This window comes from Halorientalis brevis (genome assembly GCF_042678165.1).
In the GTDB taxonomy this organism is placed as follows: domain Archaea; phylum Halobacteriota; class Halobacteria; order Halobacteriales; family Haloarculaceae; genus Halorientalis; species Halorientalis brevis.
This window is the reverse complement of the sequence record NZ_JBHUDJ010000014.1, coordinates 54,718-109,857: the sequence shown is the minus strand read 5'-3', so window position 1 is coordinate 109,857 and position 55,140 is coordinate 54,718. Positions and strand designations below refer to the sequence as shown.

54 protein-coding genes and 2 tRNA genes (1 of these 56 only partly in view) are annotated in these 55,140 nt (G+C 63.1%); 31 read left to right on the top strand and 25 right to left on the bottom strand.

Going from position 1 to position 55,140, the window contains the following annotated elements:
• On the bottom strand, nucleotides 1-863 hold the 5' portion of the coding sequence (locus tag ACFR9U_RS16905; protein ID WP_247378315.1) for a DHH family phosphoesterase. 595 nt of this gene lie to the left of the window's left edge; the window shows 863 of its 1,458 coding nt (coding positions 1-863); its start codon is at nucleotides 861-863; the stop codon falls past the left edge of the window.
• A gap of 159 nt (nucleotides 864-1,022) precedes the next feature.
• Here ACFR9U_RS16905 and ACFR9U_RS16900 point away from each other — a divergent pair.
• Nucleotides 1,023-1,096, top strand: a tRNA-Lys gene (locus tag ACFR9U_RS16900).
• A gap of 431 nt (nucleotides 1,097-1,527) precedes the next feature.
• Here ACFR9U_RS16900 and ACFR9U_RS16895 read toward each other — a convergent pair.
• Entirely contained in the window at nucleotides 1,528-1,710 is a 183-nt protein-coding gene (locus ACFR9U_RS16895) for a hypothetical protein (RefSeq protein ID WP_247378314.1), read from the bottom strand.
• A 195-nt stretch (nucleotides 1,711-1,905) separates the two neighbouring features.
• On the opposite strand from ACFR9U_RS16895, the gene ACFR9U_RS16890 reads away from it, so the two are divergent.
• The 7 genes from ACFR9U_RS16890 to ACFR9U_RS16860 all read left to right on the top strand — a co-directional run bounded on the left by ACFR9U_RS16890 (nucleotide 1,906) and on the right by ACFR9U_RS16860 (nucleotide 7,502).
• Complete coding sequence (locus ACFR9U_RS16890; RefSeq protein WP_247378313.1) at nucleotides 1,906-2,202, top strand: hypothetical protein; 297 nt, start codon at nucleotides 1,906-1,908, stop codon at nucleotides 2,200-2,202.
• A gap of 242 nt (nucleotides 2,203-2,444) precedes the next feature.
• Nucleotides 2,445-3,713, top strand: coding sequence for an ABC transporter substrate-binding protein (locus ACFR9U_RS16885; RefSeq protein WP_247378312.1), 1,269 nt, complete (start codon nucleotides 2,445-2,447; stop codon nucleotides 3,711-3,713).
• Between the two features lie 12 nt (nucleotides 3,714-3,725).
• A complete protein-coding gene (locus ACFR9U_RS16880) occupies nucleotides 3,726-4,595 on the top strand; it encodes a branched-chain amino acid ABC transporter permease (protein WP_247378311.1) in 870 nt (289 codons plus the stop codon).
• Between the two features lies 1 nt (nucleotide 4,596).
• Nucleotides 4,597-5,748 (top strand): branched-chain amino acid ABC transporter permease, encoded by a 1,152-nt coding sequence (locus ACFR9U_RS16875; protein WP_247378310.1) that lies wholly within the window; start codon nucleotides 4,597-4,599, stop codon nucleotides 5,746-5,748.
• Entirely contained in the window at nucleotides 5,738-6,526 is a 789-nt protein-coding gene (locus ACFR9U_RS16870; protein ID WP_247378309.1) for an ABC transporter ATP-binding protein, read from the top strand. The genes ACFR9U_RS16875 and ACFR9U_RS16870 overlap by 11 nt, the downstream gene beginning before the upstream one ends.
• Nucleotides 6,526-7,329, top strand: coding sequence for an ABC transporter ATP-binding protein (locus ACFR9U_RS16865; protein ID WP_247378308.1), 804 nt, complete (start codon nucleotides 6,526-6,528; stop codon nucleotides 7,327-7,329). Before ACFR9U_RS16870 ends, ACFR9U_RS16865 begins: the two co-directional genes overlap by 1 nt.
• A 47-nt stretch (nucleotides 7,330-7,376) precedes the next feature.
• Complete coding sequence (locus ACFR9U_RS16860; RefSeq protein ID WP_282594300.1) at nucleotides 7,377-7,502, top strand: hypothetical protein; 126 nt, start codon at nucleotides 7,377-7,379, stop codon at nucleotides 7,500-7,502.
• Between the two features lie 15 nt (nucleotides 7,503-7,517).
• Here ACFR9U_RS16860 and guaB read toward each other — a convergent pair whose 3' ends face one another.
• Complete coding sequence (gene guaB / locus ACFR9U_RS16855) at nucleotides 7,518-8,999, bottom strand: IMP dehydrogenase (RefSeq protein ID WP_247378307.1); 1,482 nt, start codon at nucleotides 8,997-8,999, stop codon at nucleotides 7,518-7,520.
• 437 nt (nucleotides 9,000-9,436) lie between these two features.
• Between guaB and ACFR9U_RS16850 the strand changes: the two genes are divergently transcribed.
• The 3 genes from ACFR9U_RS16850 to ACFR9U_RS16840 all read left to right on the top strand — a co-directional run bounded on the left by ACFR9U_RS16850 (nucleotide 9,437) and on the right by ACFR9U_RS16840 (nucleotide 10,839).
• On the top strand, nucleotides 9,437-10,333 hold the full coding sequence (locus ACFR9U_RS16850; RefSeq protein ID WP_247378306.1) for a DUF5794 domain-containing protein: 897 nt from the start codon (nucleotides 9,437-9,439) through the stop codon (nucleotides 10,331-10,333).
• A 56-nt stretch (nucleotides 10,334-10,389) separates the two neighbouring features.
• The gene (locus ACFR9U_RS16845) at nucleotides 10,390-10,617 is read left to right on the top strand and encodes a DUF5795 family protein (protein WP_247378305.1); all 228 of its coding nucleotides are present in this window, start codon (nucleotides 10,390-10,392) and stop codon (nucleotides 10,615-10,617) included.
• Between the two features lie 45 nt (nucleotides 10,618-10,662).
• Nucleotides 10,663-10,839: transfer RNA gene (locus tag ACFR9U_RS16840), tRNA-Trp, on the top strand.
• 229 nt (nucleotides 10,840-11,068) lie between these two features.
• Here the strand turns inward: ACFR9U_RS16840 and ACFR9U_RS16835 are convergent.
• On the bottom strand, nucleotides 11,069-11,191 hold the full coding sequence (locus ACFR9U_RS16835; RefSeq protein WP_282594299.1) for a hypothetical protein: 123 nt from the start codon (nucleotides 11,189-11,191) through the stop codon (nucleotides 11,069-11,071).
• A 53-nt stretch (nucleotides 11,192-11,244) separates the two neighbouring features.
• Complete coding sequence (locus ACFR9U_RS16830) at nucleotides 11,245-11,715, bottom strand: hypothetical protein (protein ID WP_247378304.1); 471 nt, start codon at nucleotides 11,713-11,715, stop codon at nucleotides 11,245-11,247.
• A 385-nt stretch (nucleotides 11,716-12,100) separates the two neighbouring features.
• On the opposite strand from ACFR9U_RS16830, the gene ACFR9U_RS16825 reads away from it, so the two are divergent.
• The 3 genes from ACFR9U_RS16825 to ACFR9U_RS16815 all read left to right on the top strand — a co-directional run bounded on the left by ACFR9U_RS16825 (nucleotide 12,101) and on the right by ACFR9U_RS16815 (nucleotide 15,208).
• On the top strand, nucleotides 12,101-12,298 hold the full coding sequence (locus ACFR9U_RS16825; protein WP_345893370.1) for a YgaP family membrane protein: 198 nt from the start codon (nucleotides 12,101-12,103) through the stop codon (nucleotides 12,296-12,298).
• 595 nt (nucleotides 12,299-12,893) lie between these two features.
• Nucleotides 12,894-13,151: a hypothetical protein gene (locus ACFR9U_RS16820; protein WP_247378303.1), complete on the top strand. Its 258-nt coding sequence runs from the start codon at nucleotides 12,894-12,896 to the stop codon at nucleotides 13,149-13,151.
• A 410-nt stretch (nucleotides 13,152-13,561) separates the two neighbouring features.
• Nucleotides 13,562-15,208 (top strand): class I adenylate-forming enzyme family protein, encoded by a 1,647-nt coding sequence (locus ACFR9U_RS16815; protein ID WP_247378302.1) that lies wholly within the window; start codon nucleotides 13,562-13,564, stop codon nucleotides 15,206-15,208.
• 46 nt (nucleotides 15,209-15,254) lie between these two features.
• Here ACFR9U_RS16815 and ACFR9U_RS16810 read toward each other — a convergent pair whose 3' ends face one another.
• Together ACFR9U_RS16810 and ACFR9U_RS16805 are read right to left on the bottom strand one after the other, a co-directional pair.
• Nucleotides 15,255-15,506 (bottom strand): MTH865 family protein, encoded by a 252-nt coding sequence (locus tag ACFR9U_RS16810; RefSeq protein WP_247378301.1) that lies wholly within the window; start codon nucleotides 15,504-15,506, stop codon nucleotides 15,255-15,257.
• A 268-nt stretch (nucleotides 15,507-15,774) separates the two neighbouring features.
• The gene (locus tag ACFR9U_RS16805) at nucleotides 15,775-16,941 is read right to left on the bottom strand and encodes an acyl-CoA dehydrogenase family protein (RefSeq protein WP_247378300.1); all 1,167 of its coding nucleotides are present in this window, start codon (nucleotides 16,939-16,941) and stop codon (nucleotides 15,775-15,777) included.
• Nucleotides 16,942-17,102: 161 nt separating this feature from the next.
• On the opposite strand from ACFR9U_RS16805, the gene ACFR9U_RS16800 reads away from it, so the two are divergent.
• On the top strand, nucleotides 17,103-17,951 hold the full coding sequence (locus ACFR9U_RS16800; protein WP_247378297.1) for a cytochrome c oxidase subunit 3: 849 nt from the start codon (nucleotides 17,103-17,105) through the stop codon (nucleotides 17,949-17,951).
• Between the two features lie 6 nt (nucleotides 17,952-17,957).
• Here the strand turns inward: ACFR9U_RS16800 and coxB are convergent, their stop codons facing one another.
• A complete protein-coding gene (gene coxB / locus ACFR9U_RS16795) occupies nucleotides 17,958-20,543 on the bottom strand; it encodes a cytochrome c oxidase subunit II (protein WP_345893378.1) in 2,586 nt (861 codons plus the stop codon).
• A gap of 128 nt (nucleotides 20,544-20,671) precedes the next feature.
• Nucleotides 20,672-21,091, bottom strand: coding sequence for a DUF6789 family protein (locus ACFR9U_RS16790; protein ID WP_247378295.1), 420 nt, complete (start codon nucleotides 21,089-21,091; stop codon nucleotides 20,672-20,674).
• Between the two features lie 285 nt (nucleotides 21,092-21,376).
• Between ACFR9U_RS16790 and ACFR9U_RS16785 the strand changes: the two genes are divergently transcribed.
• Complete coding sequence (locus ACFR9U_RS16785; RefSeq protein ID WP_247378292.1) at nucleotides 21,377-23,077, top strand: acyl-CoA carboxylase subunit beta; 1,701 nt, start codon at nucleotides 21,377-21,379, stop codon at nucleotides 23,075-23,077.
• A gap of 106 nt (nucleotides 23,078-23,183) precedes the next feature.
• Entirely contained in the window at nucleotides 23,184-23,420 is a 237-nt protein-coding gene (locus ACFR9U_RS16780) for a hypothetical protein (RefSeq protein ID WP_247378291.1), read from the top strand.
• A gap of 258 nt (nucleotides 23,421-23,678) precedes the next feature.
• Here ACFR9U_RS16780 and ACFR9U_RS16775 read toward each other — a convergent pair whose 3' ends face one another.
• From ACFR9U_RS16775 to ACFR9U_RS16760, 4 genes are read right to left on the bottom strand one after another with little or no spacing between them, the layout of a single operon-like run.
• A complete protein-coding gene (locus tag ACFR9U_RS16775) occupies nucleotides 23,679-23,879 on the bottom strand; it encodes a hypothetical protein (protein WP_247378289.1) in 201 nt (66 codons plus the stop codon).
• A complete protein-coding gene (locus tag ACFR9U_RS16770) occupies nucleotides 23,876-25,645 on the bottom strand; it encodes a b(o/a)3-type cytochrome-c oxidase subunit 1 (RefSeq protein ID WP_247378287.1) in 1,770 nt (589 codons plus the stop codon). The genes ACFR9U_RS16775 and ACFR9U_RS16770 overlap by 4 nt, the downstream gene beginning before the upstream one ends.
• Nucleotides 25,642-26,190 carry a cytochrome c oxidase subunit II gene (locus tag ACFR9U_RS16765; RefSeq protein WP_247378284.1) on the bottom strand — a complete coding sequence of 183 codons (549 nt, stop codon included), beginning with the start codon at nucleotides 26,188-26,190 and terminating at the stop codon, nucleotides 25,642-25,644. Before ACFR9U_RS16765 ends, ACFR9U_RS16770 begins: the two co-directional genes overlap by 4 nt.
• A 6-nt stretch (nucleotides 26,191-26,196) precedes the next feature.
• A complete protein-coding gene (locus tag ACFR9U_RS16760; RefSeq protein ID WP_247378282.1) occupies nucleotides 26,197-26,430 on the bottom strand; it encodes a hypothetical protein in 234 nt (77 codons plus the stop codon).
• Nucleotides 26,431-26,531: 101 nt separating this feature from the next.
• Here ACFR9U_RS16760 and ACFR9U_RS16755 point away from each other — a divergent pair, with 101 nt between their 5' ends.
• From ACFR9U_RS16755 to ACFR9U_RS16745, 3 genes are read left to right on the top strand one after another with little or no spacing between them, the layout of a single operon-like run.
• Nucleotides 26,532-26,744 (top strand): hypothetical protein, encoded by a 213-nt coding sequence (locus ACFR9U_RS16755; RefSeq protein ID WP_247378280.1) that lies wholly within the window; start codon nucleotides 26,532-26,534, stop codon nucleotides 26,742-26,744.
• Nucleotides 26,745-26,794: 50 nt separating this feature from the next.
• Entirely contained in the window at nucleotides 26,795-27,613 is an 819-nt protein-coding gene (locus ACFR9U_RS16750; protein ID WP_247379025.1) for a sulfite exporter TauE/SafE family protein, read from the top strand.
• Nucleotides 27,614-29,950 carry a heavy metal translocating P-type ATPase gene (locus ACFR9U_RS16745; protein ID WP_247378278.1) on the top strand — a complete coding sequence of 779 codons (2,337 nt, stop codon included), beginning with the start codon at nucleotides 27,614-27,616 and terminating at the stop codon, nucleotides 29,948-29,950.
• A gap of 64 nt (nucleotides 29,951-30,014) precedes the next feature.
• On the opposite strand, the gene ACFR9U_RS16740 is transcribed toward ACFR9U_RS16745, so the two are convergent.
• On the bottom strand, nucleotides 30,015-30,902 hold the full coding sequence (locus ACFR9U_RS16740) for a beta-keto acid cleavage family enzyme (RefSeq protein WP_247378276.1): 888 nt from the start codon (nucleotides 30,900-30,902) through the stop codon (nucleotides 30,015-30,017).
• 18 nt (nucleotides 30,903-30,920) lie between these two features.
• The gene (locus tag ACFR9U_RS16735) at nucleotides 30,921-31,727 is read right to left on the bottom strand and encodes an enoyl-CoA hydratase/isomerase family protein (protein ID WP_247378274.1); all 807 of its coding nucleotides are present in this window, start codon (nucleotides 31,725-31,727) and stop codon (nucleotides 30,921-30,923) included.
• A 355-nt stretch (nucleotides 31,728-32,082) separates the two neighbouring features.
• Between ACFR9U_RS16735 and ACFR9U_RS16730 the strand changes: the two genes are divergently transcribed.
• The 3 genes from ACFR9U_RS16730 to ACFR9U_RS16720 all read left to right on the top strand — a co-directional run bounded on the left by ACFR9U_RS16730 (nucleotide 32,083) and on the right by ACFR9U_RS16720 (nucleotide 35,007).
• Nucleotides 32,083-32,535, top strand: a complete 453-nt coding sequence (locus ACFR9U_RS16730) for an OsmC family protein (protein ID WP_247378271.1) — start codon at nucleotides 32,083-32,085, stop codon at nucleotides 32,533-32,535.
• Between the two features lie 179 nt (nucleotides 32,536-32,714).
• A complete protein-coding gene (locus ACFR9U_RS16725; protein WP_247378270.1) occupies nucleotides 32,715-34,502 on the top strand; it encodes an acyl-CoA dehydrogenase family protein in 1,788 nt (595 codons plus the stop codon).
• Between the two features lie 76 nt (nucleotides 34,503-34,578).
• Entirely contained in the window at nucleotides 34,579-35,007 is a 429-nt protein-coding gene (locus ACFR9U_RS16720; RefSeq protein WP_247378268.1) for a universal stress protein, read from the top strand.
• A 62-nt stretch (nucleotides 35,008-35,069) separates the two neighbouring features.
• Here the strand turns inward: ACFR9U_RS16720 and gyrA are convergent, their stop codons facing one another.
• Together gyrA and gyrB are read right to left on the bottom strand one after the other, a co-directional pair.
• On the bottom strand, nucleotides 35,070-37,562 hold the full coding sequence (gene gyrA / locus ACFR9U_RS16715) for a DNA gyrase subunit A (RefSeq protein ID WP_247378266.1): 2,493 nt from the start codon (nucleotides 37,560-37,562) through the stop codon (nucleotides 35,070-35,072).
• 3 nt (nucleotides 37,563-37,565) lie between these two features.
• Nucleotides 37,566-39,491: a DNA topoisomerase (ATP-hydrolyzing) subunit B gene (gene gyrB / locus ACFR9U_RS16710; protein WP_247378263.1), complete on the bottom strand. Its 1,926-nt coding sequence runs from the start codon at nucleotides 39,489-39,491 to the stop codon at nucleotides 37,566-37,568.
• Between the two features lie 172 nt (nucleotides 39,492-39,663).
• On the opposite strand from gyrB, the gene ACFR9U_RS16705 reads away from it, so the two are divergent.
• From ACFR9U_RS16705 to ACFR9U_RS16695, 3 genes are all read left to right on the top strand, one after another.
• Nucleotides 39,664-42,054, top strand: coding sequence for a DNA topoisomerase VI subunit B (locus ACFR9U_RS16705; protein WP_247378261.1), 2,391 nt, complete (start codon nucleotides 39,664-39,666; stop codon nucleotides 42,052-42,054).
• Nucleotides 42,055-42,056: 2 nt separating this feature from the next.
• Nucleotides 42,057-43,157, top strand: a complete 1,101-nt coding sequence (locus tag ACFR9U_RS16700) for a DNA topoisomerase IV subunit A (RefSeq protein WP_247378259.1) — start codon at nucleotides 42,057-42,059, stop codon at nucleotides 43,155-43,157.
• Between the two features lie 119 nt (nucleotides 43,158-43,276).
• Entirely contained in the window at nucleotides 43,277-43,456 is a 180-nt protein-coding gene (locus ACFR9U_RS16695; RefSeq protein WP_247378257.1) for a hypothetical protein, read from the top strand.
• 28 nt (nucleotides 43,457-43,484) lie between these two features.
• On the opposite strand, the gene ACFR9U_RS16690 is transcribed toward ACFR9U_RS16695, so the two are convergent.
• Both ACFR9U_RS16690 and ligA read right to left on the bottom strand, forming a co-directional pair.
• Nucleotides 43,485-44,186 carry an MBL fold metallo-hydrolase gene (locus tag ACFR9U_RS16690; RefSeq protein ID WP_247378254.1) on the bottom strand — a complete coding sequence of 234 codons (702 nt, stop codon included), beginning with the start codon at nucleotides 44,184-44,186 and terminating at the stop codon, nucleotides 43,485-43,487.
• A 115-nt stretch (nucleotides 44,187-44,301) separates the two neighbouring features.
• Nucleotides 44,302-45,951, bottom strand: coding sequence for an ATP-dependent DNA ligase LigA (ligA, locus tag ACFR9U_RS16685; RefSeq protein WP_247378252.1), 1,650 nt, complete (start codon nucleotides 45,949-45,951; stop codon nucleotides 44,302-44,304).
• A gap of 88 nt (nucleotides 45,952-46,039) precedes the next feature.
• Between ligA and ACFR9U_RS16680 the strand changes: the two genes are divergently transcribed.
• Entirely contained in the window at nucleotides 46,040-47,869 is a 1,830-nt protein-coding gene (locus ACFR9U_RS16680) for an SLC13 family permease (RefSeq protein ID WP_247378250.1), read from the top strand.
• A gap of 90 nt (nucleotides 47,870-47,959) precedes the next feature.
• On the opposite strand, the gene ACFR9U_RS16675 is transcribed toward ACFR9U_RS16680, so the two are convergent.
• Complete coding sequence (locus ACFR9U_RS16675; RefSeq protein ID WP_247378247.1) at nucleotides 47,960-48,139, bottom strand: hypothetical protein; 180 nt, start codon at nucleotides 48,137-48,139, stop codon at nucleotides 47,960-47,962.
• Between the two features lie 325 nt (nucleotides 48,140-48,464).
• On the opposite strand from ACFR9U_RS16675, the gene ACFR9U_RS16670 reads away from it, so the two are divergent.
• Both ACFR9U_RS16670 and ACFR9U_RS16665 read left to right on the top strand, forming a co-directional pair.
• Nucleotides 48,465-48,830 (top strand): DUF555 domain-containing protein, encoded by a 366-nt coding sequence (locus ACFR9U_RS16670; protein ID WP_247378245.1) that lies wholly within the window; start codon nucleotides 48,465-48,467, stop codon nucleotides 48,828-48,830.
• A gap of 57 nt (nucleotides 48,831-48,887) precedes the next feature.
• Nucleotides 48,888-49,430 (top strand): CBS domain-containing protein, encoded by a 543-nt coding sequence (locus tag ACFR9U_RS16665; protein ID WP_247378243.1) that lies wholly within the window; start codon nucleotides 48,888-48,890, stop codon nucleotides 49,428-49,430.
• A gap of 63 nt (nucleotides 49,431-49,493) precedes the next feature.
• Here ACFR9U_RS16665 and ACFR9U_RS16660 read toward each other — a convergent pair whose 3' ends face one another.
• The 4 genes from ACFR9U_RS16660 to ACFR9U_RS16645 all read right to left on the bottom strand — a co-directional run bounded on the left by ACFR9U_RS16660 (nucleotide 49,494) and on the right by ACFR9U_RS16645 (nucleotide 53,474).
• Nucleotides 49,494-50,000, bottom strand: a complete 507-nt coding sequence (locus ACFR9U_RS16660) for an HTH domain-containing protein (protein ID WP_247378240.1) — start codon at nucleotides 49,998-50,000, stop codon at nucleotides 49,494-49,496.
• Nucleotides 50,001-50,259: 259 nt separating this feature from the next.
• A complete protein-coding gene (purM, locus tag ACFR9U_RS16655; protein ID WP_247378239.1) occupies nucleotides 50,260-51,294 on the bottom strand; it encodes a phosphoribosylformylglycinamidine cyclo-ligase in 1,035 nt (344 codons plus the stop codon).
• A gap of 42 nt (nucleotides 51,295-51,336) precedes the next feature.
• Complete coding sequence (locus tag ACFR9U_RS16650) at nucleotides 51,337-51,960, bottom strand: zinc metalloprotease (protein ID WP_247378237.1); 624 nt, start codon at nucleotides 51,958-51,960, stop codon at nucleotides 51,337-51,339.
• A complete protein-coding gene (locus ACFR9U_RS16645; protein WP_247378234.1) occupies nucleotides 51,942-53,474 on the bottom strand; it encodes a TraB/GumN family protein in 1,533 nt (510 codons plus the stop codon). The genes ACFR9U_RS16650 and ACFR9U_RS16645 overlap by 19 nt, the downstream gene beginning before the upstream one ends.
• Before the next feature lie 118 nt (nucleotides 53,475-53,592).
• Between ACFR9U_RS16645 and ACFR9U_RS16640 the strand changes: the two genes are divergently transcribed.
• Together ACFR9U_RS16640 and ACFR9U_RS16635 are read left to right on the top strand one after the other, a co-directional pair.
• Complete coding sequence (locus tag ACFR9U_RS16640; RefSeq protein ID WP_247378232.1) at nucleotides 53,593-54,039, top strand: acyl-CoA thioesterase; 447 nt, start codon at nucleotides 53,593-53,595, stop codon at nucleotides 54,037-54,039.
• Between the two features lie 46 nt (nucleotides 54,040-54,085).
• On the top strand, nucleotides 54,086-54,541 hold the full coding sequence (locus ACFR9U_RS16635) for a hypothetical protein (RefSeq protein WP_247378230.1): 456 nt from the start codon (nucleotides 54,086-54,088) through the stop codon (nucleotides 54,539-54,541).
• 1 nt (nucleotide 54,542) lies between these two features.
• On the opposite strand, the gene ACFR9U_RS16630 is transcribed toward ACFR9U_RS16635, so the two are convergent.
• Nucleotides 54,543-55,097, bottom strand: a complete 555-nt coding sequence (locus ACFR9U_RS16630; protein ID WP_247378228.1) for a class I SAM-dependent methyltransferase — start codon at nucleotides 55,095-55,097, stop codon at nucleotides 54,543-54,545.
• Nucleotides 55,098-55,140: the final 43 nt, after the last annotated feature.

The following is a 55,140-nucleotide window of genomic DNA, read 5'->3' as shown; positions in this document are numbered from 1 at the left end:
AGATTGAGATCGAGTTCCTGGATGTACTTCGTGAGGATCGTCGAGGTCGCAGAGACGTTGGGGCGGACGTCCATGAACCGCGCGTCGTGGGCGTGATCGGGCTCGAAGTGGTCGATGATGACGTCGATCTCCTGGTCGATCTCGGGTTCGCCGCCTTTGGCGTGGTCGACGAGCGCGAAGGTGTCGTACTCTTCGAGCTCCGTCTCGGCGCCGGAGATGAGTTCGATGCCCAGGAGGTTGACGAACGCGCGGTTCTCCTGATGACCGATTTCGCCCTTGTAGACGATGTCCGCCTCGACGTCGCGGCTCTCGGCGATGAGACGGAGGGCGGCGGCGCTGGCGATCGAATCCGGGTCGGGACTGCGGTGGATGAGGATCGCCATGCGCGAGTCCGTGTCGTCGATGACGTCGGCGAGTTGCGTGGCTTTGTACTCGAGCTCGCCGGTCTCGAGGGCACGCAGAGCGGAATCAGCGATGACCGACGAGGGGTTGATGACGACGTCGGCACCGGCTTCGGTGAGTTCGTCGGCGGAGACGGGGTCGGACGCACGCGCGATGATGAATTGTTCGCCGCCGCTGTCGCGGACGTTGGTGACGGCGGCCATGTTCGCCTCGACGTCGGAAGACAGAATCAGAATGACGTCGCGGTCGTCGACTTCGCTGGTGATCGAGTTGTCACGAATGTCGGCAGAGCGAGCGTCGAGATCCTGGTCGCGGAGGGCCTCGACGCGACCTTCGTCCATATCGAGAATGAGGACGTCTTTCCCTTCGGATTCGAGTTCCTCGGCGACGGCGTGGCCCACGCTCCCACACCCGAGAATCGCATACGTAGACATCGAGGCCATCGTGATGCCACTGCTCATGATACTGTCCGCTGGGGCCGGCAGACACTTATAACACGCACCTTCTATCGAACTGGAAAACGTGCCACGGATGAGCCGTGGGTGCGGTGTGCCAACGACTCACCGCCGGCAGGCGAAAGGAAACGTATTTGAACCAACCCCCATTACTCAAAATTGCCAGGGCCGATAGCTCAGTCTGGCAGAGCGACGGCCTCTTAAGCCGTCGGTCAAGGGTTCAAATCCCTTTCGGCCCGCTTTACTCTGGCGCTCACACTTCGTGAGCGCCTGTTGTGCGTAGCCGGAAGATTTGAATCAGGGAGTGGAGCGTAGCGGAACGACCGTGGTTCAAATCCCTTTCGGCCCGTCCTTCTCTGGCGTCGCTCACTTCCGAGCGACGCCTGCAAGGCCGATAGAAAGGATTTGAACGAGACCGGACGCGCGCAGCGAAGCGAGCACGTCCGGGCGTGGTTCAAATCCCTTTCGGCCCGTATTCCTGGCGACGAGCAACCCGTGAGCGCATGCTATTCGCTGCCGAAAGTTTGAACCCGGGCAGTCGCAGCAGCCGAGCGGAGCGAGGCTGGCCGTCTGCACTCGGTTCAATTCCCTTTCGGCCCGCTATACTCTGGCGCTCGCAAACCGTGAGCGGCTGCTGTGTCTCGGAAAGACGGTTGCAGGCGGTCGGCGGTCAGATCGAGTGTCGGCGTTCCACCCACGACAGTTGGTAGACGATACTGCAGAGCAAGAGGAGTCCGACGAACCCGACGAGGACGCCGAGGGAGGGGCTGACGAGTTCGTAGAGGAGGCCGGCGGTTGCGAAGTCGACGGCGGTCAGGGGAAGGGCAAGGAGGGACTGGAGCGGTGGGGACATCTCTACCGTAGCTATTCGGGCGAGGACCGATAAGCCGTCGGAAGGGTCAAAGTGACGTTGTAGCTACCGGACGGGCCGAATGGATTTGATGCGGGTCGTCGAACAGCGGGTATGCCCGCGATTCGACACAGCCGCTGCACTGGGCGCGGCACGCTCGGCGTGCGACGCATTTCTCTGAGGGGGAGCTAGTGACCGATGGCAGACCGAAGGGGAGTCTCGCGCCGAACGGTGTTGCGGACCGGTGCCGGACTGGGCATCGGGACCACGCTGGCTGGCTGTAACCTGCTGAGTAGCGGGAAGGAGCCCGCCGGCAGCGTGGAAACCGAGTTGGTCGCAGACGGGTTCACTGCCCCGCTCGGAATGGTGGTGCCGCCAGGGCAACCGGACCACCGGCTCGTCGTCGATCAAACCGGGACCGTCGAGGAGGTGGCGCCGGATGGGGACCGGCCGGGGCAGTTCCTCGACGTCACCGATCGGATGGTCGACCTGTGAGTCGAACCTCATGTTCGAATAGCTGACAAACAGACGCCGCGCGGGGGTTCTGGCGGGTTGCATCGACTCGTCCCCACTCCGGGGTGATCCCGGATACCTACGGCTGATTTCGGCGTGTAAAATATAGTTTTGGGTAGTTACGTGACATGACTCCCAGTAAACTTATATATAAATAGGAAAATTAATTTTGTCAGGTCATGGTTGCGGGACGTTCACGAGATACTAATGAGAAGGGAGCAAACATGTCTAAAGATAGAAACATACCGGTCGAGCGCCGGTCGTTCTTGCAAGCGACCGGGGCGACAGTAACGGCCGCTGGCTTAGCGGGATGTCGTGGATCGAACGAGACGAGCAAGTTCCAGATCGGAGCGCTGGCGCCGATGGACAGTTCGACTGGCAGGTCGATCAAAAACGCGGCCAACTTGGCCGCGATGGAACTCAACGAGAACGGTGGAATCAACGGCAAGGACGTCGAGATCGTCGCCAAGGACACGAAGGGCGATTCCGCGACGGGGAAGACGGCGTACCAGGACCTGGTGCTGGACAATCAGGTGAACCTGACGGTCGGCGTGTACGTGAGCGAGGTGCTGATGGCGATCCTGGACGACCTCGCCGACACGGAAACCGTCCACCTCACGACCGGCGCCGCGACGCCTCGGGTGAGCACGAAGGTCGGCGACGAGTACGACAAGTTCAAGTATCACTTCAGGACGGGGCCACTGAACGCGATCCAGTTGGGGCAGAACCTCGCCGACTTCTCGCTGGCCAAGTTCGCCGACATGGGCTGGAACAACGTCTACATGTTGCTCGAAGACTACGAGTGGACGAAGGCGATCGAGAAGGTCGTGGGACAGACGCTCCAGCAGAGCGATTTCAACCTCGTCGGCAAGGAGCGATTCCCGGCCGACACCAACAATTACGGGACGCTGTACAACAAAGTCGAGGAGCGGGACGCCGACGCCGCGTTCGTCGCGATGGCGCACACCGGGGGTACGGCGATCTCCTCGTGGGCGCGAGACAGGCGGCCGTTCGGGTTCGGGGGCGTTCACGTCCCGAGTCAGCTGCCCGCCTTCTACGAGAAAAGTAAGAAGACTGCTGCGTACACCGTGACGCAGAACGTCGCGACGCCCCAGAGCGAACTGACGAAACACACTCAGCCGTTCATCGAGGCCTACAAGGACAACTTCAATGGGTTGCCCGTGTACACCGGCTACATCACCTACGACGCCGTGAAACAGTACGCACAGACCGTCTCGAACATGGACGGCGACCCGTCGAATTCGGACAAAGTCGTGGAAGCTTTAGAGGAGAGTTCCTACAAGGGGACGATCGGGACGATCGAGTACCACGGGAAGGGCCACGAACACGCCCACGACGTCATTTACTCCAAGGACAAGGTCAATCCGGTCATCCAGCAGTGGCAGCCCAACGAGGACGGCGGGGGAACGCAGGAAGTCATCTACCCGCCCGAGTACGCGACGAGCGAATACAAACCACCACGGTGGATCTAACAGGAGGTATCGATGGTCAATATTCTCTCTCTCGCTCAGCAAGCGCTCATTCTGAGTGCACTGTACGCGCTCGTCGCCGTCGGGTTCACGCTCATCTTCGGCGTCGGCGGCGTCTTGAACCTTTCACACGGGGCGAGCCTGACGCTGGGAGCGTTTGCGGGACACTACGCGGCGGAAGTGTACAATCTCGGCGTCACTGGTGCGGTACTCGCTGCGATCCTCGTCCCAGCGCTGTTCGGCGCGCTCCTGTATCTCGGACCCATTCGCCGCGTGCAGGACGAACCGATTCTCGTGATGATCATGACGCTGGTGACAGCCGTCGCGATCGAATCATTGTTCCTCGTCGTCGAAGGCGCGGGCTCGCAGACGACGCTCGTCCTGGTCGACGGCGAGACGCCGGCCATCGCCGGCCAGGCCATCCAGTTCAACCAGCTGCTGATGTTCGCCGTCTCGTGGCTCCTGCTGGGACTGCTGTTCCTCTACGTCAACAAGACGGATACGGGACGAGCCATCCTGGCGACGAGCCAGGACCGCAAAGGCGCGTTCCTGGTGGGAATCGACAGTTCCCGGATCAATCTGTGGATGTGGATCCTGGCGGGGATGCTCGCCGGCATCGCCGGCCTGTTCCTGGCCTCGTACGGCCTGGGCGTGTCACCGACCATGGGTCGATCGCCACTGGTGCTTTCGTTCGCCATCGTCGTCCTCGGGGGCCTCGGGTCCATCCGCGGGAGCGTCCTCGGCGCGTACATCATCGGGACGCTCGAAGTGCTGACGATAAGTCTCGTCGACCCCCGACTGCAGGGGCTGGCACCGCTCGTCGTCCTCGTCGCCGTGTTGCTCGTCAAACCATCGGGGCTGTTCGGTCAGGAGGTGCACGCCTGAGATGAGCGATCAGGACCTCGATGCCCAACTCGACGTCGACGACGGGAACCTCACTGCGTGGCTCAACCCGCTGAACAAGCCGCTCCGGCACAAGATCGGGCTCCTCTGTTTGGTCGGGCTCGCGGTGTTGCCCGTGGCATTGACCAGAGGCGAGGCTCAGACGTTCGCCGTCGCGTTCTTCTTCGCGATGTTCGCGATGAGCTGGGACCTCGTCTCTGGCTACACCGGCCAGATCAGTTTCGGCCACAGCGTGTTCTTCGCGGTCGGCGGATACACGTCAGCGCTGTTGAACCTCGAAATGGGGATCGCGCCGCTGCTGGCCATTCCCGTCGGCGTGCTGATGGCAGCCGTCTTCGGGCTCGTCATCGGCGTGCCGGCGCTCCGACTCCGCGGCCCGTACCTGTCGCTCGTGACGCTGATCGCTCCGCTCATCCTGCTCCAGGTGTTCGTCGTGTACGGCGACCTGCTGGGCGGAAACACGGGGCTGGACAATCCGGAATCGCTGTTCGGGCTCGGATTCACCGACGTCCTCCCGCTGTACTACCTCGCGTTCGGGCTGTTCGTGTTCGTCCTGTTGATACTGCTCGCAGTGACCCGATCCGACGCCGGGCGCGTCTTCACAGCGATCCGCGAGAGCGAGGACGCCGTCAACTCCGCGGGTCTCAACCCCGCTAAGTTCAAGATCTTCGCGTTCGTGCTGAGCGCCGCGCTCGGTGGGCTCGCCGGTTCTGTGTACGTGCACACGCCGCTCGTGACGCCGACGCCGGACGCGCTGCTCGAACTGTTCCTCAACATCGAGATCATCATCGCCGTCATCATCGGCGGGATGGGAACGATCGTCGGCGCCGCGGCCGGCGGCATCTTCTTCGTCGTCGCCCGGTACTTCCTCGGCCAGTTGAACTTCACTGTCCCCGTGCTGGGGACGCCCGTCACGGAAGTGAACCTCCTGTTGTTCGCGCTGGTGTCGCTGCTGCTCGTGTACGTTCTGCCGGGCGGCCTCCTGCGCGGCGTCATCCTCGGTGGCCGACGTCTCAGAAACCGGTCCAGCGAGGACGCAGACGTGGCGGCCGACGGTGGCGAGATGGTGAATCCGCTCGCACAGGTTCTGAACAATTACCGCGACTTCTTCGGAGGTGACGACGATGAGCGCTGATCCTGAAGCACCACCAGAGTGGAGTGACGAACTCGGACCGAACGACGGCATCCTCGTGATGTCGGACCTCACCAAGAACTTCGGCGGCATCACGGCCGTCGACGAACTCTCATTTGCCGTCCAGGAGGAGGAGATTCTGGGCTTCATCGGCCCGAACGGCGCCGGCAAGTCCACGACGTTCAACTGCATCAGCGGCATCTACCCCCCGAGCAGTGGGAACATCTGGTACAAGGGGGAGAACGTGACCGACCTCCCGCCGTACAAGATGGTCAAGCGCGGGATGGCGCGGACCTTCCAGTCGTTCCGGCCGCTCGAAGACCGAACGGTGCTCCAGAACATCGCGCTACCGCTCGTGCCGGACAAGCTGTTCTCGCTGGCCGGCCTCCGCGGCGACACGATCCGGAAAGCCGAAGGCGTCTGTGAACTGGTCGGACTGGACGACCGGATGGACATGACGCCGGACGAACTCCCGCACGCGGGGATGCTCCGGCTGGAACTCGGTCGGGCACTGGCGACGAACCCGGATCTCCTCTTGCTCGACGAGCCGTTCGCGGGTCTGTCGGACCCCGAGGTCGACGCCATCTCCGACCTGCTCAAGCAGCTGCGGAACGACGCTGGCGTCACCCTGGTGGTCGTCGACCACAACATGCGCGGGCTGTTCCCGCTCATCGACCGAGCGGTCGTCATCCGCTTCGGCGAACTGCTGGCCGAAGGCACGCCCGAGGAGATCAGGTCCGATCCGATGGTCAAAGAAGCGTACCTCGGAGGTGGCGCGTAATGAGCGGCGGTGAGCCGCTCGTCGGCGTCGACGACCTCGAAGTCACGTACGGGAAGGTCTCGGCGCTGCGCGGCGTCTCCTTCGACGTGGAACAGGGCGACTTCGTCGCCATCATCGGCCCGAACGGGGCCGGCAAATCGACCCTGAGCGACGCGCTCGCCGGCTTCGTCGACTATCAGGGCACGATCGAGTACCTCGGCGAGGAAGTCCGGGAACGCATGGTGGCCTCCTCGATGGACATCATGCGCCAAAAGGACCGGACGATCGGCGAGCGAATCGGCACGCTCACCGACCGCTACCTCACGAAAGGGGCGCGGACGATGGTCCGCGACGGGCTGATCTACTGCACGGAGAAACGCAACCTCTTCGGCGAGATGTCCGTCAAGAAGAACCTCGACCTGGGGACCTACCAGCGGAAAGGGAACGTCTCCCAGCGGCGGGACTTCGTGTACGACCTGTTTCCCGTCCTCCAGGAGCGGCAGGACCAGCTCGCACAGACGCTCAGCGGCGGGGAACAGCAGCAACTCGCCATCGGCCGTGCACTGATGAGCAACCCCCGGATGCTCCTGCTCGACGAGCCGACGCTCGGGCTCTCACCGACCGTCCGCCAGGACATCGCCGACGCGCTCACGCAGATCCACAAGGACGGCGTGACGATCCTGCTCTGTGAACAGAACGTGACCTTCGCGATGGACCTCGCGGATCAGGTGTATCTGATGGAAAACGGCCTGTTCGCCCGGCAGGGTGCGCCGGAGACGCTCCGGGGCGACGAGTACATCCAGAGCGTCTACCTGGGCGAGTGATCGCTCCGGTCACAGCTATTTTGTGTCGCTGAACGCATACGCCGGTAATGGCTGCGTTCGCGTCCTACGACTGTGCGAACTGTGGGAAAACGTTCAGAGCACACACTGCTGGGAACGCTGCGGCGAACGCCTACTGCAGTCCGCAGTGTGAATCCGACGGCAAAGAACTGTAGTCGTAGACCTGGCGGTTACTCGCCGGGGCTGTAGTTCGGCGCTTCGTCGGTGATGACGACGTCGTGTGGGTGGCTCTCCTGCTGGCCGGCCGAGGAGACGCGGACGAACTCCGCGCGCTCTTTGACTTCCGGGATCGTCTCCGCGCCGACGTAGCCCATGCCGCTTTTCATGCCGCCGACGAGCTGGTGCAGCTCGCTCTCCACCGTGCCCTTGTACGGCGTCGCTGCCTCGACGCCCTCCGGGATGACCTCCTCGTCCTCGTCGGCGTCTTTGAGGTAGCGGTCGCCGCCGCCGGACTTCATCGCGCCGACCGAGCCCATGCCGCGGTACTGCTTGTACTTCTTGCCGTTCATCGTGATGACGCGGCCCGGCGCCTCGTCCGTGCCGGCGAAGTAGGAGCCGAGCATGACCGCGTCGGCACCGGCCGCGATGGCCTTGATGGCGTCGCCGGAGTAGCTGATTCCGCCGTCGGCGATGACCGGGATGTCGTGCTGGTGGGCGACGTCGGCCACCTGCGAGACGGCGGTGATCTGGGGCATGCCCGCGCCGGAGACGACGCGAGTCGTACAGATGCTTCCCGGGCCGATTCCGACCTTGAGCCCATCGGCGAAGTCGACGAGGTCTTCGGCAGCCTCGCGGGTACCGATGTTCCCGACGACGACGTCGGCGTCGACGAGCTCTTTGATCTCTCGGGCGCTCTCGACGACGTTCCGGTTGTGCGCGTGGGCGCAGTCGATAAAGAGCACGTCGGCACCGGCCTCATCCGCGGCCTCCGCGCGATCCGTCTCGAAGGGACCGACGGCGACGCCGGCCCGGAGCGCACCGGATTCGTCACGGGCGGCAGTGTCGTACTCGCGGCGCTGAAGGATGCCCTGCATCGTCACGAGGCCGACGAGGCGGTTCTCCTCGTCGACGATCGGGACTCGCTCGATCTTGTGGTCGTACATCAGTTCGAGGGCCTCGCGGGGCGTGACGTCCTCGGGAGCGGTGATGACCTCGTCGGTCATCGCCTCGCGGACTTCGTCGCGGTCGCCGACTTCCAGATACGGACGGATGTCCGTCCCGGAGATGATGCCGAGGACTTCGTCGTCCTCGTCGACGACGGGTGCACCACTGACGCCCGCTCGTTCCATCATCTCGTCGACGTCGCGAACCGTCTGATCGGGCTCTGCGGTGACCACGTCGCGGATGATGAGTTCGTCGGCGCGCTTGATGCGCTCTATCTCGGCGGCCATCTCGTCGACGTCCATGTTCCGGTGCAGCACGCCCAGTCCGCCCTGGCGCGCCATCGCGATGGCCATGTCGCTCTCGGTGACGGTGTCCATCGCAGCCGTCAGCACGGGCACGTTCAGGGAGACGTTGCGCGACACCTGCGTCGTCGTATCGGCCTCGTCGGGCTCGACGTGACTTTCCTTTGGTCGCAGGAGTACGTCGTCGAAGGTCAATGCCTCTTCGACCCGAAGCTTCTCGGAGAAGAACTCGTCGTCGTTCGCCATGTAAACCGTGGCAGGCCGGGCGTCAAAAGGGTTGCGAGACGAGCCCACCGCGGGTACGCGTGACACTCCCCACTCGGTGGCATACCACTTCCCGTCCACTGCGAGCGACAAAACTGATCGTTTCTCCCAAATAACTGCCTAATTCCGAGTGATCACATACTCCTGTCTCCTACAGGTGGACGATTCCAGGGGTGTGCGGACAATACCCACACAACGCTTATGACCGCAACAATACTTGTGGCTAGTATGGACTCCGCCAGCCAATCGAGTGTGTGCGTTGCGCGTCAGCTGTCAGTCGCTGGAGACAGCGGGACAAATTTTGACGCACACACATTCAAACAGGCGGAGGATGCGCCCAAATTCGACCGTCGCGGTCGAGCCCGACGCTATCGAGGCGCATATCACCCACCGGCCACGGGAGACGGCCATCGTCTCTGATGAGTAAGTCCCAACACCCGGTTGCACTCCGCATCGAGCAGCGCGTAGGTGGTGCGACCAGGCTCCTCGGGACGGTCATGTGCCTCCCGTTACTGGACGGAATCTTCCCGGCCCTCGTTCTGGCGGGTGCTCTGTCGAGCCCGCTGGGCATCCTCGAAGTCGGTCTGCTCATCTTCAGCGGCAGTGCGACGGTGGCGGTCATCCTCGCGGAGATGGACGGCACGGTTCGCGAGCAGGCGACGGCTGTCCTCGCCGTCGGGGTCGTCCTCGTTACGGGGGCAGTCCTCGAAGCAGCGCTCGCGCCCACCATCCGCGGTCTCGTGGACCTCGCAGTCTTCGAGCGGTTCGCGGGCCTGGTCATCCTGGCAGTCGCCGCCAAGACCGCCAGCGCCCGGATCGGCGAGTTGCTCCCTCGCCCGGCGATCATCATCGCCTTCGGTTTCCTCGCCAGCGTCGATCCGTCGGGTGCGGAACTCGTCGTCCAGGCCGACCCCGATCTGATGCTCAGGGCGGCCGCCGCGGCACTCGTGGCCGTCGCCTTCGCGCTCCACCTGGCCGTGTTCGGCCCCTGGCTGCGCGAGGTCGTCGACATCGACCGGTTCCGCTTCGGGAGCGCCGTCGCGCTCGGGGTGCTGCCCCTCTCGCTGTTCGGGCTCGTTCCCGGGAACGCCCCGATCGCCCTGGCCGTGTTAGCCGTGTCGTTCCTGTTCGCGTTCGATCCCGAGGGAACGGCCTTCGGAGACGTCTTCGACTCGGCGTCGACTGGCGATCGTGACGCCGAGATCGTGGCGAACGGCGGGCGTCCGGTAGACGACGAGGACGCAGACGACGAGTACACCCCCGGGCCTGCGAGCCCTGACACGGTGTCAGATGAAGACCGGGCGCCGTGGCTCTAGCGTCACTGGGAATCCGTGAAGGGAAACCTTAGGACGTTCACTCCGTGACTAGAGATATGGCCGACAATCGCGTCGTACAGGGGCGGATGGTTACGCCAGGCAAACTGGCCGAACTGATCGAAGGCGAACGGGTGATGGACGCGGAAGCTATCGAGGATGCTGACCGGGACTGCCCCGAGTGTGGCGGTGACGTCCTGAAGGTCGGGTACATGCCCTCTGTGACGGAGTTCGTGACCGGCTGGAAGTGCCAAGACTGTGATTGGTCTGACACCGATCGGGACTGACCGAATCGAAACCCCTTTAGGGAGTTTGGTCTTACGCGGTAGTGCGGGGTCGTGGCCAAGTCCGGCATGGCGACTGACTCCAGAGGCACCGCGCCCGGGACGAAACTCCAGACTGATATACTGAGCGGACGGCTGATCACCGCCCGCGCTGATGACCCTCTGGAGTTCCGAGGCGCAACCGGAGATATCAGTCGATCGGGGGTTCAAATCCCTCCGACCCCATTCTCATTAAGAACGATACAGAAGAGAAGTTAGTGTCTTGAGTTGCGTGTAATCGCTCGCAGCCCTCACTGAATCTAGTCGCGCTCGTTTTCGGCTTCTAGATGGCCTGCGCGCTGAATCGGTTATCCAGCGTCGATGATCTCCCAGTCGCCGCGTTGGCGTGGCGATCGCGTACTGAATCCCAGATAGGTATTGTCAGCGTTGTAATACACCTCGCTCGGATACTCGTTCAACGGGTATCTGTAGGCTCGATCCCGCGCGTGTCGTCCGGATTCGAGGTCGGCGCGATGGAAAACTCGTGCGTGATGTCGTCGACGTACTCGTCATCGAACGCTTCGGTGTAGTCGACCACCACGTAGACGTCTTTGTGTAGCGGATCCGCGTCGGGAAAGAGGTCCTACTTGTTTATCTCGGCCCCGTCGTCGAGCCGTCACCGTCGGTGTCTGACTGGGCGGAGTTTGTCGAGTACTCGTTGAGCTCTGCAGAATCGTTCAGCGAGTCCCCGTCCGCGTCTGCTTTCGTGGGATCTGTCGTGTTCTGTCGAAACTCTCGGTAATCGGTTAGTGAATCCCCGTCGGTGTCTTTCTTCGTCGGATCAGTCCAGAGCCGCCTTTCACGTGTATTTCCGAGGAAGTCGTTATCGGAGCCAAGGATCGCAGTAGCAGTTGAATCTGGCGTCTGCGTAGCCGGTGGTTCCCGAGACGTCGTTGCCGGTGCCGATGGAACTGTTTCAGTGGACGTCTTTGGATAAGAGGACGATCGCTCTGGAAGCTGTTCTGTGGTTGGGCTGCTTTCACCCTCGTCGACGACCCCACCGGTGCATCCTGCGAAAAGAACTGCGAGAACGACTGTCCAGAGAATCAATTTGTTCGTCATGGTAGTGCTGCTATCATCATTCCAACAATACGTTTCAGACTGGCTGTCACTTGCTGTCGTAATCCGGAGACTCGGAAACCGGCCAGTACGCTACTTCTCAGCCACTCCTGTCCCTGTACGGGATTGGCTCGTCGCTGGCGAATACCGGCCTCTCGAGTCGGTGAACAGCCAGTATTGAACGAATTATCACGTGTGTTTTCACAAGATGGGAATGGTCGGTGCCCTTTCTTTACACCACTCCCTATCGTTAATCGTCGCGGGACCACTTGATATGCCCTTCAGCCCGGCGCGTGGTTTCCCGTGATTGCGGGGCTCATGTCATCCCGCACACTCTGAACTTCTAAGGGGAACCTTTAGTATGTTATAGTAAATACAATACTATACAATGACAAACGGCTGTGACAAGTTTGTCCGTCGCATTGCTGGCACAGTTGTCCTGATCGGATTTCTCCTCGGATGGTTCGTCAATCACTGGTTCTTCCTGATTGACGCGTTCGCAGGCGCAAACCTTCTCCAAAGCACGTTTACCGGGTTCTGCCCTCCGCAGATTGCGTGTCAGTGGTGGCACAGTAACGCTAACTGATCTGCTCCCCTTCTCGAAGAGTCCATCAAGAACGTCGAACCAGGAAGTGCAACTCTGGTCGAGAGGTGAGCAATCGTTCGCGCCGCGATTGTGTGACGAGCGAACGATTCCGCTGGACAGCGACACCGCTGAGAAATCGGTGGGGAGTGATCACTCACTTCGGTCTTTTCACGCCTCTACGAGGTGCTTTGCCGTCTGTTCGGCGCTGGCGTATATGAGCGCCCAAACGAGGCCTGCGGCGATTCCCCAAATCCCCATCCCGAATATTATCCACACGCCCATGTGTGAAATAATCACAGTCGAGAAGTAAATAACTGTCCCTGGTGTGGACAACCTGGCTCCAACAGAACTCCTCGACGGTGTTCATGGGTTTCTCTCGTTCGATCGCGAGTACGTGGAGACCTGGCTGTCCCCACTCGTCGCGCTGCATCGATAAACTGGAGTACAGTGAACAGCTGCTGGCGCACGTTCGGGACGACGAGCGTCGCCGGTCACCCAGGCTACGCAGTAAGACGACCTTTTACCTCCGCCGAGGACTGCGCCGTCGCAGAGTAGCAGTGATATAACAAAGACTGTCGTCGGTTGTCGTTCACGCATGACCCAGGAAGTCGATGGAGACCGAGTCAGGAAGGCCGTGCGCATCCTTCGGGAAGAGTTCGGGACGCCGAATCAACTCGAACTCTACTACTACGATCACGACGACGAGAAACACATCAACTTTCACTGCCCCGACGAGGTCCCGGGCGTCGAGGCGAGTGCAGACGATCGCTATCGGTTACGACGCACTGAGCTGAGTGGCACCGTCGCGTGGTCGCTCGATCCCATCGAGATTCCGAGTGCACTGAAGGACTGACCCTGGGGACGAATGCCTTTGGTGGACCGACGCGTGAGGTATCTCGGTGTGAGTCAGGCCACGCCGTGAGCCGTTCCGTTACGTCCGAGTCCGTCGATTCATCTCCCGGTCACCTTGAGCGTAGATCAGCGCCCAGATGACGAGAACGCTCGCTACCCACAGGACGAGACCGAACAGGACCCACATGTCGAAACCGTGTGGGCCGACGGCTTTTGTTATGTCTTCACAAAGGACTGGTAAAAACACGTTACCAGCGACGCTCGGCTGCCAGTTTCGGTCTAGCGCCAGTGAAGAATCGAATCGGGCGACCCGTCGTCGAATGGTACACACGTGTGAAAGAATGCTCGCGTGAGATGTCAGTTAGGGAGCCAGACTTATTACGCTCCCCGGTGTGTCTGGCAGTTGTTACCATGGAACTCTATCACGGTGAACCCCTCCGGCACATGGGTGACCTCCTCTCGATGGCGGCCTCCCGATACGAAGACGATCCGGCGTTCGTCTCTTTCGGACAGGCCCAGACCTACGGTGAGATGGATACGCAGGCGAACAAGGTCGCGAACGTCCTGGTCGACCACGGCGTGGAACCTGGCGACCGGGTAGGACTGTTCGTCCCGAACACGTCACAGTTCCCCGAGGCGTACTTCGGGGCGATCCGCGCCGGTGCCGTCCCGGTTCCGCTGAACCTCAGGATGGATCCAGAGACGCTGGTCTACGTCGTGCAGAACGCGGAGGCAGACCACATCATCGGTTCGCCCTTGCTCGCAGACGAGGTACAGCGCCTCGCCGAGGCGGCCGAAGTCGGGACGCTCCTCCTCAGCGGCGTGAGCGGGGACGGCGTCGTCAACTACTCCCACGCCGTCGAGGATGCGAGTCCGGAGTTCGATCGCGTGGACAGAGCGTACGACGACGTCGCTGCCCAGCTCTACACGTCGGGGACCACCGGGAATCCGAAGGGCGTCCTGTTGACACACGAGAACCTGTTGACGACGATCGAGGCGTTCGACAAAGGCGGGTTCGCCATCGACGCCGAGGACAGCATGCTCCTCGTCCTGCCGCTGTTCCACATCTACGGCCTGAACGCCATCATGGGGACGTGCATGTACAACGGGTCGACGATGTACCTCCAGCCGCGACCCGAACCTGAACCGATGCTTCGCGCCATCGACGATAACGACATCACGACGTTCGCCGGCGTCCCCGCGATGTACACCATGATGTTCCGTGAGTACCGCGAGAACCCCGACGAGTACGACCTCTCCTCGCTCGAAGACGTCACCTGTGCAGCCGCTCCCCTCCCCGACGAGGTCCGTCGGACGATCGAGGACAGGTGGGGCGTCCCCATGACCGAGGGCTGGGGCATGACCGAAACGGCGCCGGCAGGCACTGCTGAGCCGTCCCGCGGAGTACGGAAGGAGGCGGGCTGTATCGGCCCGGCTCTGGACGGCATCGACATCAAACTGGTCGATCCCGACACCCGCGAGACGAAAGTCTCGACCGACCAACTGCGCCCGCGCGTGGACGACGACATCGATTTCGACGACGAAGACGCCGTGACGGGGGAGATGGCAATCCGTGGACCGAACGTCTTCGAGGGGTACTTCAAACTCCCCGAGAAGACCGCGTCAGTGTTCGACGACGAGGGATACTTCTACACCGAAGACATCGCTCGCGTCGACGAGGATGGCTACTTCTGGATGGTCGATCGCGCCGACGACATGATCATCGCCGGCGGCGAGAACATCTACCCCGCAGAGGTCGAAGACGCGCTCTACGAACACCCGAACGTCGCCGAAGCGGCGGTGGTCGCAGCCCCGCACGAAGTCAAAGGTGAAGCGCCAGTCGCGTTCGTCGTCGTGGAGGACGGAAGCGACGTGACCGAAGAGGAACTCCGCACGTTCTCGCTCGATCACGTCGCGACGTACGCCCACCCGCGGCGCATCTTTTTCGTGGACGAACTCCCGCGCAGCGCGACGCAGAAGGTCCAGCGCTACAAGCTCGAGGAGGAAGTCGAGGAGCGACTCGACGAGCCGCTCCAGTCGTCGAGCGAAGAGCTGTAGCTACCCCGTAGCGTTCAATAGAACTGGAATTCGAGTTAGTCGCCGTTCAGATCTCGCCCTGGTCTTCGAGTTCTTCCATGATGTCGTCGACGAAGTCCTCAGGGGCGTCGTAGGGGAAGTCCCCACCGCTGAGCTTCGTGTTCAGTTCCATAGCCGTCATCGAGAAGTCACCGGACTCGAACGTCGTGGACGGCCCGTTCGGCAGCGCCGGGACGAGGTCCATCGGCGATGAAATCGGGTAGTCTGCACCTTCGAACGCTTCGATCATCTGCTCACGCAGGTCATCTTTGTCGGTCATAGTACATCACATTCATTGGGCACTGGTATTAAAAATCATTCGAGTTTGCCAACTGAACACATTGTTTTCAGTTTATTTGGGTTGACCGGAGTTTTACGCCACGAGCCCAGCGAAAACAGTTAGAACGGCGCTCCGGCCAGAGAACGGGCTATCCCAACATCGCTAACTGATTCTCTGAAAATCCAAACGGAAGTAGAACAATAGTCCGAAAACCTGTACGGTGAAAAATCGGAACGAAGTGGCTCCGCGGATGGAGACCTGTCGGGAGTTAGTAGGATTTCGGCAGTCCGAGTTCGTGTTCGGCGAGGTAGTTTTTCACCATCTCGTTGGGGACCGGCACCGTCTCGGTCACGCGCGCGTTCTGCCAGATGTCGTACACCTCGTACTCGTGCGTGAAGCCGTTCCCGCCGTGGGCCTGGACCGCGCGGCTCGCTGCCTCGGTCGCGAACTGGCTGGTGAGCAGTTTCGCCGAGTTCGCTTCCATGCCGGCGTCCTCGCCGTTGTCCCACTTCCAGGCCGCTTTGTACATCATTTCGCGCGACGACATCAGCTTCGCGTAGGATTCTGCGAGTGGGTGCTGGATACCCTGGTGTGCGCCGACGGGTTGCCCGAACACGTCGCGGTCGCTCGCGTAGTCCACGGCGAGATCGATCGCGCGCAGGCCACCACCCAGGGAGGACGCTGCGCCGGCGATGCGCTCCGTGTTCAGCGTGTCCCACAGCATCAGAAGGCCGCCGTCGACGTGGCCGAGAATCTGGTCCTCGTGGACGCGCAGTCCGTCGATGTCCACCTGGTACTGTTTCTCGAACCACGGGACGGCGACGTCGACCTTCGAGAGGTCGATCCCGTCGCGGCTCGCCGGCTCGTCGACGAGGAACAGCGTCACGCCGCTGGTCGGGTTGTCCGGATCGAACTCGGAGGTCCGAGCCACGAGTAGCATGGTGTCGGCGTTCTCGACGCCGCTGATGAAGATCTTCTGTCCGTCCAGCACCCACTCGTCGCCGTCCTTCTCACCGGTCGTCTCGATCTCCAGGGTGTTGACCCCGGCGTGAGCTTCCGTGAGACCCATACAAAACCGCATCTCGCCGTTCGCGATTTTCGGGAGGTACTCCTCTTTTTGCTCCTCGTTGCCGTGGCGCTGGATGCCGATCCCGCCGAACACCGGCGTCAGGACGAACACGATGCCGCCCTGGCCACCGCCGCGGGACAGCTCTTCGATGATGATCGACATCTCCAGCATGCCCATGTCCGCGCCGCCGTACTCCTCGGGGATTGTCACGCCGAGCCATCCGTCGCGTGCGAGGTCGTCCCAGTACTCCTGGGGGAACGTCTTTTCCTCGACGTGCTCGCGCCAGTAGTGGACGTCGTAGTCCGAGGCGATCTCCCTGCACGATTCGCGGATGAGTTTGTGTTCCTGACTCTCCTGGTAATCCATGCCTGTTAACACAGAACGAAGTATTATAAATATCCGTACACGCCCAACAACGGACCGGTTGTGTGAATTGCGTCTGATACGTTTGCCACGGTACTGGGGCGATTCCTGAAAGAAATCCGTGGGACAGAGTCGTTTAGGAACTCCACGGCGAACGGATAGGCATGTCCTCCCACGATAGCGGGGCGGACGAATCTGGACACCATCTGCCGGCAGTCGAGGACTGGCCGAAGGGATACGGCGAGGCGAGCTGGTGGCCCATCGTGACAGCTGCCGGCGCCGTCGGCATGTACCTGGGTGCGGGGCTGTTCGTCCTCGCGTTCGGCGAGGAACCGCTCTTCTTGCCCATCTTCGGGCCGTTCGTCTTCGTCCTCGGAGTCGGACTGTTCCTGATCGGGCTGTACGGGTGGACGTATCACGCGTTCGTGAGCCACTACTGGTCACGAGCAGCGAGTGGTGACGGAAAGTACCGTTGGGGGATGGTACTGTTCCTGACGACAGATCTCGGCACGTTCGGCGCGATCTTTTCTTACTACTTCTGGGTTCGGCTCCTGGAGTGGCCGCCGGTCGAACTCCCGCAGTTGCTCTCGTCGCTGGTGCTCATCAACACGGGGCTGCTCGTCATCAGTAGCCTGACGATGCACGTCGCCCACCTCCGGCTTCGCGGTGGCAACCGCCGCCGGTATCTGATCTGGCTCGGCGCGACGCAGATACTCGGAACGCTCTTCCTGGGCGGACAGCTCCTCGAATACTACGAGTTCGTCGTCGCTGAAGGGTTCACGCTGGCGAGCGGGTTCTACTTCAGCGCGTTCTACGGCCTGACGGGGTTACACGGACTACACGTCGTGCTCGGCCTGATCCTGATCGGGATCGTCCTTCTCCGGTCCGTCGCCGGGCAGTACTCCCCGGATCGGGACGTTTCGGTGACGACCGTCGCGATGTACTGGCACTTCGTCGACGCCGTCTGGATCCTGCTGGTCGCGGCGATCTACGCCGGCGCAGCAGTCACCTGAGTGCGATTACCGGCTGGTTCTGCCGCCCGTGGTGCTCTCGTGGGGAAGGCCCTCCCGCAGACCCGAACTGTTCGTTTCGTTCTGTCGTGCTCGCTCGCGCAGGCGTTCCACCCGGCGGCGGTACTCGTCGGGAGGCACTGCACGAACCGTCGTGTTCATCAGCGAGTGCTCCTCACCGCAGTACTCCGCACAGTAGAGCGTGTAGTTCCCGGTGTCGTAGACGGTCGTCCGCAGCAGGTTGTACTGCCCGGGGAGGGCGTCCTGTTTGAGCCCGAGGTCGGGCACGTGAACCGAGTGGATCACGTCCGCACTCGTGATTCGGAACACCACCGGCCTGTTCGCGGGGACGTATATCACGTCCGCTCGTCGATCGGTCACGTTCGCTGCCGGATAGCCGGCGGTGTAGTACCACTGGTGAGCGGTGATCTGAACCTCGGTCGCGTTGTCGCTGACCGTGGCGGTTTCGGGCGTCGCCGTGACGTCCGGGTGGACCAGCACCCAGTAGGACACGACGCCGACGAAGATCAGGATGACCGCCGTCGCGATGGTCCAGGAGAGTTCGAGCCGGGGGCTCTCCGGCGTCGGAACGGCGACCTCCTTGTTCCGGAACCGCCAGACGGTGTACAGCAGAAGTGCTTCGACGATCAGGACGATCGGGACGGCCACCAGGAGCAGTTGGCGATTGAGCGTTCGAATGAGTCGCTCGGTCGTCGAATCGAACTCCGTGATCGGGAGGACGAACAGTCCAGCGACCGCCAGGGCGCTGAGGACGACGAAGACGACTCCCACGAGTTTGACGCCGCCCCACTCGCTGACGGCTGTCGTCACCTCTCCCGGACTGGGCCGTTCTCTGTGCCCCGATGCGTCGCTGGCGCCGTGTGAGGCGCCATCGCCCGGATTGCTCGTCTCGGCGTCGTCCAGCCGCTCGGCGAGGAGCGTCCACTCCCGGGTGTACTGACCGGTCTCCTTGAGGTCCCACGGGTCAGCGTCGTCGACGGGGGTTCCCACACGGTAGGACTGGAGCATGTTGTAGAGCCAGAGCATCGCAGCGACGCCGATGATACTCGCGCCGAGGGTCGCGATCTGCTGGGGGACGACGAACACCTCCGGATAGACGGCGTATCGACGCGGGAGGCCCTCGCCGCCGAGCACCAACAGGGGGAAGAACGTCACGAACACGCCGACACTGAGCACCGCGACTTGCAGGACGGCCAGCCGCTGGTTGTACATCTTGCCGGTGATGAGCGGGAACCAGTAGTAACTCGCGGCGAACATCGCGAAGGGGATGATCCCCATGATGATGAAGTGGAAGTGGCCGACGACGTAGAGCGTGTCGTGGACGACGAGGTCGTAGGGAATCGACGCGAGGAAGACGCCGGTGACGCCGCCGATGATGAACAGGGCGATCCCGCTGATGCAAAACAGCATGGGGGCGGTCAGTCGAAGGCTCCCGTTCCACATCGTCGTCGTCCAGTTGAAGGTCTTGATCGCGCTCGGCACCGCGATGGCGACGGAGACGATCATGAAACTCAGCCGGATGCGGGGATCGATGCCCGTCGCGAACATGTGGTGGGCCCAGACGCCGAAGGAAAGCACGCCGACCCCGAGCGTCGAGTAGACGACGAACCGGAAGCCGAACAGGCGACGACCCGAGAACTTCGGGATGATGAGGCTCAGCAGCCCGAAGGCCGGTAACACGAGGATGTACACTTCTGGGTGGCCGAAGAACCAGAACAGGTGTTGATAGAGAATGGGGCCGCCGCCGGGGTTCATGAAGAAAGTGGTGCCGAAGTTCCGGTCGAACAGGAGCATGATGAGCGCGCTGCCCAGCAGCGGGAACGCGAACAGGATGATCCCCGACTGGGTGAGCATGCTCCAGGAGAACAGATCGAGGTTCGCCCAGGAGACGTCCTCTCCCTTCTCGGTGAAGATGGTCGTGATGAAGTTGATGGCGCCCAGCGTCGTGGCGATGCCGCTCAGGTGGAGGCCGAGCAACAGCAGGTCGACTTGCTCGTTCGGGAGCTGGATCGACAGCGGCGTGTAGATCGTCCAGCCGGTCGTCGGTGGCTTGAGCGCGATCAGTTTCTCCGTGAACGTCAGAAAACTGGGGATCGGCCAGAACAGCACCGGTAACTGGCCGATCGTGGCCATGATGGCCTTCCCGATGACCTCGGTGATGAGTCCCGCCCGGACGATAAAGAGCGAGGGCGGCAGTAACCAGAACGCGATGGCGTTGAGCCGGGGAAACGCCATGTCGTCGGCGCCGATCAGCGCCGGAATGACGTAGTTCCCGATGCCGGCGAACACTGGGGCGGCGAAGAAAAACAGCATCATGATCCCGTGGGTCGTGAACAGGGCGTTGTACGTCTCGATGTCCCAGACGGTGACGCCCGGACCGAGCAGTTCGGCACGCATCATCATCGCGTCGATGCCGCCCCAGAGGCCTGCGAAGGTACCGAACGCGAGGTACAGCAGTCCGATGTCCCTGTGATCGACGGTCGTCACCCACCGGCGGAGTCCCGACGGCTTCTCGGCACCGTCCGTCGGCTCCTCCGACGGCGTCGCTCCATTGCGGCTAGCGACGAAGAGAATCCGAACCACCTCCTTCGACTGCCGTGCCGACGCAGCGCCCGATAGTCATCGTGGTCTAGCCAGGCCGCACCGTACTTTGGTATAGGCAGAGTACGCCAGTCGTCGGCGACATAAGGCGGGGTTTCCCGTCAAACTGGCTCTCTCGACAGGCGGTCGTACACTGCGCCCATTGTGAACCCGTAGGCGAGATGGGCGACCAGACTGAACGCGAGGTACACGATCAACAGCACACCGGTGATGGTACCTCGGCCGATGATCGCGAAGCCGATCCAGAGGAGCACACCCATGAGGAGCCCTCTGACTGCCGGGTCCGAGTCGGGGACGAGGTAACGCTCGAGTCCGAGAAACAGGAGCGGCCACGCGACCGTGCCGACGAGCGCGAAGATCACGAATCCGAGGAACTGGTTGCCGGGAACGCGCGCGAACCGCGCAATCGCCTCGAACAAGCCGATGGCGTATCGCGACTCTACCTCGACCATCGCGAGAATCATCGACATGACAGCCGTTCCGACGACGCCGCCGACGATAGCGCTGGCTGGCCGGTTCATTTCTCACGTCTTCCACGAAGACACCAAAAAGTACTGTCCCGGATACCGAACCGCTGACAGCCCTCTCTCGATCCACGCCCAGGAAGGTGCCGCAAAATGTGGTGGCATCCGTAGTAATTCGAGCTTTCGACTCATTCCCCCGCCTCACCGGCTTCGATCTCCCAGCCACCCATACTTATTTTATTATTCACGTGAGAATGTGTCTACCATGGATACCGGGCCCAACTATGAACTCGACTTGAGTTTCTCGACAGTAGGTACCGGGCGTCACGGAGGTGACTGCCCGTGGAGATCAGGGTGAACGACGAGGCCGACGAGGAGACGGCGCGGGTGATCGCGACGGCAGTCGCGGAGCACCTGGGACAACCGGTCGAAATCGTCGACGAGAACGGCGGTCGCGTGTCCGCTGACGATGGCGACTGGGAGGAAGGCGGCGCGGTGGTGACCGATCGCGAAGAACGGCTCCGTGAGGACGTCCAGTCGATCCTCGAGGGCGGTCCCGAGCGCGGCCACGAGAAGATCGAGGACCTCGGGAAACTGTTCGTCCGCGATCGGCTCGACATGCTGTTCGACGAGATCGCCTACGAAGACGGCACCTTCGCGCGCTACGCCGACGACGACGAACTCCCCGGCGACGGGCTGCTCACCGGCGTCGGTACCATAAACGATCGCCAGGTGTTTTTCACGGCCAACGATTACACCGTCAAGGCCGGCTCGCTCGGGCAGATGGGCGTCGAAAAGGAGATTCGGCTGGCAGAGCGCGCGGCGGAAGCCGGGGCGCCCATCGTCCGCCTCATCGACTCGACGGGTGCCCGACTCGACGCCGAGGAGCGCGACGAAGGCGACACGCACATGGATCGGTACCGCGGCGGGAAGATGTTCTACAATCAGTGCATCCACTCCGGACAGGTACCCCAGATCGGCGTCCTCTACGGGCCGGACATCGCGGGCTCCGCGTACACCCCCGTCTTCTGTGACTTTCTCGTCATGGTCGACGACATCTCCGGGATGGCCATCGCCTCCCCGCGCATCGTCGAGGCGATGACCGGCGAGTCGATCGACATGGAGGGCCTTGGCGGCCCCGAGGTCCACGCCAAACACAGCGGGAGCGCCGACCTGGTCGTCCCGGACGAGGAGTACGCCGTCGAAGCCGTCAAACACCTGCTCTCCTTTCTCCCCCAGAAGTACGACGCGCCCAACCCCACTCGGGAGGCGAAACCGCCGGTCAAGAACCCGAAGGGGCTCGACCAGGTCATCCCGGACGAGCCGAACGAGGCCTACGACGTCCACGAGGTCATCGACCGCGTCTTCGACCGCGAGTCCTTCTTCGAGATCAAACCGGAGTTCGCTCGCGAGATCGTCACCGGATTCGCACGGCTGAACGGCAAGCCGGTCGGCGTCGTCGCAAACCAGCCCGATCACGTCTCGGGAGCTATCTTCCCGGACTCAGCCGAGAAGGCCGCCGAGTTCGTCTGGATCTGTGACGCGTACGAGATCCCGCTCGTTTATCTCTGTGACACGCCGGGATTCATGGTCGGCTCGAAAGTCGAGAAGGAGGGCATCCTCCAGCGGGGCCGGAAGTTCATCTACGCCACCTCGAACGCCCAGGTCCCCAAGTTCTGCGTCATCACTAGAAAAGCGTACGGCGCGGGGATCTACGCGATGTGTGGCCCCTCGTTCGGCCCGGACGCCACGCTCGCGCTCCCGAGCGCCGAAATTAGCGTGATGGGGCCGGACGCCGCCGTCCACGCCCTCTTTGGGGGGCAACTGGAAGACATGGAGGGTGAGACCCGCGAGGCGTTCATCGAGAGCGCCAAAGCAGAGTTCCAGAAGTACATCGACGTCCGAAAACAGGCCTCGAACATGCAGGTCGACGAACTCGTTCCTGCCGGTGACCTCCGCCAGCAACTCGTCGCCCGAATGACGGCCTTCGAGAACAAGCGCCGGACCCGGCGGGACCGCCATCACGGGACGATCTTGTTCTAACCCTTCTTTCCACAGAACTCTCGAATTGCCGTTTGCGTACCCCGTTTTCACATCCTGGGAATACGCATAGATAGTTTAGAACGAACGCGGAGTAGTGAGTGATGATATGGTACAACGATCGACACTAGAACGGATCGTCGTCGTGGTCGGCGCCGTCGTTGCAGTGGTTGCGCTCGGGCTGATCGGTCTCAGTGTGTACGCGCTGCTCGGTCCAGCAGGCCTCAGTGGGTCGAACGGCTATCTGTTCGGGTCGCTGGTGTTCGTCGGTCTGGTCCTCACGATCATGTACGGTGTCAGTGACCTCGGACAGTTTCGGGATGCCAACCAGCGCCGACAGTTCTGAGTGAGGCCCTCGTTTTTCATCTCATCGACGTCCCCCTTTTCCGCGAGAATTTCCTCCAAAATCCCTCTCGTGTCCGACTCTGTGATAGGACAGGGGCAGGAAAGAGACGTCGAGGACTCGTCGATCTCGCTGTGGCCGTTGTCGATCAGGAATGACAGCCGCGAACGGATGTTCTGACGACGCTGGACGTTACGAGCCGGTGCTGGTAACTAGTCACAGCGGTGAAAAAAGCGGTCGTACGCGATCGGCAATCGATACCTAGGATTTGGTCGAGGAACCGGCCGGTTCGCTGACCTCGGACCAAATGAGGACCAGTACGAACGCGAGCGCGGTCATCCCGAACGAGAGGCCCTCCGGGAAGTCGATCCCCAGGAACGCCAAGACGACCGGGAGTTCGATGGCGACGGGCACGAGGAACGCGCCGACTACCAGGATCCCAGCGGGCGAGAGACGGCTCATAGGATCACCTCCAGGACCGGTTCCAGAGTGACGGGTGCAGCTCTGATTCCGTCCGGATACAGGCCGCCGTTGTTGATGATGCTCCACAGCGGGAGCCCGTAGGCCAGCACGACCAGCACGACAGCGATGAGCGCCCAGATCTTGAGGTCGTCGAGGATCGTCGGCGACTGTTCGGGACCGGAGAGTGCCGGCGGGAGTTCAGTCCGCAGGCCCGTTGCGGCCTCGTTGTTGGTGGCCGTGAGCGCGATGTTCGCCAGGAAGAGCACCAGCGAGACGAACAGCAGGACGCCACCGAAGGCCAGCTGGAGTCGGAGGCTGCCGATGGTTCCCGTGACCGACTCGAAGGCGAATCCGGTGTACTGCGGTTCCGCGGTCCGGCGCGGGATGCCCGCGAGACCGCCACGGTGCATCGCAGCGGACATGAAGACCATGCCGATGAACCAGAGGACGACCTGGAACAGGCCGATCGGACGGCTGTACACCTTCCGACCGGTGATGCGCGGCACGAGCCAGTAACTGCCAGCCATGATGCTGAGCGCGACTGCCGTGCCGACTGTCAGGTGGAAGTGGCCCGGAACCCACAGCGTGTTGTGGACCAGGTAGTTGAGGTTCATCCCGGCGTTGACCATGCCGGAGAACCCGCCAGCCGCGAACATTAGGCCCGCGAGCCCCATGCCGGTGAACGCCGGATCACGCCACGGGAGTTTCTTGAGCCAGCCGAAGTATCCCTTGCCGCCGCGCTGGCGTGCAGCGTGCTCGATGCTCGCCACGGTCGTAAACGCCGTCAGGAACGACGGGAGCAGCAGGAACATCGTGTTCACCATCGCGATGAACTTGAACCCTTCCGCGATGCCGGGGTCCATGTACTGGTGGTGAATCCCGACCGGGGTCGAGAGCAGCAGGAACAGCAGGAAGACGACGCGAGCGAGCGGATCGCTGAACAGCCGACCGCCAGCGATCTTCGGCAGAATGGTGTACCACATGAGGTACGCCGGCATGAGCCAGAAGTACACGACCGGGTGGCCGAAGAACCAGAACAGCGTCCGCGTCAGCATCGGGTTCGGAGCCGGCATGATGCCGAGCGACCACGGAATCAGGAAGACGACGGTTTCGACGGCGACGCCGAGGGTGGCGAGGAGCCACATCAGCATCGTCGTCATCACCATGAACGACTGGAGCGGGATGCGCTCGTCGGGGTTATCGGCGCGCCAGTCGAGGTACTGGCGGAACCAGTCGAACGATGCGAGCCACGTCCCGACCACGAACACCGCGAGCCCGATGTAGAACAGCGGATGGGCCTGCAGCGGCGAGTAGAACGTGTAGAGGACGTCCGCGCTGATGTCGATCTCCTTTACGAGCCCGGCGAGGATGCTCCCGCCGGCCAGGAGCGCTCCGGCCGACATCGTGCCGACCCACAGCCAGGTGAACTTGATGTTCACCGGCGGTCTCCCGAGACTTCGCGTGTTCGCCCACGCGAACAGCCCGGCGAGGAAGAAGATCGTGAACACGATGACGAGGAACACCCCGTGAGCCGTCAAGACCGAGTAGTAGTCGGCCGAGTCGATGACCCGCAGGATGTTCGTCCGGTGGAGCGCCTGGAGCACGCCCATGAAGCCGCCGATGGCGAAGGCGATGAACGAGTAGGTCAGGCAGATCCGGACGACTCGCGCTACTTTCGGATACTTGACGATGAACGAGTTCTCAGGTAACGCTTCCTCTTCTTCAGTCGTTCCGATGTTTAGTATAGATTCTGTCGGCGTACTCATGCTTCATCAGTTCCGTTCGTTTCCTGATTCGTCATCTGCGCCGAACTCTGGTCGCCCATCGTGAAGTTCGACGGCTCGCGGACGATCAGTTTCCCCTCCATGTCGTGGTGGGCTCCGCCGCAATACTCGTTACAGACGATGCCGTGTTCGCCGGGCTCGTCGAACTGAACGGTGATCTTCGAGACTTCGCCCGGAACGGCCATGGTGTTCGCGTTGGTCCCGACGACCTCGAACCCGTGAATGACGTCACGGGAGGTCACGTAGAACGTCACGTTGCTGTTCGCGGGCACTTCGATCGTCTCCGGATTGAAGATGAACTGCTGAGCCACGACGTATACTTCGTACTCGTTCGACCCGACTTTCCGAACGCCGGGATCCTTGAACTCGGGGTGGTCGCTCAGGCCGCTCGCGTTGACCTGCCCACCGCTGTCGTCGACCATCTTGACGCCGGCACCGACGGCACCGAAGACGATAGTCGAGATGAATCCGACAATCAACACGAGCGAAGCGATCAGCCAGAGTTTCTCGTATTTGTGTACGTGCATCTCTGATCACCCGATGACTGTCCCCGTCCGTCCCAGGAACTCGACGAAGTAGGTGAACGACCACATCAGTGTGAGGATGATGAAGTATATGAGCAACAACATCAACGTTCCCTTCGGGTCGAACTCCTCCTGACTGAGCGGAGTTTCCACCTCCGGGTCGCGAACGAGCGTCCCGTCTGCGTACGCGTCCGCGCCCGGGATGTCTCCCTCTGTATTCGTACCTGCTTCTACCTCTGCCATATCACTCCCTTAGGACATGTACTATAACTCTCTGGTGGTGCGTTTTCACCATCTGGGAATGGGGTGTACTACTTTATTGGATCAGTCCGTCCTCTCCAGACATGGCAAGCATGCTCGCTCGAATCCCGTCACGCGTCGCCGTGGCGGTTGCACTTCTGGCGATCGTCCCGACGTTACTGTTCGGACTACTGAAACCCGACTACTATGCAGCTGCTGTCACGACGGTCAACGTGATTCTCGTCGGACTCAGCATCTACCTGTTCCTGTCCCCGCACGGTGAGGGCGATCACGGGGCCCACGGCGCGGAGGCCTGACTCAGGGTGTCCGCCCGCCGACCGACGAGCCTGTCCACGCAGTGATGACTATGGTGTCGGCCGTCACACTGCAACTCGCCGGCGTGGAAGTGGTCGGCTCGAACGTGGATCTCCTCGCGTTCGCCGTCATCGGACTTCTCGCTGGCGCACACTGTCTGGGCATGTGCGGCCCGCTCGTGACGCTGTACGCGGACCGTATCGACGAGCAGACCGAGACCCGTCGGGGTGACACGCTCACACCGTTTGCCGTTCGGCAACACGCCCTGTTCAACCTCGGACGGACGATCAGTTACGCGGCCATCGGTGCCCTCGCGGCGACGGTCGGTGGCGCCCTCTTCGCGTCTGTCGGTGCCATACCGCCCGTAGAGCGGGGCGTTCGAATCGCGGCCGGCCTCGGCGTCGGTGTCGTCATCATCGTCGCCGGTCTCCAGTACCTCCTCGGTGGAACGGGGACGCTCGACCGGTTCACGCCGGCCGTCGTCGGCGATACGTTCCAGCGCGTTTCCGCGTTGCTGACCGCGCGAGTGGACTCGCTGGTCGGCTCGCCGCGGATCGTCGGGCTGGGAGCGATTCACGGCATTCTTCCCTGTCCGATCCTTTACCCAGCATACGTGTACGCGTTCGCGCTCGGGGATCCAGTCCGTGCCGCACTCAGTCTCGGCATCCTGGGACTCGGAACGTTCCCGACGCTCTTCGCCTACGGAACGCTCCTCGGATCGATCGGAGACGGCCACCGCCGAACGTTACACCGCTTGCTCGGCGCAGCCTTCCTCGTGCTGGGGTACATTCCCCTCTCGCACGGCCTGATGCTGCTGGGGATTCACGTCCCGCACGTCCCGGTGCCGTTCTATCAACCTCTCGTTGGATAAATGACGGACTGTACGCTCTGTGACCGACCGACGCCCGACCCGCCGATCACTGACGAGTCCGAGGACGGCGTGTTCTGCTGTCGGGGCTGTCTGGAAGTGTCCAAGGCCCTGGGCGATGCCAGTGCTGACGTCCCGGACGAACAGACCGTCGAGGCGAGACTCGACGGGGAGACTGCGGCCGAGGTCCCCGACGAGGCCGAGGAGGCGTTCCTGGCCGTCGACGGGATGCACTGTGCGACCTGTGAAGCGTTCCTCGAATCGCGGGCCGTGGACAACGCGGGCGTCTACGACGCGACCGCGAGCTACGCCACGGACACGATGCGACTGGCGTACGACCCCGAGCAGGTGACCGAAACCGAACTCGGCGACTCCGTGTCGGGGTACGGCTATCGCGCCCGCGAACGCGACCGGAAGGACGACTCGGATGCCGACGAGTCCGTCTGGTCGCTCGTCATCGGGGGCTTTTTCGGCATGATGGTGATGATGTGGTACGTCATCTTCCTCTATCCGACCTACTTCGGCTACGACCCGCCGTTCATCGACCTGTCGGGGGCCGTGGGCCTGTACCTCTTCGGTAACATCTGGCTGTTCAGCACCGTCGTGCTGGGCTACACCGGGTGGCCCATCCTCCGCGGTGCGTTCGTCAGCCTCCGGGCCGGCCACCCGAACATGGACCTGCTGGTGGCGCTCGCAGCGGTGAGTTCATACGCCTACAGTTCGGTCGCGATCGCCCTCGGCCGGACCCACCTCTACTTCGACGTGAGCGTCGCCATCATCCTCGTGGTGACGCTCGGGAACTACTACGAGCGACGCGTGAAACGGCGCGCAGCCGGGTTGCTCTCTGACCTGACCGAGTCCCGCGTCGAAGAAGCCAGGCGGTACGACGACGGCGACACCGAGACCGTCAACGTCGCCGCGTTGACCGGGGGCGATCACGTTCTCGTCAAGCCCGGGGAGCGCGTCCCGACGGACGGAACCGTCGTCGACGGGTCGGCGGCGGTCGACGAGTCGCTGCTCACCGGCGAGCCGATGCCCGACCGAAAGGACGAGGGTGACGAGGTAGTCGGCGGGTCCGTCGTGACTGACGCGCCGCTGGTCGTCGAGGTGAGCGCGGACGCGACGAGCACGCTGGACCGCCTCGTCGAGTTGCTCTGGTCGATCCAGAGCGCGCGACCGGGCATTCAGCGGCTGGCCGACAAACTGGCGACGGTGTTCGTGCCGACCGTCGTCATCCTGGCAGTGCTCGCCGCCGGGTGGACGCTCGCGACGGGCGGTGCGGGCGTCGCCGCACTCCTCGTGGCGCTCACCGTCCTGATCGTCTCGTGTCCCTGCGCGCTGGGCCTGGCGACGCCGCTGGCGATCGCTGCGGGCATCAGGGAAGCGTCGGCGGCCGGGATCGTCGTCGCGACCGAGGCCGTCTTCGAGGAAGTCCCCGATGTCGACACCGTCGTGTTCGACAAGACTGGGACGCTCACCACCGGCGAGTTGCAGGTCGTCGATATCGCCGGCGACGAGGGGGACACTGCGCTCCGTCGGGCGGCGGCCGTCGAGTCGCTGTCGAGTCACCCGGTCGCCGAGGCGATTGCCGACCGTGCGGACGACCCGCCGTCCGCCAGCGAGTTCGAGAATCACGCCACTGGCGTCAGTGGCGTCGTCGACGGCGAGCCCGTCGTCGTCGGGACCACCGACCTGCTCGAATCAAAGGGGCTGACGGTCCCCAAAGCGCTCGCGAGCCGTGCAGAGACGGCCATGCGCGACGGGAACCGCCCGGTCGCGGTCGGTTGGGATGGGCGCGCCCGAGCCGTGCTCGTGTTGGGCGAACGCTCGCGGCCGGAGTGGGAGTCCGTCGTCGACTCACTGTCGAGTTCCCGAGAAATCGTCGTCCTGACCGGCGACCAGGGGCAGGCAGTCGAACGGTACCGTGACCACTCGGGCATCGACGAAGTGTTCGCGGGCGTGCCGCCGGAAGCGAAGGCCGAGACCGTCGAACGGCTGCGTGGTCACGGAACGGTCGCGATGGTCGGTGACGGGAGCAACGACGCCCCGGCGCTGGCGGCGGCTGACCTCGGCATCGCGCTCGGGAGCGGGACCGATCTCGCGACCGACGCGGCGGACGCCATCCTGATCGAGGACGACCTGGCAGGCGTCAGCACGCTGTTCGACATCGCCGAGGGGACGCACGGCCGCATTCGACAGAACCTCGGGTGGGCGTTCCTCTACAACGCCGTCGCCATCCCGCTCGCCCTCACGGGCATGCTCAATCCGCTGTTCGCGGCGCTCGCCATGACCACGTCGAGCCTGCTGGTTGTGACGAACTCCTCGCGCTCGCTCCGCTGAGACCGTTCTTGATCGGTTAGTTCCTGCGGGACGCTCGAATCGATACCGCTGCACAGTATTTGCCTCAGTTCTCGATGCTCATGATCTCGCGCGCCTCGTCGGGCGTCGCCGGCTCGCGGCCGATGTCTCGGGTCATTCGCGCGGCCTTCTCGACGAGATCGGCGTTGCTCTCGGCCATCTCGCCGTCCGCGACGTAGAAGTTGTCTTCGAGGCCGACGCGGACGTTCCCGCCCATCGCCAGGGCGGCGGCGACGAGGGGCCACTGGTCCTCGCTGATGCCGATGACCTGCCAGTTGGCGTCGTCGGGCAGCTGGCGGACCTGGTGGGCGAGGTTCTCCACCGTCGCCGGAATCCCCCCGAGCACGCCCATGATGAGGCTGAAGTGCAGCGGCGTCTCCAGCTCACCCTTGTGGAGAATGGGGCGGATGTTGCCGACGTGTCCGGTGTCGAAACACTCCAGTTCCGGTTTGACGCCGTTGTCCTGCATCGTGGTCAGGAGGTCGCGGATCTCGTCGAACGGGTTCTCGAACACCATGTCGAAGACGAAGTCCTCGCGGTCCTCGGAGTACTTCGCGTAGTTCATCGAGCCCATGTTGAGCGCCGCGATGTCGGGCTGGACTTCCCGAACGTACTCGGCGCGGGTCTCGACCGGTTCGTGGAGCGCGCCGGTCGAGAAGTTGACGAGGATGTCCGTCCGCTCGCGGACCTCGTCGTAAATCTCCTGGTAAGTCTCCGTCGAATAGGTCGGCGAGCCGTTCTCGGTCCGGGCGTGGATGTGCGCGACCGCAGCGCCCGCCTCACGCGCAGCGGCGGCTTCTGCTGCGATCTCTTCGGGGGTGTAGGGAATCGCCTCACACTGGTCGCGCGTCGTCAGCGCGCCCGTGAGTGCCGCCGAGATGATTGCTTTGTCCGGGTCGTTTCCCTTGATGGACTCCTGGGTTTCGTAGGTCATTGTATCGGTGGTCGTCGGTTAGCGTCGCTTCCAGCCCGGCTCCTCGTCCGTGAGGAAGGCGTTGATCCCCTCCTCGGTGTCGTCGCTCATCGCGATGAGCGTGATCATTTCCTTGAGGTACGACAGCGCCTCGCTGAAGGCCATGTCGCGCTGAGTGTAGTACGCCTCTTTTCCCATCGAGATGAGGACGGGACTGTTGTTGGCGAGTTGATCGACCAACCCGTCGAGCGTCGCCCCGAACTCGTCGGCTGCCGCGAGTTCCGTGACCAGACCCATGTCGGCCGCCTCGTTGGCGTCGATGTGTTCCCCGGTGAACAGCAGTTTCAGGCCGGCTTTCTCGTCGACGGCACGCATGATCGGTGCCATCGCCTGCGCGGGGAACAGGCCGATGTCGACCTCGGGCGTTCCGAAGGTGGCGTCCTCGTGGGCCACGACGAACTCGCAGGCTGCAGCGAGGCCCAGACCGCCAGCCAGGCAGTACCCCTCGACGGCAGCGACGGTGAGAACGCTTGCCTCGACCATCGCCTCGACGAGGCCCGCGAGCGCCGAGAACTGCTCGCGATAGGCCGTCGAATCGTCGCCGAAGACGCCGGCCATCGACTTGAGATCGCCGCCGGAACAGAACGTCTGCTCGGCACCGCGGACGACGAACACCCTGGCCTCGCCCTCGTCTGCGTACGCCAGCGCGTCCGCGAGTCCGAGAAAGACGGCGTCGTTCAGTGAATTGCGTTCCTCGGGCCTGTCGATCGTCGCCCGTACCACCAGTCCGTCGTCGCTGACCGTCACGGAGAGGTCGTCGTTCCCCAGGTCGCTCGCATCAGCCATGTGGATACCTGACATGCAACATCCCGTCGCATGAGTATTTCGGACGGACAGGAACGGACAACGAGTTTGTCCAGCGCGAATCCGGTCTCGCAGCGAGGAGTGCGAGCCCCACTTCGAGCGACAGTCGCGTGGCTCCCAGCGAGACCGAAGGCTGTGCGTTCGCAAACGACGCGTGACTGCCGTTCGAGTTGCAATACTTACCGCAATGGACGACACCAGCCTCCGACACGAGACGTAGCGACCACCGTCGAGAAAGCCTCGTTCCCGACCATCCCGGTTTCACACCCGTCACCGACGGCAGCGCATCTTCCCGGGGACAGTCACTTGATGAGATGCTACCCCGTCGTACGAGTCGATGAGCGAAACGGACCACACCCAGCAGTTCGCAGTATCAGCCGAGAGCGAGAGCGAAACCAGAACCGCCGTCGAGGCACGCTCCTTCGACTTCGTCGTCGACGAACCCGCGGCCCTCGGCGGCACGAACGACGGCCCCAATCCAGTCGAGTACCTGCTCGGTGCATGGGCGGGCTGTCTCAACGTCGTCGCACACACCGTCGGCGAGGAGCGCGGAATCGACATCGACGGCGTGGGGATCGAGATCGAAGGTGATCTCGACCCGCGGAAGTTCACGGGTGCAACCGACGACGTCCGAGCCGGCTACCAGGAGATTCGCGTCGACATCGACGTACAGACCGACGCCGATGCGGACGCACTCGACGGGTTTCGCGCCGAACTCGAAGAGCGCTGCCCCGTCGGTGACAACATCGGGAACCCGACCCCGACGGACGTGACTGTCGACGTAGCCTGATCGGGCCGACGATTTCGATTTTCAGCTGACGTACTGTGGCCAACTGCTCCGTCTCACGTAATACAGCGTGTACGAGACACGAATTCGAGGAGATCTATCCGTAGCGCGAGAATAAACGCTGTAACAACCAACAACAGGTTTGTCGTGAGTTTATGTAGAATGGTTCCAATAACCGTGGTATGGTAGACCGCCCCATCGACTACAGCCAGTTGGAGGAGGGGAGACACTGCAACTACTGGGAACTCGACGACACGCTGCGGGCCGAAGCCGCTTGGGCGTATCCGGACGCGGAGTTCGAGTGGGCCCAGGAGCGGCTTTCAGAACTCGGTGACGTGACTGGACACGTCATCGCGGACAACTCGGAGATCATTGACCGCGAAGGCCACGAACTGCGGACCTACGACAAACACGGCGAGGTCCAGAACCACGTCGAGTACCACCCGCTCCAGCACGAAAACGACGAACTGGTGTACGAACGCGGGCTCACACACGACGTTTTCCACGCACCCCCGGGTCGTGACGAGCCGCTGGGATTCCAGCACGTTCTCACGCAACAGACCATCCTCTCGTTCGTCGACGGCGGGTTCGTCTGCCCGATCTCGATGACGACCGGAGCCGCGATCGTCCTCGACAAGTACGTCGACGACGACCACCCGAACGCCGACCTCTTAGCGGAGTACTTCGCGGGGCTCACTAGCCGGGACTACGACGACCACATCGAGGGCGCGATGTTCCTCACCGAGAAACAGGGCGGGAGCGACGTCGGTGCCAACGAGACGACGGCCGAACCAACTGACGAGGAGGGCGTCTACGAGCTCTACGGAGAGAAGTGGTTCTGTTCGAACATCGACGCCGAGGGAACGCTCGCGCTGGCCCGCCGCCCAGACGCACCCGAGGGGACGGAGGGGCTCTCGCTCTTCCTGGTGCCCCACACCAAACAGAGTGGAGCGCTCAACGACCAGCTCTACCGCCGACTGAAGGACAAGCTCGGGACGATCGCCGTGCCGACCGGCGAGGTCGAGTTCCAGGGCGCCGAGGGGTATCTCGTCGGCGAACCCGAGGAGGGGTTCAAGCTGATGGCCGAGATGATGAACTTCGAGCGGCTGACCAACGCCACCGGCTCGGTCGGGTGTATGGGTCGCGCGCTGCTGGAGTCGAAGGTCCAGGCGGCCAATCGCGAGGCGTTCGGCTCGACCATCGACGAGTACCCGCTGATGCGGCGGGACCTCGTCGACATGCAGGTCGACTACGCTGCCGCGCTGGCGTTCGCCTTCGAGGCCGCCTCACACTACGCCGATTACATGGCCGACGAGGACGACGAAACCGCGTTCAAACTGATGCGGTTGCTCGTCCCCATCGCGAAGTACAAGACCGCCCGGATGGCCGTCGACACGGCCTCCTACGCCTGCGAGATCCAGGGCGGCAACGGCTACGTCAACGGCTATACGACCGAACAGCTCCTTCGGGACGCTCAGGTCCTCCCAATCTGGGAGGGAACCTCGAACATCCTGTCACTCGACGTCCTGCGCGTGCTCAACAAGGAGGCCGCGCACGAAGCGCTGTTCCCCCTCGTCCGCGAGCACGTCGAAGCCGTCGAGCATCCCCGGCTGGTCGACCTCGCGGAGACCGTTGAGGACGAGTTCGCGGACATGCAGGAGGCGATGGTCGCGCTGGCAGGCGAGAGCCAGGAGTACGCCCAGCACGAGGCCAAACAATTGGCGGACTACATCTTCGACGTGGTCACGGCGTCGCTCCTGCTCGAGCGCGCCCAGTCCGAAATCGACGCCGACGAGAACGGTCGCCGCGTGCTCGTGGCCGAGTGGTTCGTCGAAACCCGGTTCGAACAGCCCGACGCTCGTGGCATCACCGACGGCGAGTCGCTGCCCCACGAGTACTTCGACGAGATCGTCCGGTACGCGCCCCTCGACCCCGACGCGCTGGTCGAACCAGCACCGGCCGACGACTGACTCCCGAGGAACTGTTCCCACGAACTGAGACTCATCGCGAAGTGCTTTTGTTTCCGTCGTCAGTGTGGACGTGTAGATGTACGAGTCGATCCTCTTTGCCACGGACAGAAGCGAACATGCCGACCGAGTCGAGGAACACGCGTTCGACATCGCAGCGACGAGAGACGCGACGCTGCACGTCCTGTCGGTCGTCGACGACCGCGCGTTCCTCGTCCTCGACGACAACCGCGTCGAGGAAGTTCGGCAGGAACTCGAGGAAGAGGCGCTCACGGCGATCGACGACGCCGTCACCAACGCACAGGAGCAGGGGATCGAAGCGACCGGCGACGTCGACATCGGCCACCCCGCCGAGTGTATCGTCGACTACGTCGAGAACAACGACATCGATCTCGTCGTGATGGGCACCAGCGGCGACAGCTACGAGCGAAACGTCGTCGGCAGCGTCTCCCAGCGGGTCGTCGAAACAGCGCCCGTGCCAGTGCTGACGGTCGGACTCGACGCCTAACGCACGCGCTCACAACGTTCGGTTCTGCTCTTCGGAAAAAACGAATCGATCGGTCGGTGTCGCTATTCCTCGTCGTCAGTCTCGGGTGCAGGCACGACGGTCACGCTCGCGACGCCGTCGTTGCCCTCCAGTTCCATGATGGTGACGCCCATCGTGTTCCGGCCGACGGTCGAGATTTCAGAGGCGCGGATGCGCATGATCTGCCCGTGCTCGCTCATGATGATGAGGTGATCCTCCTCGGTGACCGCTTTCACGGCCGTAACTGGGCCGTTTCGGCCCCCGGTCTTGATGTCGATGAGACCTTTCCCGTAGCGGGACTGACAGCGGTACTCGCTGAGCTTCGTCCGCTTGCCGTAGCCGTTCTGCGTGACTGTCAGCAGCGCACGCTCGTCGTGCTCGTCGGTCGCGACCAGGCCGGTGACGGCGTCACCCTCCTGCAGTTTGATCGCACCGACGCCGCGTGCGGTCCGGCCCATCTCGCGGGCCTCGTCCTCGTCGAAGCGGATCGTCATGCCGCCTTCGGTGGCGATGACGAGGTCCTGGTCCCCGGTGGTAACCTCCACGTCGACGAGTTCGTCACCGTCCTCCAGCGAGGCTGCGATGATCCCCGTCGAGCGGATGTTCTCGAACTCTGTCGTGCGCGTCCGCTTGACGTAGCCGTCGCGGGTGACCATCGTGAGACACTCGTCGGACTCGAAGTCGTCGGTGTTGACGACGGCCGTGATCTCCTCGCCGTCGTCGATGCCCTCGATGACGTTCCGGATGTGATTACCCCGGGCGGTCCGGCTCATCTCCGGGACCTGGTAGGTCTTCAGCCGGTAGACCTGCCCCTGGTTGGTGAAACAGAGCAGGTAATCGTGGCTATTGGCTCTGAACACCTTGTGGACGCGATCACCCTCTTTGGGGTCCGCGCCGATGATGCCTTTCCCGCCGCGACCCTGGGGGTCGAACTTGTCGACGGGCATCCGCTTGATGTAGTCGTCCTCGGTGATGACGACCACGCAGTCTTCCTCCGGGATGAGGTCCTCGTGAGTGACCTCGCCGGTGTCCTCGATGATCTTGGTCCGGCGCTCGTCGTCGTACTCGTCTTTGATCTCCGCGAGTTCGTCCTTGATGACGTCGAGCAGTTCCTGCTCGTCGCCGAGGATCTCCTCTAAGCGCTCGATCCGTTCCTGAACTTCCTCGTACTCCGTCTCGATCTCCTCGACCTCTGCGGAGGTGAGACTGCCGAGCTGGATCCGCACGATGTGGTCGGCCTGGTCCTCAGAGAAGTCGAACTCGGACTTGAGTGCCTCCTTGGCGGACCCCCGGTCCTCGGCGTCCTGAATGAGTTCGATCACGTCGTCCGTGTTTTCGACGGCGGTGAGCCGCCCTTCGAGGATGTGGGCGCGGTCCTCGGCCTCGTCGAGTTCGAACTGGCTGCGACGCCGGACGACTTCCTTGCGGTGGTCGACGTACTCCGCTAAGGTCTCCTTGAGCGTCAGCACGCGGGGCTGCCCGTCGACCAGCGAGAGGTTGATGACGCCGAACGTCGATTCGAGGTGGTGTTCCAGCAGCTGGTTCTCCACGACGTCCACGTTCGCACCGCGCTTGAGTTCGACGACGATGCGGACGCCGTCGCGGTCGGACTCGTCCCGAAGGTCGCTGATACCCTCGATTTTCCCCTCGTTGACGTCCTCGGCGATCCGCTCGACCATCCGGGCCTTGTTCTCCTGATACGGGAGTTCCGTGATGACGATGCGGCCGTCCTCGTCGTCGACCTCGTACTCGGCGCGGACCGTGATGCGACCGCGACCGGTCTTGTACGCCTTGTGGACGTCGTTCCGGCCGACGATGTTCGCGCCCGTCGGGAAGTCGGGGCCCTTGATCGGTCCGGGGCTCTCCTCCAAGTGGAGCAGGTCCTCGACCGAACAGTCCGGATTGTCGATGAGGTGGATCGTGGCGTCGATGACCTCACCGAGGTTGTGCGGGGGAATCTTCGTCGACATCCCCACGGCGATCCCGGTCGAGCCGTTGACCAGGAGGTTCGGGTACGCCGCCGGGAGGACCTCCGGTTCGGTCAGCCGGTCGTCGTAGTTGGGCTGGAAGTCGACGGTGTCCTTCTCGATGTCCGCCAGCAGTTCCTCCGAGATGGAACTCATCCGGGCCTCGGTGTACCGCATGGCCGCGGCGGGGTCGCCGTCCATCGACCCGAAGTTCCCCTGGCCGTCGACGAGCGGGTAGCGCATCCCGAAGTCCTGGGCCATGCCCACGAGCGTGTCGTAGATGGCCTGGTCGCCGTGGGGGTGGTAGTCACCCATCGTCTCGCCCACCACGGACGAGGACTTGCGGTGACTGCTCCCCGAGGAGACGCCCATCTCGTGCATCGCGTAGAGGATGCGCCGGTGAACGGGCTTTAGCCCGTCACGGACGTCCGGGAGTGCGCGGCCCGCGATGACGGACATCGCGTAGTCGATGTAACTCTGCTCCATCTCGTCTTCGACGCGTACCCGTTCGACGTTCGCAGCGGGCACGGTCGGTTGGTCTTCTGGACCGTCTGGTATGTCTGAACTCATCGTTTAGATGTCGACCCACTCGGCTTCCGGCGAGTGTTCCTTGATGAACTGTTTGCGCGGCCCCACTGCGTCTCCCATCAGCACCGAGAACATCTTGTCCGCCGCGGCGGCGTCCTCGATGGTGATCTGCTTCAGATGGCGGTTCTCGGGGTTCATCGTCGTCTCCCAGAGTTGCTCGGGGTTCATCTCGCCGAGCCCCTTGAACCGCTGGACCTGGGTCGGGTTCCCGTCGCATTTCTCGGCGACGATCTGTTCGCGCTCCTGCTCGGTCATCGCGTCGTACGTATTGCCGCGATAGCGGATGCGGTACAGCGGCGGTTGCGTCGCGTACACGTAGCCCGCCTCGATGAGCGGCTTCATGTGGCGGTAGAACAGGGTCAGGAGGAGCGTCCGGATGTGCGCCCCGTCGACGTCGGCGTCGGTCATGATGAGGATGCGTTCGTACCGCGCGTCCTCGATGTCGAACTCGTCGCCGATGCCCGTCCCGATCGCCGTGATCATGCTGCGGATCTCGTCGTTCTCCAGAATCCGGTCGAGGCGGTGTCGCTCGACGTTCAGGATCTTCCCGCCCAGCGGGAGGATCGCCTGGAACTCCGGATTGCGGCCCTGTTTCGCGCTGCCGCCTGCGGAGTCACCCTCAACGATGAACAGCTCCGACTCGGTCGGGTCTTTGGTCTGACAGTCGGCGAGTTTGCCGGGGAGCGCCGTCGATTCCAGCGCGTTCTTCCGTCGGGTGAGCTCTTCGGCCTTCTTGGCTGCTTTGCGGGCCTTTGCGGCCTCGACGGCCTTCGAGATGATCGCCTTGGCCACGTCGGGGTGCTCCTCGAAGTGCGTCGCCAACTTCTCGTGGACGGCGCTCTCGACGATCCCCCGAACTTCGCTGTTCCCGAGTTTCGTCTTCGTCTGGCCCTCGAACTGCGGATCGGGGTGTTTGACCGAGATGACGGCCGTTAGTCCCTCGCGGATGTCGTCGCCCTTGAGGTTCGAGTCGAGGTCGCCGAGCATGCCGTGCTCGTTCGCGTAGTCGTTGATCACCCTGGTGAGGGAGGTCTTGAACCCGGTGAGGTGGCTCCCGCCCTCGCGGGTGTTGATGTTGTTGGCGAACGCGTGGATCGAGCCCTGAAGTTCGTCGGTGGCCTGCATCGCCACCTCCAGGTGGACGGTCCCCTCGTCGATGTCGCCCTCGTCCTCGAAGTAGATGACGTCTTCGTGAAGGGGGTTTTTCGTCTCGTTCAGGTACTCGACGAACTCGCGAATGCCGCCCTCGTAGAGGAAAGTCGCCTCCTCGCCGTCGCGCTCGTCGCGGAGCGTGATCTCGACGCCGGAGTTGAGGAAGGCCAGTTCGCGAAGCCGACTTTCGAGCGTCGAGAACTCGAACTCGTCGGTCTCGAAGATCTCGTCGTCTGGCCAAAAGCGGATGGTCGTCCCGGTCTCCTCGTCGGGTTCCATCTCGCGCGCCTCGCGAAGGTCGTACTCGGGTTCGCCGTGGTCGTAGCGCTGCTCCCAGACCGTCCCGTCGCGCTTGACCTCTGCTTCGAGCCACTTCGAGAGGCCGTTGACGACCGACACGCCGACGCCGTGGAGACCACCAGAGACCTGGTAGGACTTGTTGTCGAACTTCCCACCGGCGTGGAGGATCGTCATGATGACTTCCAGTGCCGGTTTGTCGTGTTCCTCGTGGGTGTCGACGGGAATCCCTCGTCCGTCGTCGCTGACGCTCACCGAGTTGTCCTCGTGGATCGTGACCTCGATCGAATCACAGTATCCAGCGAGCGCTTCGTCGATGGAGTTGTCAACGACTTCGTAGACGAGATGATGGAGTCCGCGAGAGTCAGTCGAGCCGATGTACATCGCAGGCCGCTTTCGGACGGCCTCCAGCCCTTCTAAGACCTGTATCTGCCTGGCTCCGTATTCAGGCTCCTTAGACATGAAATCTATAGCGTCGTAGGGTACGGGGCTTGATAAAACTCCCGCACGCTCGCGCGCGCGAGCCGTGCTTTGGTACTGTTTAGCACACTCTCGGCCACTCTCCGGTCGAGTTTCACTTTCACCCCGGCAGCGTACAACATTTAACCCCTCCGGGGGTACAAACAGCCAGAAGATGACCTCGTACCAATCGACGCTCGCCGAGGGAGAGGGGATCGCCGAGGAGTTGGCAGAGTCTCAGCGGTCCATCTCCATCGCCGAGTTCTTCGAGAAGAACCGCCAGATGCTCGGGTTCGACTCGGGCGCCCGGGCGCTGGTGACGGCCGTCAAGGAAGCCGTAGACAACGCACTGGACGCCTGCGAAGAGTCCGGTATTCTCCCCGATATCTACGTCGAAATTCAGGAAGCCGGCGACTACTACCGGCTCATCGTCGAGGACAACGGGCCCGGCATCACCAAAGAGCAGATCCCCAAGATCTTCGGGAAACTGCTCTACGGGTCTCGCTTCCACGCCAGAGAACAGAGCCGCGGGCAGCAGGGGATCGGGATCTCCGCTGCCGTCCTCTACTCGCAACTGACCAGCGGGAAACCTGCGAAGGTCACCAGCCGGACCCAGCGCGGTGCAGACGCCAAGTACTTCGAACTCACCATCGACACGGACAGCAACGAACCCGAGATCGAAGTCGAAGACACCACGTCGTGGGACCGCCCGCACGGGACGCGCATCGAAGTCGAGATGGAGGCGAACATGCGCGCTCGCCAGCAGCTCCACGACTACGTCAAGCACACGGCGGTCGTCAACCCGCACGCGCGCCTCGAACTGCGCGAGCCCAAGGAACACATGAAATACGAGCGGGCGACCGACCAGCTCCCGGCCGAAACCGAGGAGATTCGCCCGCACCCACACGGCGTCGAACTGGGGACCCTCCAGAAGATGCTCGACGCCACTGATTCTTACTCCGCGTCGGGGTTCCTCCAGGAAGAGTTCACTCGCGTCGGCGGGAAGACGTCGGCGTCGATCATCGACAACTTCCGCGACCATCACTTCGGTCGCGAGATGGCCTGGAACGCCCCGCGCGAGCATGAGGACGGTGATGTTGCTCCCGCCGTCGAGGACGCCGTCGCCAACAAAGGGCAGGAGGCCACCAGCGAGTTCGCCCAGTCGATCGCCGACGCAGTCCAGGAGCGCGAACTCATCGCGCACCACCAACTGGTCGAGGTCGTCGCCAACTTCGCAGAGACCGTCGGCGAGGACCACGACACGACGTTCGGCGACACGGTCCAGGAGAACGCCGTCGAAGCGGCCTGGGCCGAGATCACGGCCGAGCGAACGGCCGACGTGTATCAGCTCGTCGACCGAGCGACGACAGACCGGAAGGACGACGCCCACGTACAGGGGCTCGCCGAGCGCATCGCCGCGAAGTTCGAGAACCGCGACGACGACGTCCGCGACCGGGTGACGCGCAAACAACTCGAACAGTACGTCGACAAATCAGCCGACGACACCGAGGAGTACGACGACGCGACGTTCGGGGAGAAGGCGCGCGGAAAGGTCACCGACGCGCTCTGGGAGCGGATGCGGACCGTCCCCGACGACGTCCCCAAGATCAAGGAGATCGCCGAGGATCGGGACATGGCGAGCGAACTCCACGAGGCGATGCGCGCGGCCGACATCATCGCGCCGCCGACCGACTGTCTCTCGCCGATCACCGACGACCTCGTCTTGGAAGGGCTCAAGAAGGTGTTCGACGCGGACTTCTACTCGTCGACGACGCGCGACGCGTCGGTCCACGGCGGCGATCCGTTCATCGTCGAAGCCGGGATCGCCTACGGCGGCGAACTCGAAGAAGGCGGCAAGACGGACGTGATGCGATTCGCGAACCGGGTCCCGCTCGTCTACCAGCGCGGCGCCTGTGCCATCACCGACGTGGTCAAGACGATCAACTGGCGCAACTACAAACTCGACCAGCCCGGCGGCAGCGGGATTCCGAACGGGCCGGCCGTCATCATGGTTCACGTCGCGTCGACGAACGTGCCCTTCACCAGCGAGTCCAAGGACGCGGTGGCGAACGTTCCCGAAATCGAAGACGAGATCGAGCGGGCGATCCGCGACTCGGCACGCGACCTGAAGTCCTACCTCAAGAAGCGGCGGTCGATGGAGAAGCGCCGGCGCAAGCAGGACAAACTCGCGACGATCCTCCCGGCGATGGCCGAGAAGCTGGAGGGCGTGACCGGCAAGGGCGAGTTGAACATCGACGACACGCTGGCTCGCATCATGAACAACGTCCTCGTCGAGCGGGAACGCGCCGACGACGTGGTGCGACTGGTCATCGAGAACAACGACTCCACGAACGCGAGCCTGGAGATCACCGACATCGTCACGGAAGATCCGGGCGAGATCGAGGGCGCCGAGGTCGTCGAGATGGACGGCGAGTGGTTCGTGAAGTGGTCGCCGACGGTGAAAGCCGGTGAAGAAGCGACCATCGAGTACAACGTCAACGGCGAGGCCACGTTCGACATCCAGGTCGAGGGAATCGAGGACGAGAAACTGACGATCGACGCATAACAATGAGTACGGATTCACCACAAGCGGAAGGCGACGCCCGCGAGCGACTGATCGATCTCGCGGCACAGTTCTACGACCAGTTCGACCACGGCGACGTCCCGACGATGTCGATCCCGACGCGGACGAAGAGCAACATCGTCTTCGACGACGAGAAGGGCGTCTGGGTGTACGGCGACCGTCACAGTACTCGGAGTGCAAAGACCGTAAGCGGTGCCCAGAAGCTGTTGAAGGCGATCTATACGATCGACTTCCTCGCCCAGCAGCTCGACGAAGACCGTTCGTCCACCCTGCGTGAGCTGTACTACCTGAGCGAGTCCTTCGACGAGAAAGACGCCCAGTTCAACTCCCAGGACGAGTCCAACCAGCTCATCGAGGACCTGGAAATCGTCTCGGAGGTGCGCCGCGAGGAGTTCCACATGCGACCGGAGGAATCCGGCGCGACTATCATGGGGCCGCTCCGGATCCGCGAGCAGACCCGGCGGGGCGAACGCGAGATCCACTGTCAGGAGGACGTCGGGGAGGGCGGATACCAGATTCCGAACAACCCGGACACCATCGAGTTCCTCGACAACGACGCGGACTTCGTCCTGTGCGTGGAGACCGGTGGTATGCGCGACCGACTCGTCGAGAACGGGTTCGACGAGGAGTACAACGCCATCATCGTTCACCTGAAAGGCCAGCCGGCGCGCGCCACTCGCCGGATCACGAAGCGGCTCCACGACGAACTGGGCCTGCCGGTGACTGTCTTCACTGACGGCGACCCGTGGTCGTACCGCATCTTCGGGTCGGTCGCGTACGGCTCGATCAAATCCGCACACCTCTCGGAGTACCTCGCGACCCCGGAAGCACAGTACATCGGCATCCAGCCGGAGGACATCGTCGACTACGACCTGCCGACGGACCCGCTCAGCGATTCGGACGTCAACGCCCTGGAGTCCGAACTCGAAGACCCGCGCTTTACCTCCGACTACTGGAAAGAGCAGATCGAACTCCAGCTCGACATCGAGAAGAAGGCAGAACAGCAGTCGCTCGCAGCACGCGGCCTGGACTTCGTGACGGACACCTACCTCCCCGAGCGACTCGACGAGATGGGCGTCATCTGATCGGGCTCTGAGCGTCACCTGTTCTGCAGTACGTTACTCCGGCAACGAGAACTGGCGGTAGTGCCCGGGAGCAGAGAGTTGCTTCTGACTTTTATCCCCCTTCGGATCGACTTGAGAGTATGGCACATACGCCAGAGCATCCGCGGACGTACGTCTGCACCGACTGCCAGGTCGTCCACGCCGGAACGGTGACGGGACGCGAGGCCGGAGACCATCACTACGAGGCACCCGCCGAGTGTGGGGCCTGTGGCAGCAACGAGTTCGTCGAGGCCGACAACTGGCCGCACCACCGAGAATAGATCGCCGACCAACGAGAACGCAGGTCGGTTACGACTCGTCCAGTTCGACGTGGACGCCTCGCTGTTCGAGGTCAGCAGCGAAGGCCGCTGCATCGACCGCGATCTCGTCGAAGGTGTCGTAGTGGATCGGAACGACGAGGTCCGGGTCGAGGTTTTCGGCGAGGTCGGCAGCCTCGTGGCGATCCATCGTGAACGTCCCGCCGATCGGCGGGAGGAAAACCGAGACGTCGAGTTCGGCGTGGCCCTCGAGGACGTCGGTGTCGCCGGGCCAGCAGACCCGCTCACCGTCGACGTGGACGATGAAACCACAGCCTCGCCCTTTCGGGTGGTACGGCTCACCGTTTTCGTCCACGTGCGGACCGTCTGGCTGGTTGTACGCGGCCAGCGTCCGGAGGATGATCCCTGCCTCGACGGTGTCGGTCTCGTCGTCGACGCGTTTGACCTCGAAGGGGAGGTCGCGGACCGGAGTGACGTCCCTGTCCGTCTCGCTGTGGTGGACGGCTTCGTGGACGACGACGGTCGCGTCGTCGTTCGCGACCCGCTCGATGCCGTCCGGATCGTAGTGGTGGACGTGACTGACGCATACGAGGTCGCCGTCCCGTGTGTCGTAGTCGTCGAGCACGCCGTACCGTCCGGGATCGAAGTAGACGACCGTTCCGTCCGACGATTCGATCCGAACTGTCGCCAACCCGGACCACTCGATGGAGAGTGTCCCGTGGTCTACGGTCATGGACGACAGTAGGTCGAGACCACGAAAAACCGCTGTCGATCCAGTCGCACGCACAATTCCGATTTCGAGGGGTCGTCCCGGCGGGATGTTGTCCCTCACCGACGCGGAGTCTGACCTACTGGTCCTCGACGAGGCGCTCGACGCGGGCTTTCGTATCGGCGTCTTCGGGGTTCTTGTCGTCGCGCACGCCGAGGAATCGCGGGAACCGGAGCGCCCAGCCCGATTCGTACGTCGGCGACGCCTGAATCTCCTCGTATCCGACCTCGAACACCACGGCGGGATCGATCTCGACGTCTTTGCCGTCTTCGGTCAGCACGTGTGGTTCCAGCAAGTCGGTCAACTCCGCGAGTTCCTCGTCGGTGATGCCCGTGGCGACTTTGCCGATCGGCTCGAACTCCTCGCCCGCGCGAACCGAGAGCATGAACGTTCCGAGGAACTCCGCGCGCCGTCCTTCGCCCCACTCCGCGCCAGTGACGACCAGGTCGAGCGTCTCGACGTCCGGCTTGCGCTTGAGCCAGTTCTGCCCGCGCCGCCCGGGCGAGTACGTCGACTCGGGGTTCTTGAGCATGATTCCTTCGTGCCCCGCGTCGAGGGCCTGGGATTCGACCTCGGCGATCTCGTCGGGGTCGTCGGTGATCCACAGTCCCGCGACGCCGTCGTCCAGGACCTCGACCAATCGCTCGTGGCGAGCCGGCAGTGCGACGTCCAGCAGGTCGTCGCCGTCGGCGTGGAGGCAGTCGAACGCTTCCAGTTCGACCGCGACTTCCTCGCGCGCCTTCGCGACGTCGTGTTTCCGGCGGAAGCGACGGAGAATCTCCTGGAACGGGAGCGGGTCACCCTCGTCGTCGACCGCGACGACCTCGCCGTCGAGGATCGCCGGGGCGGTCAGGTTGGCCTCGACGAACTCGACGACTTCCGGCAGCGCGTCGGTCACGTCCTCCATGTTCCGGGAGAACAGCGACACGTCGTCGCCGTCGTAGTGCACCTGGATTCGCGCGCCGTCGAACTTCCAGGAGACCGCGGCTTCGTCCCACGCCTCGAGCGCATCGGTGACGGTCCCGGCCTGAGCGAGCATCGCCTGCACGGGTCGTCCGGTCTCCAGGTAGAGCGAATCCAGCCCGTCCTCGCCCTCGTCGCGGGCGACTTCAGCAACGAGGCCGTAGTCGTTCGAGACCTGAAGGGCACGCTCGACGGACGCGACCGGGACGTCGAAGGCGTCGCCGATCGCGTCCCTGACCGTTCCCTCGCCGACGCCGATGCGCATCTCCGAGAGGACGAGTCTGGCGAGATACCTGGCCTCGTCGGGATCGGCTCTGTTGAACAGTCCGAAGAGGATGTCGAGTTTCGTGTCCTGACTGCCGCTGCCTTCGACGGCTGCGAGCGTTCGCAACTCCTCGTCGACTTCGCTGACCGTCAGGCCGTCCGCCCCGCCGCCGGTGAACGCGCCAAGTCCCTGCTGGCCACCGAACTCGTAACTCGCAGCGACCTCGCCGATCTCGCCGACCTCGGCCAGTCGGTCCTCGACGTCGTCTGCCGAGACGTTCTTGCCGGCGGCGCGGGCGATGGCTTCGTAACAGAGCCGCGGGCCGATGTCGAGCGTCGTCGAGTCGTGGGCTGGGAACACACGCCCCTGAAGGAATCGGGCGATCGTCGCGAGGTCGTCGTCGGCTCGTTCGAACAACTCCGTGACCAGGGCGACGATCTCCAAGTCCGCAGGCTCGGCTTCGATTTCCCCGGCGTGGTCGGCGAACGCGGCAAACTCCATCGACCGTCCGTAGCCACGTCCCGGAGTTAAATCGCCCGGAGCCGTCCGAGCGCATCAGGTATAAGTCAGGTCAGCGAGTCGAACGGACATGGCACCACCGGTCACGGCGGGGATGCTCGTCGTGTTCGCGCTCGTCGTCGCAACCATCGTACTGTTCGTGACCGAAGTGGTTTCGCCGGACACGACGGCACTCGCGGTCATCGTCGCGTTGGCCGTCCTGGAACCCTGGACGCAGATGACTCCGACGGCGGCTATCTCGGGGTTGGCCAACCCGGCGACGGTGACGATCCTGGCCATGTTCGTTCTCAGTGCGGGCGTTCAGGAGACCGGACTCGTGCAGGTGCTCGGGGCGAAAGTCGCTCGGGTCACTCGCGGTGACCCCGACAGCGTGCTCGGCGCGACCGTCGGGCTCACGGGACCGATCGCCGGCTTCGTCAACAACACGCCCGTCGTCGCTGTGTTCATTCCGATGATCACGGATCTCGCCGACGAAAGCTACGTCTCGCCGTCGAAGTTGCTGATGCCGCTGTCCTACGCGGCGATGCTTGGGGGCACGCTCACGCTCGTCGGGACGTCCACGAACCTCGTCGCCAGCGACCTCTCGCGAGAGCTGCTCGACCACCCGTTCTCGATGTTCGAGTTCACGCATCTCGGTGCCGTCGTCCTCTCGTTCGGGGTCATCTACCTCGTGACGGTCGGTCAGTGGCTCCTGCCCGAGCGGATTCACCCGGCGGACCTCATAGAGGAGTTCGGCCTCGGCGATCACGTCACGCGCGTGTACGTCAGAGGGTCCTCGCCGCTAGTCGGCCTGCCCGTCGCGGCGGCGATGGCCGAACGCGACGTCCCGGTCGACGTCGTCCAGATCGTCCGTGGGGACGAGACGTTCCTGGCGGCCGGCAGTGAACGCGAAATCCGTGCTGGTGACGTCTTGACCGTCCGCGGCTCGCGGGAGCAACTCGACGCGTTCGTCGCTGCCGACTCGCTCCGGCGCCTGCCCGCAGCGGGCGTCACCGAGCAGGAACTCTCACAGCAATCCGGCGGTGGCACGGTCGTCGAAGCCGTGCTTCCCGCGAGTTCACCCCTCGTGGGGGAATCAGTCGGGAGCGCGAAACTCAGAGCAGTGTACGGTGCGACCGTGCTGGCGATCAGGCAGGGAAGTGACGTTCACCGTGAGGACCTGACCACAGTGTCACTTGCGGAGGGCGACGCCCTCCTGATCCACGCCAGCACGTCCGCGATCCAGGCCCTCGAAGAGACGGGGGTAATTCTGGTCTCAGAATCGGCCGTTGGGTATCAGTCGCACCTCGACGAACCGCCGATGCTGGACCGCTCGGAGGCGGGGTTAGCGGTCGGGATCGTCGGTGCAGTGATCGCCGTCGCAGCGCTCGGCCTCTCTCCCATCGTCATCGCCGCGCTCGGCGGGGTCGTCGCGATGCTGGTGACTGACCTCCTCGACCCGGCGGACGCCTACGACGCGGTCAGCTGGGACGTCATCTTCCTGTTGGCGGGCGTGATCCCGCTCGGCATCGCCTTACAGGAGACCGGCGGGGCCGCGCTCCTGGCGTCGCTCATCGTGGAACAGGCAGACCTGCTGCCGCCGCTGGCTGTACTGGCGTTGTTCTACGTGCTCACGGGCTTGCTTGCTAACGTCATCACCCCGGTCGCGAGCGTGGTACTGCTGTTGCCGATCGCTGTCAGTACGGCCACGCGGATCGGTGCGGAGCCGTTCGCCTTCGTTCTGGGCGTCACCTTCGCCGCTTCGACGGCGTTCATGACCCCGGTTGGCTATCAGACCAACCTCATGGTGTACAGTCCCGGCGGCTACCGATTTACCGACTACGTCCGGGTCGGCGCCCCGCTCCAGTTGCTCCTGTCCGTCGTCACACCGGTGTTCATCTGGCTGTTCTGGGGTCTCTGAGAACGACGTACAACGGGTCGTCGAACCCGTAGCGGTTATCGGTTTTTACGTCCGCTGCGGTGACAGCGTAGCGCAGAGAAGAGCGGAGACTTAGGCGGAGTTAGGGGATGCGTCCTCGTAGGCGTCGGCCAGTCGTGCGACCATTCGGTGAATCGGGAGTGTGACTCCGAACTGACGCATGACGAGCGCCACCGGGAGCATCACGATGCCCAGCATCAGGGTAAGCTGGTACGCTGCGAACAACGCACTTCGGTACAGGCGGTTTTCCATTGTCCTCGCCGGTGATGGGGTGATTGGGTTATATAAACCTTCCCGTATTGTAGGTTTTATAACGTTCTTTCATCGGGTTCTATAGCGCCCCCGTCCTGCGGTTCAACCTCAGTTGTCTCGTGCACAACCGGGACGGGGTAGCAGGTGGAAAATTCGGTAACGGCCAGATAATCTCCGTGGGTAGAAGCCATAAGTTATGAGCATTATTGGAGTCTCGTGCGCATCGAATCCGCCGGTGAGAGGCCGTCTCGGAGAGAATCCTTCTTCGAACAGCGGTCGGAGTCAAATCATAAAGCACGAGAGGGAGTAGGACACAGAGAAAGACATGAACTATCTGGTAGCGATGGAAGCCGCGTGGTTGGTCCGTGACGTCGAAGACATCGACGACGCAATCGGCGTCGCCGTCAGCGAGGCCGGAAAGCGTCTCAACGACAAGGACATGGACTACGTCGAGGTGGAAGTCGGTGCGACTGGTTGCCCCGCGTGCGGAGAGCCGTTCGATTCCGCTTTCATCGCCGCTGACACGGCACTCGTCGGACTCGTGCTGGAGATGAAGGTGTTCAACGCTGAGAACAAGGAACACGCCCAGCGGATCGCGAAAAGCGAAATCGGCGGTGCGCTCCGGGACGTGCCGCTCAAAGTCGTCGAGACCGTCGAGTTCGCCGAGGAAGAGGCCGAAGCAGACGCTTAATCACTCCCCGGACTCGACTGGGGAAGTTTTTTACATTACCACTGGTTATCCGGCGGTATGGAACTGCCGACGCCAGCGGATCTGCGGGAACGCCGCAACGAGCTCGACCTCACGCAGAGCGAGCTCGCCGAGCAGGCTGACGTGTCACAGCCACTTATCGCGCGCATCGAGGGCGGTGACGTCGATCCGCGGCTCTCGACGCTCCGGCGGATCGTGAACGCGCTGGAAGAAGCCGAAGGCGGGATTCTCCGCGCAGAAGACCTGATGCACAGCCCTGTCTACGGGATCGAGCCCGACGACAGCATCAAGTTCGCTATCGAGACGATGAACCAGGAAGGGTACTCGCAGTTGCCAGTCATTCGTGACGAGTACCCGGTCGGCATCGTCAGTCTCAGTGACGTCCGCCACGTGGACGACGAAGACCCCGGGGAACTCCCTATTGCGGACGTGATGCGTGAGAGCATCACGACGGTGACGCGGGAGACGACCGTCGACGAGGTCGACACTCACCTCGACCATCACGACGCCGTCATCGTCATCGAGAACGGTGAGATGATCGGGATCATCACCGACGCGGACATCGCTGCGCACATGTCGTAGCGCATCTCGTCGACCTCCTTCGGTTTCTTCGCAGAAAAGAGAACGTCGTCGGTCCGGCGTCGATCAGTCGTCGCTCGGAACGCGCAGCTGGTGGGAAGCGCCGTCGTCCTCGGCGAGTGCACGCGTTCTGCGCATCTCCACGTCGTCCAGGTAGTTCTGAACGGAGACCGTCTCACCGGCGGACTGGTGCGGGGCCATCCCGACCAGTTCGGCCCCTTCGTATTCCGCGACCGTGATCTCGGGAAGCGTGATGACGGTCTGCTCGTCGCCGGTGATCGAAGAGGACTGCTCTTTCCGATCGAAGAACGGCTGAACGGAGACGTTCTCGGCGAGCGCCCACTGCTGGAACCCTGCCACCTGTGATCGGACCCCCCGACCAGTCGCGGTCTCCGCCAGCGCCGAATCGACGGACACGGCGTCACCCCAGACGTGGACGTCGTAGCCGTCGATCAGCCCCTCGGATTCCATGCGATCGAGTTGGCTGACGAGCGCGCGTTGGCGCTCCAGACCGGTCGTCGGCGCCAGCGAGCGAACGAAGATGTCGAGCGTCGCGTCTTGCTCCCCTTTCATAAGTACCCGTATATTCCCGGTTCTTGTACTTAAGGATAGCCCTGGTAGGGATTAGGAGGTCCTATTATCCTTATATTGGTAACGATTCTCGAACAGTAATATTAGTAACCTAATTTTCTGTCAGGTCTCCCCGTTTATGAATGCGGTTGTGATCCCCCAGAACCCGGCGGGGAACGGCTACATACGTGCCGATATGTGTCTATCAACAGTACTGTACACTGGGGAAAATAACCGTTTCCTCGCCGCGTGCCAATTGCTATCAGGCCAATTCGAGCCCGCGAATTGCCACGCACTCGTCGCCGTCCTGAACGTCGCCGATGATCCGCCCGTCGTCGGTCGCCTCGACGACGGCTTCGGCGTCTGCTTCCGGCAGCGCAGCCACGAATCCAGTGCCCATGTTGAACGTGCGGTGCATCTCCTCGTCGCTTACGTTCCCCTCCGTCTGGACGAACTCGAACACCGGCTGAGCCTCGAAGGGATCGGTGATCTCGTAGTGGAACTCGCCCATTCGGGTCAGATTCGTCCAGCCGCCGCCGGTGACGTGGGCGGCCGCGTGCGTTTCGTTGGCCAGCAGCGGATCGAGGAGATCGGTGTAGAGGCGCGTCGGTTCGAGCAGCACCTCAGCGATCGTCCGATCCGTGTCGTGGGGGAACGGGTCCGTGTAGTCGTGGTTCTGCGTTGCGGCCTGGCGTGCGAGCGTCAGTCCGTTCGAATGAATCCCCGTAGAGGGGAACCCGACCAGCACGTCGCCGGGTTCGGCCTCGCCAGGGAACACGTCGTCTTTGGCCGCTAGCCCAGCGCAGGTGCCGGCGATGTCGAGGCCCCTGATGACCTCGGGCATGACGGCCGTCTCGCCGCCGACCAGGGCGACGTCGGCGCGGTCTGCGCCTTCGGAGAGCCCTTCACCGATCTGTTCGCTGGTCTCGTCGTCGGGTTCTTCGACGGCGAGGTAGTCGACGAACGCGACCGGGCGGACCCCCGCGGCAACGAGGTCGTTGGCGTTCATCGCGATGCAGTCGATGCCGATGGTGGAGTAGTCGTCGATGGCTTCGGCGACGAGCAGTTTCGTCCCGACGCCGTCGGCTGCCAGTGCGAGGTAGCGGTCGCCGATGTCGAGCAGGCCGGCGAAGTCGCCCTCGAAGCCCTCCGTCGCACCGAGGAGCGCCGCGGTCGCCGCCTCGCTGGCGTCGATGTCGACCCCGGCGTCGGCGTACGTCAGCCCCTCCTCGTCCTTATCGGCGGCTTCGCCGCCTCGTCGAGGCGTCTCCGACGCCTCGCTGTTTTGTTCGCTCATACGCGAGTGGCCGCGCGGCGTGCGCAAAAGCCCGTCGGTCCGTCAGAACGGGAACGAAAAGCCGAACATCGCGTACACTCCCAGCGCGACCGACGGAACGAACACGGCGACGAAGACGACCTTGTTCCAGTTCAACACCGTCTTCCCGTCGAGCGGGCCGAACGGCAGCATGTTGAAGCCCGCGAGAAAGAGGTTGATGATGACCCCAAGCGAGCCGACCTGTCCGAAGAAGCCGCCAGCAAACAGCGCGAGCGGCAGGAACACCGCGGCCAGACCGAGGTTCGTCACGGGTCCGGCCAGCGCGATCAGGCCGTTCTGTCTGATCGTCGAGCGCCCGCGGTGATACACCGCGCCGGGTGCGGCGAAAATGAATCCCGCCATCGCGGAGACGATAGCGATGAACAACATTCCGTAGTCCGCTCTGAACTCCGCGACTTTCCCGAACTTGATCGCGATGACCTTGTGCGCGAGTTCGTGCAGGAGGAACCCGACGCCGACGGTCAACAGGCTGAGTGCGAACATCCGGACCAGCACCGGGACGTCGAACCCGAGCAGCGCCGGCCGCTGGAAGAAGATGGTGAACGCGACGCTCAGCGCGACCCACGCAGCCGCGAAATCGAACAGCTCCCGGATGGAGAAACTGACGTTCACGTCACCAGACCCCACACGAACGTCGCACCGTTCTGGGCGCCCTGTATCATGAGCCGGGAGATCTCGTCGACGCCCCCGATCTCCGTGAAGAAGAAGGGCAGCAACACGACGCCGAACAGCATGCTCGCGATGAAACTCCCGACGTTCGTCATGGCGACGATGAGGATCAGTCGGAACAGCGGCACGTCTTTCATTCTGCCGAAGATGTCCTTGATCGGTGCCTCTTCGTCGCTCAAGATCTCGTTGAGGGTGTTGATGTCGCTGATGTTCACCGAGAGGTAGCGCAGTTCGACGTAGCCGGCGAACCACCCGGGTGCGAGCAGGGGGTTCACGCTCGTGAACCACGCGATCGCCCCGCCGACGGTCGCGCTCTGCCAGTGGGCGCCCGCGAGCTTGGCCAGGCTAAACGAGATGATGCCGTTGATGAGGAACCAGGTCCCGAACAACTGGACGAGAAAGCCAGTCGACGCGCCTTCGACGCCAGTGGCGACTGCGATACCCAACAGGAGGAAGAAGGCGAGAAAGCCGAGCGTGAACAGGTAGCCGAAGAGCTTGAAAAACGAGAATCGGCTCCCGGACTCGACGCCGACCAGCGACTCGAAGGGCGGAAGCGTTTCGGGATTGTCCAGGTAGTCCTGGATGCCGGCTCGGTGACCCGCACCGACGACCGCGATGACGTCGTATCCGGCCTCGCGAAGCTGCACGAGATTGTGTGCGATGTAGGCGTCACGTTCGTCGATGAGGGCCTCTGCCCCGCCCGGCGAGAAGTGCCGGAACTCCTCCATCATCGCGGTGACGACGTCCGCGTCCGTCAGTTCGGACATGTCGAGGTCCTCGGGGTCTTCTTCCTCGGTCGACGTGGTGAGGATGAACGCGAGGACAACACCGATGGCGCCGCCGAGCGTCAGCGCGATCGCGAGTCCGTCCAGTATCGCCAACGGTACCCCGCCCAGGACGCCGATGCCGCCGAACAACAGCGGGCCGGCCAGGAGTTCGGCGGGCAGCGCGACGAAGAATCCGATCGTCAGGCCGACTGTCAGCCCTGCCGTCGCGGGGTTCGCGACGCCCGCGATGAGGCCCCCGATGAGTTTCAACTTCTCGAGGCCTGTGAGTCGCGCCCAGAACCGCTGGATCGTCATCTGGATGTTCCGGTCGACGAGCGCGACGCCGAGGCCGAGTTCCTCGGCGGTGTCCACGGCAGCCATCATGTCGGCACCGGGCTGGATGTCGAATCGGTCACCGAGTCGGGCCTGGACGTACGAGAGCATCCAGTACGCGAGGAACTGGAACACCGTGTTGCCCTCCAGCAGGTCGCCGGGGTTCAGGTCGTCCGGCGTTTCCCCTTTCAGTTGCCGGTATCGACCCTCGTCGAGTTCGACCGCCACGACGTCCGGTCGCTGTTCCTCGATCGTCTGTTCGACCTCTTCGACACTCTCCTGGGAGACGTGTGCGGTGCCCAATACCGTGACGTCCCCTTCCCCAGTGGGGTCCCCCGGCGTGTTCGGCGTGGGCGCCGACCGTTCACTCATTGGAGTGGCATACATCTTCCCCCGTTTTACGATTGTCGGCATGACACCCGTCTCACTCTCGCACCCCCGGGCGGCCGGAGCCAGTAAGCGTTTTGTCCCCGCCGGGATAGCACGGGACATGCCGGATTTGATGGACACCTACATCGAGAACCGGGAGATGGTGCAGCCGAATCACGCGAACAATCTGGAGACCACCCACGGCGGGAACGTACTGAAGTGGATGGACGAGGTGGGTGCGATGTCCGCCATACGCTTCGCCGGAAAAGACTGCGTCACGGCGCGTATGGAGCAAGTCAACTTCCGCCGTCCGATCCCGGTCGGCGACAACGCGCTCTTGAAAAGCTACGTGTACGACACCGGCGAAACGAGCGTTCGAGTGCGAGTTCGCGCCTTCCGCGAGAACCCGCGGACGGCCGAGGCCGAACTGACGACGGATTCTCACCTCGTCTTCGTCGCGATCGACGACGAGATGGACCCGGTTTCCGTCCCCGAGTTGTCGGTCAGTTCCGAACGCGGCGAGGAACTGCAAGACGCAGCGCTGGCCAGTTCAAAGCGCGACGCCTGACGAGCGGGAATCAACCCTTATTCCGTTCCCGTACGTACTCGCGGCCATGGGACTCGACGTGTCTGCGCCGGACCCTCCAGAACTCCAGTCGGACCTGGACGCAGACGAGTACGACGACGTCGACGTGCAGGGAGACGAGTACAAACGCGAGGAACTCGAGACGTTCCTCGTAGACGGCGCCTGGAAAGAGGCGTTCTCCGAGTGGGCCGACGATGCGAACATGGACGAAGACGCGTTCAACATCGCCCGCGATCTGGAGCTGTTCGCCGACTTCGACTTCTTCTGGGACGATTTCGCCGACCGCGTGGGCTACCACGCACCGGGTCTCCCAGAAGATTGGCGCGAGCGCGAGATTCACCCGGACATCGAGTCGTGGGGCACGGTCTCTGCGATCAACGCCGGCCTCACCGAGTTCGGACAGATCGTCTGTGAGGTCCTCGAAGCGGAGTACATCGACTGGGAGGCGGACTACGAGGCGCCAGACGATCTGCCCGACTTCTGACCTAGCGGTGTGCTTCGAGCACGAACGTCTCGCGACGGTCTTTGGCGGTTACGACCTCGAATCCTCCGGCTTCGAGATGCTCCGCTGCCGTGTCAGCGTCGAATCGCTCGTCTAGCGGCGGCCCGCTGAGGCCCTCGCCGTTCGCGGTCCAGTCGGCGATCGCGACGCGACCACCGGCGTCGAGCACGCGTGCGAGTTCTGCTGTGGCCTCCTCGCTGGCGAACTCGTGATACGTCATCGTAGAGACGACGGCGTCGAGCGCGTCGTCGTCGAACGGCATGTCCTGTGCCTCGGCGGTGACGAACTCGACGTTCTCCTGGACCCCTTTTTGCTGGTACGTCTCGTGCATCTCAGGCTGCACGTCGACGGCGTACACCTTCTCGACGTAGGGCGCAACTTCGTCCGTGTAGAACCCCGTTCCACTACCGACGTCTGCGACTGTGTCGTCGAGACGAGGCTCGAACATGGCGAGCAACTCGTCGACCGAGAGGTACTGATACCGCGACAGGTCTTCGAGTTTCTCAGCCTTGTCCGCGTCGAACGTGTGAAATCCCATCTTGCGCTCGTACGTGACAGACTCGGATAAGCATACAGCTTTA

Excerpts from the sequence above, each read along its gene's own strand:
- ACFR9U_RS16895 (WP_247378314.1), bottom strand. The coding sequence starts at position 1,710 with ATGTCCCCACCGCTCCAGTCCCTCCTTGCCCTTCCCCTGACCGCCGTC.
- ACFR9U_RS16890 (WP_247378313.1), top strand. The coding sequence starts at position 1,906 with ATGGCAGACCGAAGGGGAGTCTCGCGCCGAACGGTGTTGCGGACCGGT.
- ACFR9U_RS16885 (WP_247378312.1), top strand. The coding sequence starts at position 2,445 with ATGTCTAAAGATAGAAACATACCGGTCGAGCGCCGGTCGTTCTTGCAA.
- ACFR9U_RS16880 (WP_247378311.1), top strand. The coding sequence starts at position 3,726 with ATGGTCAATATTCTCTCTCTCGCTCAGCAAGCGCTCATTCTGAGTGCA.
- ACFR9U_RS16875 (WP_247378310.1), top strand. The coding sequence starts at position 4,597 with ATGAGCGATCAGGACCTCGATGCCCAACTCGACGTCGACGACGGGAAC.
- ACFR9U_RS16870 (WP_247378309.1), top strand. The coding sequence starts at position 5,738 with ATGAGCGCTGATCCTGAAGCACCACCAGAGTGGAGTGACGAACTCGGA.
- ACFR9U_RS16865 (WP_247378308.1), top strand. The coding sequence starts at position 6,526 with ATGAGCGGCGGTGAGCCGCTCGTCGGCGTCGACGACCTCGAAGTCACG.
- ACFR9U_RS16860 (WP_282594300.1), top strand. The coding sequence starts at position 7,377 with ATGGCTGCGTTCGCGTCCTACGACTGTGCGAACTGTGGGAAAACGTTC.
- guaB (WP_247378307.1), bottom strand. The coding sequence starts at position 8,999 with ATGGCGAACGACGACGAGTTCTTCTCCGAGAAGCTTCGGGTCGAAGAG.
- ACFR9U_RS16850 (WP_247378306.1), top strand. The coding sequence starts at position 9,437 with ATGAGTAAGTCCCAACACCCGGTTGCACTCCGCATCGAGCAGCGCGTA.
- ACFR9U_RS16845 (WP_247378305.1), top strand. The coding sequence starts at position 10,390 with ATGGCCGACAATCGCGTCGTACAGGGGCGGATGGTTACGCCAGGCAAA.
- ACFR9U_RS16830 (WP_247378304.1), bottom strand. The coding sequence starts at position 11,715 with ATGACGAACAAATTGATTCTCTGGACAGTCGTTCTCGCAGTTCTTTTC.
- ACFR9U_RS16825 (WP_345893370.1), top strand. The coding sequence starts at position 12,101 with ATGACAAACGGCTGTGACAAGTTTGTCCGTCGCATTGCTGGCACAGTT.
- ACFR9U_RS16820 (WP_247378303.1), top strand. The coding sequence starts at position 12,894 with ATGACCCAGGAAGTCGATGGAGACCGAGTCAGGAAGGCCGTGCGCATC.
- ACFR9U_RS16815 (WP_247378302.1), top strand. The coding sequence starts at position 13,562 with ATGGAACTCTATCACGGTGAACCCCTCCGGCACATGGGTGACCTCCTC.
- ACFR9U_RS16810 (WP_247378301.1), bottom strand. The coding sequence starts at position 15,506 with ATGACCGACAAAGATGACCTGCGTGAGCAGATGATCGAAGCGTTCGAA.
- ACFR9U_RS16805 (WP_247378300.1), bottom strand. The coding sequence starts at position 16,941 with ATGGATTACCAGGAGAGTCAGGAACACAAACTCATCCGCGAATCGTGC.
- ACFR9U_RS16800 (WP_247378297.1), top strand. The coding sequence starts at position 17,103 with ATGTCCTCCCACGATAGCGGGGCGGACGAATCTGGACACCATCTGCCG.
- ACFR9U_RS16790 (WP_247378295.1), bottom strand. The coding sequence starts at position 21,091 with ATGAACCGGCCAGCCAGCGCTATCGTCGGCGGCGTCGTCGGAACGGCT.
- ACFR9U_RS16780 (WP_247378291.1), top strand. The coding sequence starts at position 23,184 with ATGGTACAACGATCGACACTAGAACGGATCGTCGTCGTGGTCGGCGCC.
- ACFR9U_RS16775 (WP_247378289.1), bottom strand. The coding sequence starts at position 23,879 with ATGAGCCGTCTCTCGCCCGCTGGGATCCTGGTAGTCGGCGCGTTCCTC.
- ACFR9U_RS16770 (WP_247378287.1), bottom strand. The coding sequence starts at position 25,645 with ATGAGTACGCCGACAGAATCTATACTAAACATCGGAACGACTGAAGAA.
- ACFR9U_RS16765 (WP_247378284.1), bottom strand. The coding sequence starts at position 26,190 with ATGCACGTACACAAATACGAGAAACTCTGGCTGATCGCTTCGCTCGTG.
- ACFR9U_RS16760 (WP_247378282.1), bottom strand. The coding sequence starts at position 26,430 with ATGGCAGAGGTAGAAGCAGGTACGAATACAGAGGGAGACATCCCGGGC.
- ACFR9U_RS16755 (WP_247378280.1), top strand. The coding sequence starts at position 26,532 with ATGGCAAGCATGCTCGCTCGAATCCCGTCACGCGTCGCCGTGGCGGTT.
- ACFR9U_RS16750 (WP_247379025.1), top strand. The coding sequence starts at position 26,795 with ATGGTGTCGGCCGTCACACTGCAACTCGCCGGCGTGGAAGTGGTCGGC.
- ACFR9U_RS16745 (WP_247378278.1), top strand. The coding sequence starts at position 27,614 with ATGACGGACTGTACGCTCTGTGACCGACCGACGCCCGACCCGCCGATC.
- ACFR9U_RS16740 (WP_247378276.1), bottom strand. The coding sequence starts at position 30,902 with ATGACCTACGAAACCCAGGAGTCCATCAAGGGAAACGACCCGGACAAA.
- ACFR9U_RS16735 (WP_247378274.1), bottom strand. The coding sequence starts at position 31,727 with ATGGCTGATGCGAGCGACCTGGGGAACGACGACCTCTCCGTGACGGTC.
- ACFR9U_RS16730 (WP_247378271.1), top strand. The coding sequence starts at position 32,083 with ATGAGCGAAACGGACCACACCCAGCAGTTCGCAGTATCAGCCGAGAGC.
- ACFR9U_RS16725 (WP_247378270.1), top strand. The coding sequence starts at position 32,715 with ATGGTAGACCGCCCCATCGACTACAGCCAGTTGGAGGAGGGGAGACAC.
- ACFR9U_RS16720 (WP_247378268.1), top strand. The coding sequence starts at position 34,579 with ATGTACGAGTCGATCCTCTTTGCCACGGACAGAAGCGAACATGCCGAC.
- gyrA (WP_247378266.1), bottom strand. The coding sequence starts at position 37,562 with ATGAGTTCAGACATACCAGACGGTCCAGAAGACCAACCGACCGTGCCC.
- gyrB (WP_247378263.1), bottom strand. The coding sequence starts at position 39,491 with ATGTCTAAGGAGCCTGAATACGGAGCCAGGCAGATACAGGTCTTAGAA.
- ACFR9U_RS16705 (WP_247378261.1), top strand. The coding sequence starts at position 39,664 with ATGACCTCGTACCAATCGACGCTCGCCGAGGGAGAGGGGATCGCCGAG.
- ACFR9U_RS16700 (WP_247378259.1), top strand. The coding sequence starts at position 42,057 with ATGAGTACGGATTCACCACAAGCGGAAGGCGACGCCCGCGAGCGACTG.
- ACFR9U_RS16695 (WP_247378257.1), top strand. The coding sequence starts at position 43,277 with ATGGCACATACGCCAGAGCATCCGCGGACGTACGTCTGCACCGACTGC.
- ACFR9U_RS16690 (WP_247378254.1), bottom strand. The coding sequence starts at position 44,186 with ATGACCGTAGACCACGGGACACTCTCCATCGAGTGGTCCGGGTTGGCG.
- ligA (WP_247378252.1), bottom strand. The coding sequence starts at position 45,951 with ATGGAGTTTGCCGCGTTCGCCGACCACGCCGGGGAAATCGAAGCCGAG.
- ACFR9U_RS16680 (WP_247378250.1), top strand. The coding sequence starts at position 46,040 with ATGGCACCACCGGTCACGGCGGGGATGCTCGTCGTGTTCGCGCTCGTC.
- ACFR9U_RS16675 (WP_247378247.1), bottom strand. The coding sequence starts at position 48,139 with ATGGAAAACCGCCTGTACCGAAGTGCGTTGTTCGCAGCGTACCAGCTT.
- ACFR9U_RS16670 (WP_247378245.1), top strand. The coding sequence starts at position 48,465 with ATGAACTATCTGGTAGCGATGGAAGCCGCGTGGTTGGTCCGTGACGTC.
- ACFR9U_RS16665 (WP_247378243.1), top strand. The coding sequence starts at position 48,888 with ATGGAACTGCCGACGCCAGCGGATCTGCGGGAACGCCGCAACGAGCTC.
- ACFR9U_RS16660 (WP_247378240.1), bottom strand. The coding sequence starts at position 50,000 with ATGAAAGGGGAGCAAGACGCGACGCTCGACATCTTCGTTCGCTCGCTG.
- purM (WP_247378239.1), bottom strand. The coding sequence starts at position 51,294 with ATGAGCGAACAAAACAGCGAGGCGTCGGAGACGCCTCGACGAGGCGGC.
- ACFR9U_RS16645 (WP_247378234.1), bottom strand. The coding sequence starts at position 53,474 with ATGAGTGAACGGTCGGCGCCCACGCCGAACACGCCGGGGGACCCCACT.
- ACFR9U_RS16640 (WP_247378232.1), top strand. The coding sequence starts at position 53,593 with ATGCCGGATTTGATGGACACCTACATCGAGAACCGGGAGATGGTGCAG.
- ACFR9U_RS16635 (WP_247378230.1), top strand. The coding sequence starts at position 54,086 with ATGGGACTCGACGTGTCTGCGCCGGACCCTCCAGAACTCCAGTCGGAC.
- ACFR9U_RS16630 (WP_247378228.1), bottom strand. The coding sequence starts at position 55,097 with ATGGGATTTCACACGTTCGACGCGGACAAGGCTGAGAAACTCGAAGAC.